Source organism: Phaeovulum sp., assembly GCF_030684035.1.
Lineage (GTDB): Bacteria > Pseudomonadota > Alphaproteobacteria > Rhodobacterales > Rhodobacteraceae > UBA6213.
Genome location: NZ_JAUXPI010000030.1, coordinates 1 through 56325 on the forward strand (window position 1 = coordinate 1; position 56325 = coordinate 56325).

Below are 56325 nucleotides of genomic sequence, written 5' to 3' on the forward strand. Positions count from 1 at the left end.
GTCAGATCAAAGCGCGCCATCGACACCTCCCGTGCTGCGGGAAAGTGAATCAGATCTCCGTAACCTTGTGAATCCCCTTTATGAGTATGTGACCTAGGCGTTCGGACCGATCAGCCGGGGATAGTGCGGGCCGGCAGGCGCATCGGCTCAGCCCGCCAGGTCGGCCTTTGCCTTGGCCTTGGCCTTGGCATCGGCCTTTGCTTCCGCCTTGGCTTCTGCCTTTGCCGCCGCAGCCCCCGGCGGGGTTGGATAGACAAGCCCTGCCGAGATTATCAGCTTGGCTGCGTCTTCCACCCCCATATCGAGGTAGATCACGTCTTTTTCAGGCACATAGAGCAGATATCCCGAAGTCGGGTTGGGCGTGGTCGGCAGAAATACCGAAAGGATCGCCTCCCCATGCGGAATTTTTGCGGCGATCTCGCCGCGCGCCAGCGTCGAGACGAAACCGATAGCCCAAACCCCGGGGCGGGGGTATTCAAACATGCAGGCCTTGTCGAAGCTCGCCTCGTTCTGGGCAAAGATCGTTTCCGCAATCTGCTTGATGCCATTGTAGATCGACCGCACCACCGGCATCCGGTCCACCAGATCCTCGCCCCATTGCAGAAGCGATCGGCCGAAAAAGCCCTTGGCCATCCAGCCGACAAGGATCGTGAAGACCAGAAACACGATCACCCCGACACCGCGCAGATTGATCCCGACATATTGCTCGGGCCGCCAGCGCGCTGGAATGAAGGGCAGCACGAAACCATCGATCCAGCCGGTCACGGTCCAGATCAGCCAAAGCGTCAGCCCGATCGGCATGACGACCACCAGACCGGTCAGGAACGATGCGCGAAGCCCCGCGAGCAGGCCGCGGCGGCGCAGGTGCTGCGGTTGGTTTGGTTCGTGCTCGGTCATGTTTTCCCCTGTTCCGCGCCAAACTTAGGCATGACGCCGGGCTGCGGCAATGGGTCGCTCATGCCCCGCGCGCGATTTCTGCGGCAATCGCTGCGCCAAGGCGCGCGTTGGCACGCACCAGCGCAATATTGGCGGCAAGCGAGCGACCGCCGGTCAGCTCGAAAATGCGTGCGAGAAGAAACGGCGTCACCGCTTTTGCGCCAACGCCCTGCGCCTCGGCCTCGGCCAGCGCCTGTTCGATCACCGGGCCGATTTCGGCAGGCGGGATTTCGGCTTCCGGCGGGATCGGATTTGCCACCAGTTGCCCGCCGGGCAGGCCAAGTGCGGCGCGCATCCGATGTGCCGCAGCGATCTCGGCGGCGCTGTCCATCCGCAGGGGGGCCTTCAACCCCGAGTCGCGCGACCAGAAGGCCGGAAAGGCATCTTGCCGGTAGGCGATCACCGGCACGCCCAGGGTTTCAAGCAACTCAAGCGTCTTGGGCAGATCGAGAATTGCCTTGGCCCCCGCCGCAACCACGGTAACCGGAGTTTGCGCCAGTTCGCGGAGATCGGCAGAGATGTCGAAACTCTTCTCCGCCCCCCGGTGCACGCCGCCGATGCCGCCGGTGGCAAAGACCGCGATCCCCGCCAGCCGCGCCGCAATCATCGTTGCCGCAACCGTCGTCGCCCCGGTCGCGCCGCGCGCGAGGCAGACCGCAAGATCGGCGCGGCTCAGCTTCATGGCATCGGGTGTTTGCGCCAGCGCATCGAGTTCTGCCCCGTCAAGACCAATGCGAATCCGCCCGCCGATCACCGCGATGGTCGCCGGCACCGCGCCCGCGGCGCGCACTTCGCCCTCAACGGCGCGGGCGGTTTCGAGATTCTGCGGGTAGGGCATGCCATGGGTGATGATCGTCGATTCGAGCGCGACAGTCGGGGCTCCCGCCCGGCGCGCGGCAGCAACCTCGGGGGAGCAGGCCAGCAGATCATTCATGAGGCAACCTCGCCCGAAATATAGCGCGCCGCCGCTTCCAATGCCGCGGCCAGGGCTTCGGCGCGCGGAGCCCCCCGGATCTCTGCCACCAGATGCGCGGCCATGAAGGTATCTCCCGCGCCGGTCACGCGGGTAACCATGACCGCCGCCGGGAGGCATTCGATCACCCCGGCGCGCGCACCGTCGGCCGCCGCGCGGCCGCCATCGGTTACCAGCACCCGCCGCGCGCCGCGCGCCAGCAGCGCTTCCGCGGCCTCGGCTGCCGAGGCGAAAGCCGACTGGCAAAGCAGCCCCGCCTCTTCAAGGTTCACATAGAGTGTCGCCCGTTCATGCGCGAGCAAGGGCAAAAGCCGTTCGGCCTTGCCGGGACTGGCGGGTGCGACGCGCAGGTCGGCGGCGGCGAAAAGCGGCGAGGCGGCGATATCGCCCAGCAGCGCCTCGGTCAGGTTGCCGTCAAGCGCAATCGGCCCCGCCCATGGCGCGGTGATGCTGCCGAGCCGCCCATCCGCCAGCGGTCGCAGGATCTTGTCGCCCACCGCCTCCAGCGAATGCGCATCGGCAATGGCGGCGATCAGCCCGTTCGCCCCTTCAACCGCCATGTAGCGGTCGGTTGGCAGATCGTCGGAGCGATAGAGATAGTCGCAGACCAGGCCCATCCGCTCGCAGGTTGCCACGAGTTCCGCCCCCTCGCCGTCGCGCCCGATCGTGGAAAGCACCGCTGGCCGGAGCCCGAAGCGCGCCAGCGTCATGGCGATGTTCATTGCCACCCCGCCCGGCAACCGTGCGATCCGACCCGGCACATCGGAGCCCGCGCGCATATGCACCGGCGCGCGGCCGATGATATCCCAGAGGAACGATCCAATGCACAAGATGTCGGGGGCAGCGCTCATGGCGGCACACTACAGCCGGGTATTTGGGCGCACAAGGCAGAGCACCCGGATTACAGCGCACCGACGGCGCCCGCCAGGCAGACCGGCGGCAGGGCCAGATCGACGGCAAACAGCCCCTTGCGTGACATCCGGTAGAGCCCGAAAAACTGGCCCCCTGCATTCGGCGTCACCAATCTGAACCGGTTGGGATAGTAGTTCACCCCCGCGAAAGTGACGCGCTCGACGAAGAGGTCGGTGTCGCCGGTCTGGCCCTCGCCCGCCCATTCGTCGTTGAGAAACTCGATTTCCAGCACCTTCGGGCAACTCGGAGAGTTGGCCCGGAATGGGTAGTTGCTGAACGAGGCGCGCAAGGCCGCGTCCGAAACGACGGCCTCGGCGTTCGAAAGGGCATTGACCACCTCGATGCTGGTCAGCACCTCGCCATCCAGATAGAGCCGCATCCTCGGGGCCGACAGGTAGCTGGTGCCGCTGGCGCGGATTATGATGTCCACCGGGCCCGCCACGGGGTTGGCCGAAACGGTGCCCTCGGCGATGCCGGACCGGTAGGCGGTTTGCCAGACCACCCAGGATGCAAGGTCCTTCATGGATTGCTCGAGCGCGGCGGGATCGGTCTCGGCAAGGTTCACCCTTTCGCGCGGGTCTGCCGCAAGATCGTAAAGAAGGGCCTCGCCGGTATTGGCGTTGAAGATGAATTTCCGGTCGCCGACGCGGAATCCGGTGCGAAAGCCGCCCCATGGCGAGAACAGGAACACACCTTGATGGCGGCCTTCGGAAAAGAAGCTTTGCCCATGCCAGCTGGGCGGCGTTGCAAGCCCGAGCAAGTCGGTGATGGTGGCGGGAACGTCAGGGATGCCGCCGATCATCCGCGCCGTCTCGCCACCCGGAAACAGGCGGGGGTTCAGGAAGGCAAGCGCAACGTGCATGTTCTCTTCCCAGAGACCGGTCGCATGGCCGTACTGGCCGTGTTCGCCGAACGCCTCGCCGTGGTCGCCAAGTACAACAATCAGTGTGCTGTCCAGAAGCTCGCGCTGGCGCAGATCCTCGACCAGCATGCCCAGGCCTTCGTCAATCACCCGGATCGCGTTGAGATAATCGTTTTGGTTCTGGTTCTCGACATAGGATACCGGGTTGGGCCCGGCGAAATAGGGATAATGTGCCATCCCGGTCCAGAGCGTGACGAAGAACGGCGTTGCGGGATCGCTGTCTATCCACTTCATCACCTCGGCGACCGTGCAGAAGTCGTGTTTCTTGTCCAGCGGCTCATCGGTGCCGGTGTATTGCATGCCGCCCAGGGCGCAGTCCCATTCATGCGAGTCGAGCACCAGATCGAAGCCCGCCCTTTCGGCGAAGCCGCCGGCGTTCTGGAACCGCTTGTCATTCGAGTTGAAATAGGCGGTGCGCATCGCGCGGGTTTCCAGCAGCGTGGGCAGACCCACGATCGGCAGATCGTCGCGGCCAACGGTCATGCTCTTGCTCCACAGGTCCGGCTCGATCCCGGCGATGAGCGAAACGAGGGAATAGTTGGAGGCCGGGGCATGTGCGTAGATGTCAGAGAAACGCAGGCCCATCTCGTCGGCCAGGCGGGCGAAGTTCGGCGTCATCTCGAAGTCGCCGCCATAGCCGGTGGCCACCTGGACGCCGACGGATTCCATGACGTAGATGACCACGTTGCGGATGGCAGCCACATCGCCCGCGGGGCGTGGCAGCGCGGTCGCGCGCAGGCCCGCGAATTCGGCCTTGTCGCGCAGCGACGCGCCGCCGCCCAGGGCGGTGGTCACGGTCGCGCCGCCCGGTGCTGGCGAAAAAGCCGACACCACGAATGCAATGACGGGGTTTGCCACCCGCCCCGGCGCGCCTGACGGCCCGGTCATGGCGAGCAGCGCTGAAATGGCCAGCGCCATCGGCGCGACGCGGCGCAGGTGCAGACGATCGACATGTGCCGCAAACAGCCGCGCAAGGCCAAGATATGCCGCCAGCAAGCCAAGCGCGGCAAGGATGCGCGGCAGGGTCAATTCGGAGGCGACCGAGGTCAGCATGAAGGTGCTGTTGCCGAGGTTCGCATAGGCGAGCCAGTCAAGCGTGACCGGCCCGTCCAGCATGGTGACGGCGCGGACATTGGCTAAGGCCAGCAAAAGCAATAGCGACCCGATGCCGAGCAGCGCGGCCCGTACCAGCCGCGCGTTTCCGCGCCAAAGCCAGATCGCCCAGACCAGCCCGGAAAGCGCGGCGGCGACGAGCCAGTCCTGCAGGACCCCTCCGGCCACCATTGCCGCGGCCTGCACTACACCGGTGCCCGCCAACTGCGGCGCAAGAATAACGGCTCGGATCGCCGCCAGGAGCAGGGCCAGCGCTACGCCCGCACCGAGGGCAAGGCGCGGCAGCTGCCCCGCACGGTCAGGGCCGGTCGGACCCGGTGCCGGGAACTCGGCCTCCCGCGATGCGCCATTCTCACCCTGACGTGCCATTTTTCCCCCGTTCTTGCGCGTGCCCGCTTGGCATGGCTAAACTTGCCTGATGCAAGGTTCAAGCATGCTTGGCGGCAACGCGGGGCAGCTTCGGGGTTGCACTGACGGCGCACGGCGTCTATACGCGCCTCACTTCACAGGCGGGGTCGGGTTGATGGGGGAGAAATCCTCATCGGTCCACCGGTTGGGGCGCTTGCCCTGAATGCCCCGCCAAGGCGCAAACCGGAAAGGATATGGAATGGCGCTTCCCGAATTTTCGATGCGTCAGCTTTTGGAAGCTGGCGTACATTATGGCCACCAGAAGGCCCGCTGGAACCCGCGCATGGCGGAGTTCATCTATGGCGACCGCAACGGCATTCACATCATCGACCTGACCCAGACCGTGCCGATGCTCGACGCGGCACTGCAGGTGGTGCGTGACACGGTCGCCAAGGGTGGCCGCATTCTGTTTGTCGGCACCAAGCGGCAGGCGCAAAAGGCGGTGGCAGAGGCCGCCGAGCGCTGCGCGCAGTACTACATGAACCACCGCTGGCTCGGTGGCACGCTGACCAACTGGCAGACCGTGTCGAAGTCGATCCAGCGGCTGAAGCAGATCGACGAGATCATGGCGAACGGTGCCGAGGGCCTGACCAAGAAAGAGCGTCTGGGCATGGAGCGCGAGCAGTCCAAGCTGCAATCGAGCCTTGGCGGCATCCGTGAAATGGGCGGTCTGCCCGACCTTTTGTTCATCATCGACGTGAGCAAGGAAGACCTCGCGATTCTCGAAGCGCAGAAGCTCGGGATTCCGGTGGTTGCGGTGGTCGATACCAACTGCTCGCCGAAGGGCGTGGACTACATCATTCCGGGCAACGACGATGCCGCGCGCGCCATTTCGCTTTACTGCGAACTGGTCAGCCGTGCCGCGCTTGACGGCATGACCGCGCAGATGGGGGCGGCCGGGGTGGACCTTGGCGCGCTCGACGCGGCACCGGTTGACGAGGCGCTGGCGGAAGCCGAACCCGAGGCCGCGCCGCAGGCCTGATCCGGGCCGCATCGATCCAGCAATTGCGGGCGGGGGCATTCCCCGCCTGACCCCATTCAGAGGAGAGCCGCAAATGGCAATCACCGCATCACAGGTGAAAGAACTGCGCGACACCACCGGTGCCGGCATGATGGACGCCAAGAAGGCGCTGACCGAGACCGACGGCGACATGGAAGCCGCAATCGACTGGCTGCGCACCAAGGGCCTGGCCAAGGCCGCGAAGAAATCGGGGCGCATCGCCGCCGAGGGTCTGGTTGGCGTGGCGGTCGAGGGCGGGCAGGGTGTTGCCGTCGAAGTGAACTCGGAAACCGACTTCGTGGCGAAGAACCCCGATTTTCAGAAGATGGTGGCCAGCTTCACCAAAGCCGCGCTTGGCGTGGCCGACATCGACGTGCTGAAATCCGCCGATGTGGACGGCAAGAGCGTGGAAGTGACGCTGACCGAAGCCATTACGGTGATCGGCGAAAACCTTTCACTGCGCCGTCTGGTGCGTGTCGAAGGCGAAACCGTGGTGTCCTATGTGCACAACTCCGCCGCCGCGGGCATGGGCAAGATCGGCGTTTTGGTGGGGCTGAAAGGCAAGGATGCCGGCATCGGCAAACAGATCGCCATGCATATCGCCGCCACCTCGCCCGCCTCGCTGAGCGAAGCCGACCTCGACCCGGCGCTGGTCGAGCGCGAAAAGCAGGTGCTGAGCGATCAGGCCCGCGAATCGGGCAAGCCGGAGGCGGTGATCGAGAAGATGATCGTCGGGCGGATGGCGAAGTTCTTCGAGGAAGTGACGCTGCTTGGGCAGAAATTCGTCATCAACCCCGACGTCACCGTTGCCCAGGCCGCGAAAGATGCCGGCGTGGAGATCACCGGCTTCGCCCGCGTCGCGGTTGGCGAGGGCATCGAGAAACGCAGCGAAGACTTCGCCGCCGAGGTGGCCAAGACGCTGCAAGGTGCCTGAGCCTGGCCCGCTGCACATGAACCCCGCGCGCCGGCCCTGAAAGCGGCCGACGTTTGCATTTTCGCCCGCGCCCCGGGCAAGGCCGGAGCGCCTTGTCAAGCGCCGGATATTTCCACCGCTGTAACAACCTGTTAGGCAGAGACCCGAGTCGGGAGGGCGCGATGGATTTGAAGCCTGATGTTCTGGTGATCGGCGGCGGGGTGATGGGCGCATCGGTCGCCTACTGGATCACCCGCATCGCGCCCGGAACCAGGGTGAGCGTGGTCGAAATGGACCCGAGCTACGCCCGCGCCTCGACCGCGCTTTCGGTCGCCTCGATCCGGTCGCAGTTTTCCAATCCGGTGAATGTGCAGATCAGCCGGTTCGGGCTTGATTTCATCCGCAGTTTCGCGCGCGAAGCGCCCGAGGGCGGTGTGCCCGATCTGGGGTTCAAGGAAAACGGCTATCTGTTCCTGTCTGGCAACCCCGATGCAGCGGCGCTGATGGGCGAGCAAGCGGCGATGCAGCGAAGCCTTGGTGCCGCGACCGAGGTTCTGGACCCTGCCGCCATCGCCGCGCGGTTCCCCTGGCTCAACCTCGACGATGTGGTGGCGGCAACCTTTGGGCGCACCGGGGAGGGCTGGTTTGACAACATGGGCCTGCTTGGCGGTCTGCGGGCGCAGGCACGCGCGCAGGGTGCCGAGTTTGTCACCGACCGCGTCGTGGGGCTGGAACGCGAGGGCGATGCTGTGGTCGCGGCAATTCTGGCGCAGGCGGGACGGGTGGAAGCTGCGGCCTTCGTCAACGCGGCGGGCACGCGGGCGTCGGAGCTGTTGCGCTGGCTCGGCGAGGAATTCCCGGTCGAACCCCGCAAACGCACGGTTTTCGTGATCGATGCGCCAAATGCCCGCCACCCCGAGGCACCGCTTCTGGTTGACCACACCGGGTTTTACCTGCGCCCCGAGCATGGTCAGTGGATCACCGCCACCGTGCCGGCTGAAGACGGCCCCTGCGACGCCGACGATTTCGAGCCTGATCACGCCCAGTTCGAAGAGTTGATCTGGCCCGCGCTTTACGCCCGAGCACCCGGCTTCGATGCGGTCAAGGTCACCCGGTTCTGGGTTGGGCATTACGCCTATAACACGCTCGATCAGAACGCGATTCTGGGCCGCCACCCGGGCTTTCAGAACCTCTACCTTGCCAACGGTTTTTCGGGCCACGGGTTGCAGCAGGCCCCTGCGGTGGGGCGCGGGCTTGCCGAGGTCATTCTGACCGGCGACTGGCAGAGCCTTGATCTTTCGGACCTCGACATGCGGCGGGTGATTGCGCACGAGCCGTTCCTTGAAAAGGCGATCGTCTGAGGCCTATCCGTCGCTGCGCGCGGCGAGCTGCGGCACTAGGCCGGAAAGGTCATAGCCTGCCGCCGTGGTCGCCGCGAGAATGTCGCGCAACGGCAGGTGTGGGGCCTGCGCCATCGCCCAAAGATGGCTCGACCGCGTGCCGGAACGGCAATAGGCAAGAACCGGCCCTTCGTCCTTGGCAAGCGTGGCGGCGAAGGCCTCGACAAGGTCGGGCGTCATCAGGCCCGGAGCATAGGGCAGGCGGTGGTAGGCGAGCCCTGCCGCGCGCGCGGCCACCTCCATTGCCGCATGGCCGAGATCATCGCCGACCTCGGCATCGGGACGGTTGTTGATGAGCGTGCGAAACCCCATAGCGGCAAGTGAGGCAAGTTCGGCGGGCTCGATTTGCGGAGCAACCGCAAAACCGGGCACGATCTGGCGCAGATCCATGCATTTCTCCCTGATGCGCCACCTCGGCGGCGGTGAATTTCGGCGATGTAGATGGCACAAGCGGCGCGCTTGTCAACCGGCGGCGGGCGGAAACTGCCAGCCGCGATTGACCGCAGTGGGGCAGGGTGTCAGGCTCGGTCGAAACGGAGAGCGTTTCATGGCCACCATCACCCCGCCCGCAGACCCCGAATCCGATCCGCGCGTCAGCGCGGTGTTCGCCGATATCCGCGCCACGCGGGGCAGCGACTTCATCAACAATGTCTGGCGCTACCTGGCCTTTGATCCGGCACTGCTGGAGGCGACATGGGCCGAGGTGAAGGCGGTGATGGCGACACCTTCAGCGCTCGATCCGAAAATGAAGGAAATGATCTATGCCGCTGTTTCCATTGCCAATGCCTGTGATTACTGCACCCACAGCCACCTTGCCGCCGCGCGTGCCAAGGGGATGACACCGGCAGAACAGGCCGATTTCTTTCGCGTCGTTGCGTCTGCCGGGAAAACAAACCACCTTCTCAATGCCTTGCGGGTGCCAGTTGATGCGGCTTTCCTGATGGAGGACAAGTGAATGGCCTATGCGATTGCCTTGAAGGCGGCGGGCGGCACCGATCAGTTTCACCGCATCGAGTTCGATATTCCACGCCCCGGACCGGGTGAGGTAACCTTAAGACAAACCGCCATCGGTCTGAATTTCATTGATATTTATTTCCGCATGGGCATCTATCCATGGCCTGTTCCGCACGATCTCGTCACCGGCTCGGAGGCTGCCGGGGTGATCGAGGCAGTGGGCGAGGGCGTCAGCCTGCGCGTCGGCCAGCGCGTTGCCTACACAACGCCAAATGGCGCCTACGCGAGCCATCGCACCTTGTCCGCCGCGCAGGCGGTGCCGCTGCCCGATGAAATCAGCGACGAGGTGGCCGCTGCGGTCATGCTGAAGGGTCTGACCGCGCATTACCTCATACATCATTCATTCCCCGTAACACCCTCAGACACCGTGCTTTTTCACGCTGCGGCAGGTGGGGTTGGGCTGCTTGCCGGGCAATGGCTTGCGGCCAAGGGTGTGCGCGCTATCGGCACCGCGGGAGGTGCTGCCAAATGCGCGCTGGCACGGGCGCATGGCTACGGCGAGGTGATCGACTACCGGGTGAAGGACTTTGTGCCCGAGGTGATGCGGCTGACCGACGGCCTTGGCGTCGCTGCCGTCTATGATTCGATCGGTGCCGATACCGTGCTGAAATCGCTGGAGGTCCTGCAACCCTTTGGCACATTGGTGAGCTTTGGCCAATCTTCCGGCGCGCCTGACAATCTGCGCGTCTCGCATCTGGCGCGCGCCAGCCTGCGGCTTACGCGGCCAACGCTGTTTCATCACACGCGGGTTCAGGGGTGGTTGGCACGGGCATCTGCCGAGATGTTCGCAATGATTGCTTCGGGTGCCATCAAGGTTGAGATTGCCCAGCGTTTTCCGCTTGCTGCGGTTGGTTCCGCACATGAAGCGCTGGCCGGGCGGCAAACCACGGGGTCAACGATTCTTGTGCCTTAGCGCGCATGACCGATACTTAGTTTACATATACTTAGTTTACATAATACTGCTTATCGGACTTATGTAAGCCGGTTATGTTGCGGTGCCCGACGTCATGTTACCACGTCCGGGCCTTTGCGGCCGCTCCGCCGACAAATGCCCACCAGTGCTTCGACCGCCTGCGCAATCGGTGCAAGTGCCGCCTGCGGATCGTCGGCCAGCCCATCCGGCCCCGGCGCGTAGCGTTCGAGGTAAAGCCGCAAGGTCGCCCCCTCGGTTCCGGTGCCCGAGAGGCGCAGGACCGCGCGCGCGCCGCCCTCGAACAGCAGCCGCAGCCCCTGCCCCTCTGACACCGCGCCGTCCACCGGGTCGGTATAGGCAAACTCATCAGCAGAGAAAATCCGCAGCCCTGCCACGGATCGCCCGGCAAGCGCGCCAAGCCCGGCGCGCAGATCGGCAAGCATCGCCTCGGCAGTTGCGATTGGCATCGCCTCGTAATCATGGCGCGAATAATAGGTGCGCCCGAAGCGCACCCAATGTTCGGCAAGCACCTCTGCCACCGATTTTCCGGTCGCGGCAAGAATCGAAAGCCACATCAGCACCGCCCAGAGCCCGTCTTTCTCGCGCACATGGTCAGAACCGGTGCCAAAGCTTTCCTCGCCGCAAAGCGTCACCCGGCCCGCATCAAGTAGATTGCCGAAGAACTTCCAGCCGGTCGGGGTCTCGTAGCAAGCAATTCCCAGCGCCTCGGCGACCCTGTCCACCGCCGCCGAAGTGGGCATCGAGCGGGCTACACCCTTCAGGCCGCCCGCGTAGCCGGGGGCTAGCTGCATCTGCGCGGCGATCACCGCGAGGCTGTCGGAAGGGCTTACATAGGTGCCACGGCCAAGGATCATGTTGCGGTCGCCGTCGCCATCGGAGGCGGCACCAAAATCGGGTGCGTCGGGTGCCATCATTGCCGCCATCAGCTCATGCGCCCAGGTCGGGTTCGGGTCGGGGTGCATTCCGCCGAAATCCGGCAAGGGCCGGGCATGGACCACGGAGCCGGGGGCTGCCCCCAGCCGGTGCTCGAAAATCTCCACCGCATAGGGGCCGGTGATCGCGTTCATGCTATCGATCCGGGCGCTGAAGCCCGCATGAAACAGGCTTCGCAACGCTTTGAAATCGAAGAGGGTTTCCATCAGGTCGGCGTAAGCGGAAACCGGGTCTACCACCTCGACGACCATCGCCCCAATCCGCTTTTCGCCCAAGCTGGCAAGGTCGATGTCGGCGGTGTCGGCCTTGCGGTATTCGGTAATTTCAAGCGTCGCGGCAAAAATCGCCTCGGTCACCACCTCGGGCGCGGGGCCACCGTTTGCCGTGTTGTATTTCACCCCGAAATCCTCGTCGGGCCCGCCGGGGTTGTGGCTGGCGGAAAGGATCAGCCCGCCATCGGCGCGCCGGAGCCGGATCAGATGCGAGGCGGCGGGCGTGGAAAGCCAGGCACCCTGCCCCACGATCACCCGCGCAGCACCGTTCGCCGCCGCCATCTTCAAGATCACCTGCGCGGCTTCAAGCCCGAAATAGCGCCCGTCGCCGCCAAGCACGAAGGTCTTGCCCTCTGCGCCGCCGATTGCATCGAAGGTCGCCTGCACGAAGTTTTCGAGGTAGCCGGGGGTCATGAACACGCGGGTTTTCTTGCGCAGTCCCGAGGTGCCGGGTTTCTGGCCTGCAATGGCCTGGGTCGGGTGGCGCATCATGACCTCTCAAAAAAAAGTTGAACCGACTGGGCGGCAAGTTCGCTGCTGGCACCCGCAGGCAATTCTGGCGCATCCGGGCAGGCAGAGTCGAGCACCAGATCCCAGGCCCCGGGGGGAAGCACCACGCGGCAGGCACCGCCCGCGTTGAAGGCGGCAAAGGCGGCGCGCGGGTTTTCTCCGCCCTCCGCAGCGCCACGAAGCTCGATGCAAAGGCAGTGCGCGGCGGGGTTGTGCCAATCGTCCGCTGTCGGCTCGCTGCCCGAAGGCAGCCGCCAGACCAGATCGCGCAGGCCATCGGCGCGCTTGCGGGCATGCAGGAAGCGTTGCTGGCGCAGCACCGGATTGGCCGCGCGCAAGCCTGCAAGCCGCGCAACATAGGCCGCAAGCGCCGCGTCGCCCGGCCAATTCACCCAAGAGGTGGCGTTGTCTTGTGCATAGGCGTTGTTGTTGCCGCCCTGGCTGTTGCCAATCTCGTCGCCTGCAAGCCACATCGGCGTGCCCTGCGCGAAGAAAAGCGAGGCCAGCATCGCCCGTTTTCGCGCCTCTCGGGCGGCCATGACCGCCGGGTCGTCGCTTGCCCCCTCGTGGCCGAAGTTGGCAGAAAAATTCTCGCCATGCCCGTCGCGGCCACCCTCGCCATTCGCCATGTTGTGATTTTTGCTAAAGGATACAATGTCATGCAGCGTGAACCCATCATGCGAGGCGAGGTAGTTGACCGACGCCGTTGCGGCCCGCCCGCCCTTGTCGAAGGTCTCGGCGCTGCCTGCAAGGCGGCGCGCCAGATCCGGCAGCATGCCCGCATCCCCCCGCCAGAAGCGGCGCAGGCCATCGCGGAAGCGGTCGTTCCATTCGGCAAAGGGCGGCGGGAATTCGCCAAGCCGGTAGCCCGCATGCCCCAGATCCCACGGCTCGGCGATCAGCTTCAGCCGGGAAAGAACCGGGTCCTTCCGCAGCGCCGAAAGCATCGGCCCGGCGGCCTCGAACCCGCCCTTGGCCCCGCGGCCAAGCGTGGTAGCCAGATCGAAGCGAAAACCGGCAACCCCGAGCGCCGCCCAATGCCGCAGGCTGTCAAGCACCAGCCGCCGCACCACCCGTTGCGACATATCGAGCGTGTTGCCGCAGCCGGTATCGTTGACATAGCCGCCATCGTGCAGGCGGTAATAGCTCGCGTTGTCGATGCCGCGAAAGGCAAGCGTCGGGCCGTTCTGGTCGCCCTCGCCGGTGTGGTTGAAGACCACATCAAGGATCACTTCAATCCCGGCACCGCGCAGCCCGCCAATCATTGCGGCAAAACTTTCCGGGCCACCGTAGCGCGGATCGGGGGCGAAAAAGCCGAGGCTCTGATAGCCCCAGTAGTTGCGCAGGCCCCTCTCGACCACGAAACGGTCGTCGATGAAGGCATGCACCGGCAGCAGTTCCAGCGCGGTTACACCGAGCCTGCTGAAATGCTCCAACATCGCGGGGGCGGCAAGCCCGGCGTAGGTGCCGCGCAGCGCTGCGGGCACTTCGGGGTGCTCGGCGGTCAGCCCCTTCACATGCGCCTCGCAAATCACCGTTTCGCTCCAGCTTCGTTGCGGCACCGGGGCAAGCGGTGCCACGGGGGCCATGACCACCGACTTTGGCACCAGTGCCGCGGTATCGCGCCCCTGCCCCATCAAGCCTGCGCTCCAGCGCAAGGGTGCGCTCAGGGCGCGCGCATAGGGGTCGAGCAGCAGCTTGGCCGGATCGAAGCGGTGGCCGATGCGCGGGGCCCAGGGCCCGTGGACGCGAAAACCGTATTCTGCCCCCGGCCCCAGCCCCGGCACGAAGCCCTGCCAGATGCCCCCCTCGCCCGCCGAAAGCTCCAGCCGCCGCTCTTGGTCGGCATCGAACAGGCAGAGTTCCACCCGTTCCGCATGGGCGGAAAAGAGCGAAAAATGCACACCCCCAGCCTCGGGGATGGCCCCCAAGGCAGGCGCAGGCCCCGCGCCGATGTCTTGGTCAGCCACGCTTCAGCCCCTCGTAAAGTGCTGCGTAGCGCGCCGCCGAAGCGGCCCAGCCAAAATCGGCCTTCATCCCCCGGCGCTGCATCCGGCCCCATTCGGCGCTGTCGGCGTAAAGGCCCGAAAGCTTGCGCAGGGCCTGGCGAAGCGCCAGCGCATCGACCGGGTGGAACACCACGCCGGTTGCCGCCGCCGCAGCAAGGCTTGCGGATGTGGCGCCGATCACCGTATCGGCAAGCCCCCCCACCGCCGAAACCACCGGCACGCAGCCATAGCGCAGACCCATCATCTGGGTGAGGCCGCAGGGCTCGAAACGCGATGGCACCAGCACCGCATCGCCGCCGGCAAACATCCGGTGGCTCAGCGCCTCGTCATAGCCGATCCGCAGCCCGACCCGCCCCGGGTGCCGTGCCGCAAGGCCTTGCAGCGCCGCCTCGGCCCATGGCTCGCCCGCGCCAAGCACGCAAAGCCCGCCGCCCGCCGCAAGAAATTCGGCAACCGCCTCGGGCACAATGTCGATGCCCTTTTGATGGGTGAGGCGGCTGACCAGAATAGCCAGCGGCCCCGGCACCTTGGCGAGGCCGAATTCGGCCAGAAGCTGCGCACGATTGCGTGCCTTCAGCGCCAGCTTGCGCGCCGAAAAGGGCTCTATCGCCGCATCGGTTTCGGGGTTCCAGACCGCATCATCAATCCCGTTCAGGATGCCCTGCACCACCCCGGCCCGCGCCGCAATGACACCTTCCAGCCCGAGGCCGAACTCGGGCCGCATCAGCTCGTCGGCATAGCGCGGCGACACCGTGGTGATTGCATCCGCTGCAACCAGCCCCGCCTTCAGCGCCGAAATATTGCCCCAGTATTCCACCCCTTCGGGGACGAACGCCTCTGGCGGCAGCCGCAGCGCGGCGCGCCGCTCGGCCCCGGCAATCCCTTGAAAAGCAATGTTGTGCACCGTCATCACCGAAGGCACGGCAATGCCGCGGTAGCGCAGATAGGCGGGCGCAAATCCCCCCTGCCAGTCGTGGGCATGCACGATATCCGGTTTCCAGCCCGCGGCGTCGCCGCCCTGCGCCAGATCGGCGGCCACCCAGCAGAGCGCCGCGAAACGTTCCGGATTGTCGCGAAAATCGCCCGAACCATCGGAATAGGGCCCGCCGAGGCGCGCGAACAGATGCGGCGCTTCCAGCGCCAGGATCTCGACCCCCGCGACCTCGCCCAGAACCACCCGTGCGGCACCGCCAAAGAGATCGTCCGAGGCCCAGACCTCGCGGGAACGGGCGCGCGGGCGGTCAAGCTTTGCCAGCACCCCCGGATAGGCGGGGATGAGCACCCGCATCTGCCAGCCATGCGCCGCAAGCGCCCCCGGCAGCGCCCCCACCACATCCGCAAGACCGCCGGTTTTCACCAGTGGCACGCATTCCGATGCTACCGAAAGCACCCGCCCGCCCATCTTGCGCATCTCCCTATCCGTCCCTGTCCAATCACCCCCGGGCAAGCGGCCCGCTAGCCCAGGGCATGTGCGCGCGCCGCAAGCATGGTTTTGGTGATCAGCACGATCCCGCCGGCGCTTACCCGAAACCAGCGCGCATCTTCCTCGGGGTCTTCGCCCACCACCAGCCCAGGCGGAACCGTCACCCCGCGGTCGAGCACGCAGCGCGCCAGCCGCGCGCCCCGGCCGATATCTGCATAGGGCAGCGCCACCACATGGTCGAGCGTCGCGTAGCTGTGGGTGCGGCAGCCGGTGAACAGCAGCGAATTGCGAACCTCCGACCCCGAAACGATGCAATCCCCCGAAACCAGCGAGGAAACCGCCATGCCCCGCCGCCCGATCTCGTCATGGATGAATTTTGCCGGTGGCACGATTTCGGCATAGGTCCAGATCGGCCAGGCGTTGTCGTAAAGATCGAGCTTGGGGGTGAATTCTGTCAGGTCGATATTGGCCTGCCAGAACGCGTCGATGGTGCCGACGTCGCGCCAGTAAGGTTCGGTTTCGAGCCCGCTTGTCACGCAGGATTCCGAAAAGCGATGCGCCATCGCCTTGCCGTTCCGCACGATCGCCGGAATGAGGTCATTGCCGAAATCATGGCTTGAATTCGTATCCGCCGCATCGCTGAGCAGCAGGTTGCGCAGAAAATCCCAGTCGAAGACGTAAATCCCCATTGACGCGAGTGTGCTATCGGGATCGCCCGGCATCCCCGGCGGATCGGCGGGCTTTTCAAGAAAAGCGGTGACCCGCCCCATCGCGTCCACATCCATCACGCCAAAGGCCGAGGCTTCGGAGCGCGGCACGGTCAGGCAGCCGATCGTGACATCGGCACCAGTGGCGACGTGCTGTTGCAGCATCACCTCGTAATCCATCTTGTACACATGGTCGCCTGCCAGCACGACGACATACCTGACCTTGTAACTATCGACGATGTCGATGTTTTGCGTCACCGCATCGGCGGTGCCAAGATACCACTGATTTTCGCTCACCCGCTGGCTCGCGGGCAGAATGTCGAGGTATTCGTTGCGCTCGGCACGGAAAAAGCTCCAGCCGCGTTGCATGTGGCGGATCAGGCTGTGCGCCTTGTATTGGGTGGCAATCGCCATCTTGCGAATGCCCGAGTTGAGCGCGTTCGACAGGGCAAAGTCGATGATCCGCGCCTTGCCGCCGAAATAGACGGCGGGCTTGGCGCGGGTGTCGGTCAGTTCCTTCAGGCGGCTGCCACGCCCGCCAGCCAGCACGAATGCCATCGCCTGGCTGGAAAGCCGGGTGTTTGGTTGCGGTTTCATCACTCCCCCTTTCCGGCCCTCAGCCGGGACTGAACATCACTACCGAAAGCGGCGGCAGGTAGAACGCGCCGCTCTGCGCCCTGCCCCGCCAGCCGTGTTGCTGCGCCTTGACCGCGCCCATGTTGCCACGGTTCGCGCCGCCATAATGCGCGCTGTCGGTATTCATCACCTCATGCCAGGCACCGCCTTGACTGAGGCCAAGCCGGTACCCAACGCGCTCGATCGGGGTCAGGTTTGCCACCACCAGCACCGGAGCCGCGCCGGGCGCGTGGCGCTCGAAAGCATAGACGGAATTTGCCGCGTCATCCGCCTCGACCCATTCGAACCCCTCGGCGCGGCAATCGCCCCAATGCAGCGCCGGGGTTTCACGGTAGAGCCGGTTGAGATCGCGCACGAGGTTCTGCACGCCCCGGTGCGCGGGCACATCGAGCAGATGCCAGTCAAGCTGCCCCGCCTGCGCCCATTCACGCAACTGGCCGAACTCCTGCCCCATGAAGAGCAGCTTCTTGCCCGGATGTCCCCACATCATGCCAAGAAAGGCGCGCAGATTGGCGAATTTTTCGCCCTCCAGCCCCGGCATCCTGCCAAGCAGGCTGCCCTTGCCGTGCACCACCTCGTCATGGCTCAGAGGAAGGATGAAGTTTTCGCTCCAGGCATAGGAACTTGCAAAGGTAATTTCGTTGTGATGGTGGCGGCGATGGACCGGATCGCGGGCGAAATAGCGCAGCCAGTCGTTCATCCAGCCCATGTTCCACTTGTAGCCAAAGCCCAAACCGCCCGCATGCACCGGCCTTGAGACCCCGGGGTAGGACGTGCTTTCCTCGGCAATCGTCATGATCCCCGGCGCGCCGCCGTAGGCCGCCGCGTTCATCTCTTGCAAAAATGCAATGGCTTCAAGGTTTTCGCGCCCGCCCTTGACGTTTGGCACCCACTCGCCCGCAGGCCGCGAATAGTCGCGGTAGAGCATCGAGGCGACCGCATCCACGCGCAACCCGTCGAGATGATATTCCTCCAGCCAGAACAGCGCGTTGGCCAGAAGATAATTGGCCACCTCACGGCGACCGTAGTTGAAGATCAGGGTGTTCCAGTCGCGGTGGAAGCCCTCGCGCGGGTCGGCGTGTTCGTAAAGCGAGGTGCCGTCGAAATGCGCCAGCCCGTGCGCGTCGGTCGGAAAATGCCCCGGCACCCAATCGAGGATGACCCCAAGCCCCTTGCGATGCGCCGCATCGACCAGCGCCGCGAACTCCTCCGGCCGACCGTGGCGGATGGTCGGGGCGTAAAGGCCAACCGGCTGATAGCCCCAACTGCCGTCGAACGGGTGCTCGGTGATCGGCAGGAACTCGATATGCGTAAAGCCAAGATCATCGATGTAATCAACAAGTTGCGAGGCGACTTCAAAGTAACTCAGCGGCCTGCCGCCCTCTGCCGCGACGCGCCGCCAGCTGCCCAGATGCACCTCGTATACCGAGATCGGAGCACCGATGCTGGCGGCTTCGGCGCGCCGCCCCAGCCAGCCGCCATCGGCCCAGACATGCCGCCCGAGCGCGCGCACCACCGAAGCGGTCTGCGGCGGATGCTCGGCCCCAAAGCCCAAAGGGTCGGCTTTCAGTGCCTGCAGGCGGCCATCGTGCCCCAGAATTTCGTATTTATAGGCCTCGCCTTCCGCCAGCCCCGGCAGAAAGATTTCCCAAACCCCGGTCGCGCCGCGCTTGCGCATCTGATGCCGCCGACCATCCCAGTTGTCGAACGCCCCGACCACCGAAACCCGGCGCGCATTGGGGGCCCAGACCGCAAAATGCACCCCTGCCACGCCCTCATGGGTGGTCAGATGCGCGCCGAGCACCTGCCAGAGGCGGCGGTGACGGCCTTCGCCGATCAGGTATTCATCGATCTCGCCAAGAACCGGGCCAAAGCGGTAGGGATCCTCGAATTCCCAAATCCCGGCGGCACCTTCGGCGCGCAGCCGGTAGGGGGCTGCTTCGGGCCAGTCGCCAGCAAAAACGCCGGGCGCGGCGGTTTTCAGCTCGACCGTTTCGGTGCCCAGGGCCCATAGCCGCGCCGCGTCGGGCACCAAAGCCACAATCTGCCCGCCATGCGCCCCCAGCACCGAAAACGGGTCCGCGTGCCGCCCCTCGGCCAAGGCCCGCGCCGTCGTGGCGTCCAGTCGTGCCATGCCGTCCCCTATAGCGCTGATACCGTGCCCCAAATGCCTGTCATGTAGTCGCGGATTGCGCGGTCCGAAGAAAAATACCCCATCCGCGCGGTATTGAGCGCCGCCATCCGCCACCAGCGGTCAGGCTCGGCGAAAGCTGCCTCTACCTGCGCCTGCGCTGCATCATAGGCGGCAAAATCAGAAGCCACGAGGAAATAGTCGGAATTCCAGATGTTGTGCACAAGGCCGTGGTAGCGCCCCGGTTCGCCGGGGCTGAAGCGGCCCTCGGCGATCATCTGCAACACGTCCTGCAAGGGCTGGCTGGCAAGGATCGCCCTGCGCGCGTGTTCGGGGTCGCGCCGACGTTCTGCCACCTCGGTCGCGGTGAGGCCGAACAGAAAGAAGTTTTCGGTGCCGACCTCATCGCGGATTTCCACATTGGCACCATCCAGCGTGCCGATGGTCAGCGCGCCGTTCAGCGCAAATTTCATGTTGCCGGTGCCCGAGGCTTCCTTGCCGGCGGTTGAAATCTGCTCGGAAAGGTCGGCGGCGGGCACCAGACGCTCGGCCATGCTGACGTTGTAGTTCTCGGGATAGACAATCTGAAGCGCGTCGCGGGTTTTCGGGTCCGCATTAATTACTAACGCGACATCATTGATAAGACGGATTATTTCCTTTGCGGCATGGTAGCCCGGCGCGGCCTTGCCGCCGAAGATCCGCAGCCTCGGCACAGCCGAGCCCGGGGCATCGCGCAGCCTTTGCCAATGCGCGATGCATTGCAGGATGTTGAGCAACTGGCGTTTGTATTCATGCACCCGCTTGACCTGCACATCGAAGATCGCATCGGGGTTGACCGTCAGCCCCTGGGTCGCGCCGATCCAGGCCGCGAGCGCGGCCTTGTTGGCGCGCTTGGCGGCGGCGAAATCGGCGCGAAAGCCCGCATCTTCAACAAAGGGTTGCAGTGCCGCAAGGCGGTCGAGATCGGCCTCCCAGCCCGGCCCGATGCTGCGGGTAATGAGGCCCGAGAGCGCCGGATTGGCCATCCGCAGCCAGCGCCGGGGGGTGACGCCGTTGGTCACATTCACCACCCGGCCCGGGTGCAAAGCGTCAAGCTCAGGGAAAAGCGAGGTCTTCACCAGCTCGGTATGCAACTTTGAAACACCGTTGACCCGGTGCGAGGTAACAAAGGCCAGATCCCCCATCCGCACTTCGTGGTGCTTCACGATGCCAACATAATGCGGCCGCGTCGGGTGGCGCGTCGCGTGCCAGGCGTCGATCTCTTCGATGATCTGCATATGGCGCGGCAGCACCGAACCCATGAGATAGGTCGCCCAGCGTTCCAGCGCCTCGGGCAGAAGCGTGTGGTTGGTGTAGCCAAGGCAGGCGACCGCAATTTCGATGGCGGCAGCAAATTCCATCCCGTGCACATCAACCAGCAGCCGGATCAACTCGGGCCCGGCCAATGCCGGGTGGGTGTCGTTCATCTGGATCGCCGCATGCGCGGGCAGATCGCCGAGCGCAAAACCACCGGCAAGGTGGCGGCGCAGAATATCTTGCAGCGCCGAGGAGACGAGGAAGTATTCCTGCTTCAGCCGCAATTCCTTGCCCTGAAAGGTGGTGTCGTCGGGGTAGAGCACCCGGCTCAGCGTGCGTGCCAAAGCTTCGGGCTCGGCGGCGGCGGCGTAATCGCCGTGGTTGAAGCGGGCAAGGTCGAAAAGCGTTGTCGGCTTGGCGCTCCAGAGCCGCAGGGTGTTGGCCCATCGCCCGCCCCAGCCGATCACCGGCGTGTCATGCGCCTCGGCGCGCACGGTTTCGGACGGGGTCCAGACGGCGCGACCGGCAAGCCGCGTGACCTCGCCGCGAAAACCGACCAGATAGGCGGATTCGGGGCGCTCGAACTCCCACGGGTGGCGTTGGGTCAGCCAGGTTTCCGCCTGTTCGCGCTGCTCGCCGCCTTCGATGCTTTGGCGGAAAAGCCCGTGTTCGTAGCGAATGCCGTAGCCGTAGCCGGGGCAGCCGAGCGTGGCCATGCTTTCCATGTAGCACGCCGCAAGCCTCCCGAGCCCGCCGTTGCCAAGCGCCGCGTCAGGCTCCTCGCCCACCAGTTCGCTGAAATCAACCCCGAGCCCGGCAAGCGCCTCGCTGGCAGCATCGCGCAGACCAAGGTTGATCGCCGCATCTTCAAGCATGCGCCCGACGAGAAATTCCATCGACAGGTAATAAACCCGCTTGGCCCCGGTTTCCCAGGTGCGCCGGGTGGCGGCAAACCACGGCTCCACGATGCGGTCGCGCAGCGCAAAGGAAAGCGCCATCCGCCAATCATAGGCCGAGGCATGCGCGGCATCCTTGCCCATGGTGAAAGTCAGGTGCCGCACGATGTCGGCGCGCAGCGACGTGTTGGTGATAGCGTTAACATATGACAAGGTGGCCGGGCCTTCCAAAGCGGTTTGGATACCTTTCTGCAACTCTCGCACCCGCCACGTCAAGCGTGCTGAAGGGGAATCGTTTCGCCCGCGCCGGGTCGCGGCTAGACATGCGGCAGGCGGTTGCGTGGAGAATGCGGATGGCGGAGTGGTGGCGCGGCGCGGTGGTCTATCAGATTTACCCGCGCAGCTTTCAGGACAGCAACGGCGACGGCATTGGCGATCTTGTCGGCATCACCCGGCGGCTCGAGCATGTCGCGCGGCTCGGGGCCGATGCGATCTGGATTTCGCCGGTGTTCCCCTCGCCGATGGCCGACATGGGCTATGATGTCTCCGACTATCGCGGCATCGACCCGTTGTTCGGCACGCTTGCCGATTTCGACGCGCTGCTGGCGCGGGCGCATGATCTGGGGCTGCGGGTGATCCTCGATCAGGTGCTGAGCCATTCCTCGGACCGCCACCCCTGGTTTGCCGACAGCCGCACCCGCGGTGCGCGCGCCGATTGGTATGTCTGGGCCGATGCGCGCGCTGATGGGACGCCACCGAACAACTGGCTTTCGGTATTCGGCGGCCCGGCCTGGGAATGGGATGCGGGGCGGCGGCAGTACTACCTGCATAATTTTCTGCCATCGCAACCGGACCTCAATTTGCACAACCCGGCGGCGCAGGACGCGGTGCTCGAGGTTCTGCGCTTCTGGCTTGATCGTGGCGTTGACGGATTTCGGCTCGATACGGTGAATTACTACCTGCATGATCCAGCGCTGCGCAACAATCCGCCCGCCCCCGGTGGCCTTGCCAAAGTGAATACCTACGACATGCAAGACCACCGGTATGACAAGACCCGGCCCGAAAACCTTGCCCTGATCGCCCGCATCCGGGCGCTGACCGATGCCTACCCGGACCGCTGCCTGATCGGTGAGGTGGGCGAAGTTGCGGGCCGGGCGCTGCCGATCATGGCGGCCTACACGAAGGGGAAGAAGCACCTGCACATGGCCTACAGCTTTGATCTGCTGGGCGAAGATTACACGCCTGCGCATTTTCGCGAAACTGTCGAAGGCTTCCTTGCCGCCGCCCCCGATGGCTGGCCCTACTGGTCATTTTCCAACCATGATGTGGTGCGCGCTGCAACCCGCTGGGCAGGCAATGGCGCTGACCCGGAGCTGGTGGCAAAGCAGGCGCTGGCGCTTTTGCTGTCGCTGCCGGGCACGATCGGGCTCTATCAGGGCGAGGAACTGGGGCAGACCGAGACCGAGCTTGCATACGAGGAACTGACCGACCCGCTTGGCCTGCGGTTCTGGCCCGAGGTGAAGGGGCGCGATGGTTGCCGCACGCCGATGGTCTGGGATACCGCGCCGCAGGCCGGGTTCAGCACCGCGCGGCCCTGGCTGCCAGTGAAACCGCCACAGGCGTTGCGCAATGTGGTGGCGGCCGAGGCCCAACCCGCATCGGTTCTGCACCACGCCCGCGCGGTCTTGGCGCTGCGCCGCGCAAGCCCTGCCCTGCAGCTTGGCGCGACGCGGTTTCTTGACCTGCCCGCGCCGATCCTCGGGTTCACCCGCAGCATGGCCGGCACATCGCTTACCTGCCTGTTCAACCTTTCGCCCGTCGCACGACGCCTGGCCGTGCCTACGCCCGGCACCCTCATCGCCCCGTCGCAGGGGGCGGAGCAGCTTGGGTCGGAGCTGCTGCTTTCCGCCAATGCCTGGGCTTGGCAGCGTCACTGAGAAGCATTGCACCCGCGCAATTGCGCTTGAGTGACGGGCAACACGCAGCTAAACCATTGATTGTAGCGTGTGTATTTTTCATGGTGCAAGTGATGACGAGAAAGCAACTGGAACAGGCACGCCATGACAGGTTCGCACCCGGCAAGACCGACGCCCTGGCTTGCCGCCGCGCTTGATGCAACCGCTGCGGAACACCGAAGAATATTGCTTATCGACCCGCGCCATCCGCAGCCAATGGCGCTGCGCGGGCTGAAGGGGGCCGATATCACTTTTGCCACTCTCGCAGCGGTTGATGCTGGGCTGCTTGACCGAACCACCCCCGATGTCGTGCTCGCGCCACTCATGACGCCAAGTTTTGACGTGCTTGACCTCGCGCGTCGGCTGCGAGCACTCGGATATCGTGGGCAATTGCGCGCCTTCACCCCGAATATTCCCGACCCGCATCTGGTGCGCTCTGAAATCGCTTCGGCCTGCCCTGGCCTCGACTTCGATCTGATCGTGCTGGCGACAGATTAGACGGCGCGCAGCCCGGCGGCAAAGCGGCGGGCATTGGCGCGGTAATGCACGGCGGAACGCAGGAGTTTTTCCACCCCGGCTTCGTCCAACTGGCGGACCACGCGCCCTGGTGCGCCCATGACCAGACTGAAATCGGGGATAACCTTGCCTTCGGTAATCAACGCTCCGGCACCGATCAGGCAGCCGCGCCCGATCACCGCGCCGTTCAGAACCGTCGCCCCCATGCCGATCAGCGTGCCATCGCCAATCGTGCAGCCATGCAGCATCGCCTTGTGGCCGATGGTGCAATCCGCCCCGATGGCAAGCGGAAAGCCCATGTCGGTGTGCAGCACCGAGGCCTCCTGAACGTTGCTGCCCGGGCCAAGCCGGATTTCCTCGTTGTCGCCGCGCAGCGTGGCACCGAACCAGACCGAAGCGCCTGCCTCCAGCACCACCTTGCCGATCAGATTGGCATCGGGTGCAACCCAGGCGTCGGCTGCAACCAAGGGGACAATGCCGTCAAGCGCGTAGATCATCGGGCGGCAAACTCCGCATTGAGGCCACGGACGAAATCCGCAAGCCCGGTCTGGCGCTCGCGTTTCAGCCGCTCGGCGGCGAGGATGGTGGCAAGTGCTGTCTCGGCGCGGTCAAGATCATCGTTGACCAGAACATAATCGTATTCAGCCCAGTGGCTGATCTCGGCCTGGCTTTTCGCCATCCGACCGGCAATCACCTCGGGCGCATCCTGGCCGCGCGCGCGCAGGCGGCGATCAAGCTCGGCAATCGACGGCGGCAGGATGAAGACCGAAACGACATCGCGCCCGAGCGCCGAGTTCCGCACCTGCTGGCCGCCCTGCCAATCAATGTCGAGCAGCACATCGCGCCCGGCCGCAAGATCCGCCTCGATCGGGCCGCGCGGCGAGCCGTAGAGGTGGCCGAATACCTCGGCGTGTTCCAGCATGTCGCCGCGCCGGGCGGCGGCTTCAAAGGCTTCGCGGGCAAGAAACCAGTATTCGCGGCCATCGACCTCGCCGGGGCGCGGCGCGCGGGTGGTCGCGGAAACCGAAAAGCGCATATCCGCGTCTTTCGCCATCAGGCGGCGCGCGAGGGTGGTCTTGCCAGCACCCGAGGGTGAGGACAGGATGACGAGAAGGCCGCGGCGGGGGCTGGCAGGGGGCATCGCCTACTCCAGATTCTGGATCTGCTCGCGCATCTGGTCGATCACATGCTTGAGGTCAAGCCCGATTGCGGTCAACTGCGTCGAGCCGGATTTGGAGCAGAGCGTATTGGCCTCGCGCACGAATTCCTGGGTGAGAAACTCCAGCTTGCGGCCAATCGCGCCCTCTGACGCGAGATGTGCGCGGGCGGCAGCGATGTGGGCGCGCAAACGGTCAAGCTCTTCGGTCACGTCGGCCTTGATGGCGATCAGCGCGAGTTCGCCGGCAACCCGCGCGGGGTCTGCCCCCGGCGCGGCATCGGCAACCCGCGCAAGCGCCGCGCGCATCGATTCGGCGGCTTGCGGGCGGCGCGCCTCCGCCGCCTCGGCGGCCGCCTCGGTCAACTCGGCGATGCGGTCGATCTGGGCGGCGAGCACGCGTGCGAGCGCGGCACCTTCGCTGCGGCGCATGGCGTTGAAATCACCGAGCAGCAGCGCGAAATCGGCAAGCAGGGCGGCGCGCAGCGCCAGTGGCTCAGGCGGCTCGGTCGTGCCTTGCAGTGTCACCCCGCGCAGGCCGAGCACCTGCGCCGCCGAGGTCGCGGCAAGCTCCAGCCCCTGCCCTGCCGCCTGCGCCTCGACCGTGGCAAGCGCCGACAGTGCCGCAGAAAGACCCGTCGGGCTGAGCCGCAGCGCCTCGGTCGCGTCGGTTGCGACGAGCTTGAGGTTCAGTTGCACCGAGCCGCGCGCCACCTTGCGCGCCACCGCTTCGCGCAAAGCCAGCTCCAGCCCTTCGATGCCCTCGGGCAGGCGCAGCCGCAGATCGAGCCCCTTGCCATTGACCGCGCGCAGATCCCAGGCCCAATCCGCCCCGGCACCTGAACCCTGCCGCGCCGCAAAGCCAGTCATCGACAACGGGCCGCCCGCGGCACGCCTGTGGTTAACCATTTGTAAACTTTCCTGCCCGGGATCGCCGAGGATCGGCTATATTGGCAAAGAAGTAATCGTGTAGCGCCGCCGCGACAAGCGGGCTTGCCAGTTCGGCAGGGCCCGGGGGCCGGGGGCCATGGGGTTGAGGTCGGAGATGGGCGGGAAATTGACAGGCGACGGAGGCTCGGTCACACCAATATACCCCGGGGCGCAGGGGCGCGCCCTGGCGCTGGTGCGCGCTTACTGGGAAGCGTTGCGCAGGGGCCGCCTGGTGCCTGCGCGCGCCGAGGTGGACCCGCGCGGCATCGAACAGGCGCTGGAATATGCCTTCATTGCCGAACGTATCGCCCCCGGCATGGCGCGCTTTCGCCTTGCGGGAATGCACCTCAACGACCTGATGGGCATGGAGGTGCGCGGCATGCCGCTTTCCACCTTTGCCGCGCCCGAATCGCGCAAGCGGCTTTCCGACGCGCTGGAGGCGGTGTTTCAGGGGCCCGAAATCGCCGAGCTGACGCTGCTGGCGGAGCCGGGCATCGGCAAGCCGCCGCTTTCGGCAAAGCTGCTGATCTTGCCGCTGAAATCCGACCTCGGTGACATCAACCGGGTGATGGGGTGCCTGGTGAGCGATGGCCAGATCGGCCGCAGCCCGCGCCGCTTCAACATCAGCGACGTGCGGATGAGCGCGATCGTCGCAGGCCAGCCGACCGGCGCAGAGAGCGCGCTCCCCCTGCCCGCAGCGCGGCACCAACCCGGCTTCGCGGAACCTGCCCCCGCGCCCCTCGCCACGCCCCAGGGCAGCCCCGAGGCGCGCCGCGCGATGCTGCGCCTGGTGGCAAAGAACGACGGCTGACAGCGGCCCGGCCTTGCCTCAGATTGCCACGGCCCTGCGCTGGTCGCGCAGCGCCTGCAATTCCTCGGCGACGAGGAACGCCAGTTCCAGCGACTGGCTGGCGTTAAGGCGCGGGTCGCAAGCGGTGTGGTAGCGGCTTGAGAGGTCTTCATCGGTCACCGCGCGCACGCCTCCGGTGCATTCGGTCACGTCCTTTCCGGTCATCTCGAAATGCACGCCGCCCGGAATCGTGCCTTCGGCGCGGTGCACCGCAAAGAATTCGCGCACCTCGCGCAGCACCGATTCGAAGGGCCGGGTCTTGTAGCCCGAAGCGGATTTGATCGTGTTGCCGTGCATCGCGTCGCAGGTCCAGACCACGTTCGCGCCAATGTCGCGCACCGCGCGGATGAGCCGCGGCAGATGGTCGCCCACCTTGCCCGCGCCAAACCTGGCGATCAGCGTCAGCCGCCCCGGCTCGTTTTCGGGGTTCAGCGTTTCGATCAGAAGCTTCAGGTCGTCAGCAGTAATCGAGGGGCCACATTTGAGGCCGACCGGGTTTTGCACGCCACGGCAGAAGGCGACATGGGCACCATCGGGCTGGCGGGTGCGATCACCGATCCAGAGCATGTGGCCAGAGCCTGCGACCGGCAGGCCGGTGGTGCTGTCGATCCGGCACAGCGCCTCTTCATATTCCAGCAGCAGCGCCTCGTGGCTGGTGTAGAAATCGACCTGCCCGAGCTCGGGGGCGGTCTCCGAGGTGACCCCGGCGGCAGCCATGAACGCCATCGCATCGGAAATGCGCGAGGCGATCTCGCGGTAACGTTCGGCGTCGTCTTCAGCGGTGAAGCCGGAAATCCAGTTCTGCACCCGGTGAATATCGGCGTAGCCCCCGGTCGAGAAGGCGCGCAACAGGTTGAGGCTGGCAGCGGCCTGGGTATAGGCCTGCAACATCCGCGCCGGGTCTGGCACCCGCGCCTCGGGGGTGAAATCGAAACCGTTGATGATATCGCCCCGGTAGCTTGGCAATTCGAGACCGCCCATCACCTCGGTGCCCGCCGAGCGCGGCTTGGCAAACTGGCCCGCCATGCGGCCGACCTTGACCACCGGCAGCTTGGCACCCCAGGTCAGCACGATCGCCATTTGCAGCATCACCTTGAAGGTGTCGCGGATATTGTCGGCCGAAAACTCGCCAAAGCTCTCGGCGCAGTCGCCGCCTTGCAACAGGAACGCCTTGCCCTCGGCCACCTGCCCCAGCGCGCGCTTGAGCTTGCGCGCCTCGCCCGCGAATACCAGTGGCGGCATCCGCCCCAGTTGCGCTTCGACCACACCAACCGCCAGCGCATCGGGATAGTCGGGCATTTGCAGCCGCGGCAGTTTGCGCCAGTCGGATTTGGTCCAGGAGGTGGTCATCTGCTATCCTTTCGCGTCGGCGTTCGTGGCGGCAGGCAAAGCCGCCGCGCCGCGTTATAGGGGGCGCGGCGGCGCAGTGCAAATGCGCATCGCGCACGGATTTCCCGCCGCCGCCGCGCAGGGCGCTTGCGGGCTGGCCGAAAGCCTGTATTGCTGGCATGAAACGACACCCAGCAGGTCGCAAATGCGCTCTCCCACGCCCGCCCCCACGCCGCGCAAGACCCCCACAACGCCAGAGCGGCCGCGCCGCTTCGTATTCCTCTTGCTCGACCGGTTCACCCTCATTGCCTTTGCCTCGGCGATCGAGCCGTTGCGGCTGGCAAATCAGGTGTCGGGCAAGCCGCTTTATGCCTGGGTGCTGGCCGGCGAGAACGGGCGCGAGGCGACCTGTTCGAACGGTGCCACGCTGCGGCTCGACATCGGGCTGACCGAGATTTTGCGCGATGACACGGTGATCGTCTGCGGCGGGCTCGATGTGGCAGAAGCCACCTCGAAGCCGATCCTGAACTGGCTCAGGCGCGAGGCGCGGCGGGGTGTCGCCATCGGCGGGCTTTGCACCGGGGCATGGGCGGTGGCGAAAGCCGGGCTGCTGGAAGGTCGCCGCGCCACCATCCACTGGGAGAATCAGGACAGTTTTTCGGAAGATTTCGAGGCGGTGCGGCTCTTGAAATCGGTCTTCGTGATCGACGGCAACCGCATGACCTCGGCGGGCGGCACCGCGTCGATCGACCTGATGCTGAAGGTCATTGCCCAGGACCACGGCGAGGAACTGGCCAATACCGTTGCCGACCAGCTCATCTACAACTCGATCCGCACCGATCAGGACAGCCAGCGGATGTCGATCCCCACCCGAATCGGGGTGCGGCACCCGAAACTCGCACAAGTGATCGCCCGGATGGAGGCGAACCTGGAAGACCCGGTCAGCCCGGCGCAACTGGCGGAAGATGTGGGCATGTCCACCCGGCAGCTGGAACGGCTGTTCCGCCGCTATCTGAACCGCAGCCCAAAGCGCTACAACATGGAAATTCGCCTGCAAAAAGCGCGTAACCTGCTGATGCAGACCGAAATGAGCGTCATAAACGTGGCGCTTGCCTGCGGCTTTTCCAGCCCGTCGCATTTTTCCAAATGCTACCGCTCGCAATATGCCACCACGCCTTACCGCGAACGCGGCACCTCGGGCGCGCCAAGCGAAACCGGCGGTATCTGAGGCCCGCATTGCGCTTGGCGCGGCAAGCCGACGCAGGAAAAACCTACAGGGCACTTTTCTTTTTCGGATGAAGCCTCTAACGTCCCCGGTCAGGACAACGATCCAACCTGGGAGTGTACTCATGAAGAAAATGCTTATGGCAAGCGCCGCAATCGCGCTTGTTGCCGGTGCCGCCGGTGCCGAAGAAATCAAGATTGGCATTTCGGTCGGCTTCACCGGCCCGCTCGAATCGCTGGCACCGCAAATGGCACAGGGTGCCGAAATGGCGATGGCCGAAGTCACCGCTTCGGGCCTGCTGCTGGGCGGCTCGACCGTGGTTCCGGTGCGCGGCGACAGCACCTGCATTGACGCGGCGGTTGCCACCGCGACCGTCGAGCGGCTGATCACTGCCGAGCGTGTGCGCGGCATCGTCGGCGGCATGTGCTCGGGTGAAACCACCGCCAGCCTGCAAAACGTCGCCATGCCCAACGGCATCGTGATGATCTCGCCCTCGGCCACCTCGCCCGCGCTCTCGACGCTGGAAGACAACGGCCTGTTCTTCCGCACCTCGCCGTCGGATGCCCGCCAGGGCGTGGTGATGACCGAGATCATGATGGAGCGCGGCCTGAAATCCGCCGCCGTCACCTATACCAACAACGACTACGGCAAGGGTCTGGCCGACAGTTTCGCGGCGGCCTATACCGCCGCGGGCGGCAAGGTGACGATCATCCAGGCACATGACGACGGCAAGGCCGACTATTCGGCCGAAGTCGCGGCGCTGGCCTCGGCGGGCGGCGATGTTCTGGTGGTCGCGGGCTATATCGACCAGGGCGGCGCGGGGATCATCCGTGGCGCGCTCGATGCCGGTGCCTTCGATCTCTTCAACTTCCCCGACGGGATGGTGAGCCAGGCGCTTGAAGACAAGTTCGCTGCCGAAGTCACCGGCTCGTTCGGGCAGAACCCGGCAGCGGCAGGCGCTGGCCGCGACGCTTTCGTGGCCATGGCCACGGCGGCGGGCTTTGACGGCACCTCGGCCTTTGCGCCCGAGTCCTACGACGCGGCGGCGCTGATCATGCTGGCGATGGCCGCAGCCGGTTCCTCCGATCCGGCGGCCTACAAGGGCAAGGTGATGGATGTGGCCAACGCCCCGGGCGAGCCGATCCTGCCGGGCGAGCTTGCCAAGGCACTGCAGATTCTCGCGGCGGGTGGCGATGTCGATTATGTCGGTGCCACCGCGGTCGAGTTGATCGGACCCGGCGAAAGCTCTGGCTCGTATCGTGAGATCGAGTTCCAGGGCGGCAAGATGAATGTGTTGCGGTACCGCTAAGGGCGGCTGACCGAACCAGCAACAGCCCGGAGAAATCCGGGCTGTTTGCTTGATAATCAAGCCCTTGAAGGGCACCCTTCGTGCAAAGCATGAAGATCGGGGGATGCATGATCCAGGTTGAGAACCTGCACAAGCATTTTGGCGGCTTTCGCGCTGTCGATGATGTGTCCATCTCAATTGCACAGCGCTCCATCACCGGCCTGATCGGCCCGAACGGCGCTGGCAAATCTACTTTGTTCAATGTGATAGCTGGCGTTCTCAAACCAACGTCCGGGCGCGTCCTGATGGCGGGTGAAGACATTACCGGCCTGCCGCCGCACGCGCTTTTTGAACGGGGCCTGTTGCGCACCTTCCAGATTGCGCAGGAGTTTTCCTCGATGACCGTGCGCGAGAACCTGATGATGGTTCCCGGTTCGCAAGCGGGTGAAACGCTCTGGAACGCCTGGTTTGCCCGCGCCCGCATCCGCGCGGAGGAGGCGGCGCTGCGCGCCAAGGCCGATGAGGTGCTCGAGTTTCTCACCATTTCGCATCTGGCCGGGGAAAAGGCGGGCAACCTTTCCGGCGGGCAGAAAAAGCTGCTGGAGCTTGGCCGCACGATGATGGTCGAGGCGAAGATCGTATTTCTCGACGAGGTCGGGGCGGGGGTGAACCGAACGCTTCTCAATACCATCGGCGACGCGATCGTGCGGCTGAACCGCGAGCGCGGCTATACCTTCTGCGTGATCGAGCACGACATGGACTTTATCGCCCGGCTTTGTGACCCGGTGATCGTGATGGCCGAGGGGCATGTGCTGGCGCACGGCAAATCCGACGAGATCATGCAAAACGAGGCGGTGATCGAGGCCTATCTGGGCACCGGGCTGAAGAACAAGGTGCGGGAGGGGCTGGCATGAGCTTCCTTCTCGCCGAGAACATGACCGGCGGCTATGGCGCTGCCGACATTTTGCACGGCTGCACGCTCCGCGTCGAAAAAGGCCAGATCGCGGTGATCGTCGGCCCCAACGGTGCCGGCAAATCGACCGCGATGAAGGCGGTTTTCGGCATGCTGAAGCTGCGCGGGGGCCATGTAACCCTTGAGGGCGAAGACATTACCCAGCTTTCGCCGCAGGCGCGGGTGGCCAAGGGCATGGCATTCGTGCCGCAAACCTCGAACGTGTTCCCGTCGATGAGTGTAGAGGAAAACCTTGAAATGGGTGCTTTCCTGCGCCGCGACAACGTCGCCGCGACGATGGAGCAGGTTTATACCCTGTTCCCGATCCTCAGGGACAAGCGGCGTCAGGCGGCGGGGGAACTGAGCGGCGGACAGCGCCAGCAGGTGGCGGTGGGCCGCGCGCTGATGACCGAGCCGAAGCTTCTGATGCTTGATGAGCCGACCGCAGGCGTGTCGCCCATTGTCATGGACGAGCTTTTTGACCGCATCATCGAGGTGGCGCGCAGCGGTATCTCGATTCTGATGGTCGAGCAGAACGCGCGCCAGGCGCTTGGCATCGCCGACATGGGCTATGTGCTGGTGCAAGGCTCGAACCGCTACACCGACACCGGGGCGGCGCTGCTGGCCGACCCCGATGTGCGCCGCACCTTTCTGGGGGGCTGAGATGGACTTTCTCAATGCCATCGTGGCGATGCTCAATTTCGTCATCATCCCGGCCTCGGCTTATGGCGCGCAATTGGCGCTTGGCGCGCTTGGGGTAACGCTGATCTACGGCATACTGCGGTTTTCCAACTTCGCGCATGGCGACACCATGGCGTTTGGCACCGCGATGACGATACTCGGCACCTGGGGGTTGCAGTCGCTCGGGGTTTCAATCTCGCCGCTGCCGACCGCGCTTCTGGCGCTGCCTTTCGGCATTGCCGCCACGGCCGCGCTGGTGCTTGGCACCGACCGCGCCGTCTATCGCTTTTACCGCAAGAAGAAATCCGACCCGATCATTCTGGTGATGGCCTCGGTGGGTGTGATGTTCATCATGAACGGCGTTACCCGGTTCGTGATCGGTGTGGGTGAGATCCAGTTTGACGATGGCGTGCGCTTTGTCATCAACGCGCGCGAGTTCCGGGCGGCAACCGGGCTGGCCGAAGGGCTGGCGCTGCGTTCGACCCAGGTCATCACCCTGGTTACCGCCGTGCTCGTGGTCTGGGCGCTCTTCTGGTTTCTGGGCCGCACCCGCACCGGCAAATCGATGCGCGCGTTTTCCGACAACGAAGACCTCGCGCTCCTCTCGGGCATCAACCCCGAACGGGTGGTTGCGGTGACCTGGATCCTTGCGGCGGCGCTGGCGACCATTGCCGGAACCCTGTTTGGCCTCGATAAAAGCTTCAAGGCCTTCAACTATTTCCAGCTTCTCCTGCCGATCTTCGCGGCGGCGATTGTCGGCGGCCTCGGCAACCCGCTTGGGGCGATTGCCGGAGGCTTCGTGATCGCGTTTTCCGAGGTTGCGGTAACTTATGATTTTCGCAAGGTGCTCGGCTATCTCATTCCCGGCGACTGGACGCCGAGCGGGCCGATCCAGCTTTTGTCAACCGAATACAAGTTCGCGGTCAGCTTCGCGATCCTGATCATCGTGCTGCTGTTCCGGCCGACAGGCATATTCAAGGGGAAATCGGTATGACCCTGAACCCGCGCAATCTGGTGCTTTTTGGCGGCATGGCGCTTTTGCTGGTGCTCGAGGGCGCTGTCACCAAGAACGCAATCTTTTCGGGCAGCTGGGATTTTTCGCTGCGCATTCTCAACATGGGGCTGATTTCGGCGGTGCTGGCGCTCGGGGTCAACATGCAATGGGGCTACGCGGGGCTGTTCAACTCGGGCGTGGTGGGCTTTGTCGCGATTGGCGGGCTTGCCCCGGTGCTGGTGGCGATGCCACCAAACCCGGGGGCTTTCACGGCGGGCGGGACGGGGCTGATTCTGGCGTTTGCGATGGCTGCGGCAACGGTCTGGGCAGCAATCGCGGTCAACCGCCGCGCCCGCCTGCAAGTGCGGGTCATTGCCATTCCGCTGATCCTGATCGGCGGCTTTTTCCTCTACCGCGCGATCTTTGACCCGGCATCCGTGGCCATCGAGGCGGTGAACCCCTCGGGCGCGGGCAACCTTGGCGGGCTTGGCCTGCCGATCGTGCTTGCCTGGCCGCTGGGCGCGGTCTTTGCCGCCGGTGCCGCCTGGGTGGTGGGCAAAACGGCGCTTGGGCTGCGCTCTGATTACCTCGCCATCGCCACGCTCGGTATTGGTGAAATCATCGTTTCGGTGCTGCGCAACGAAGATTGGCTGGCGCGCGGTGTCAAGAACATCAACGGCCTGCCCCGGCCCTGGCCAGTACCGCGCGAGATCGAGTTGCAGACCAGCGCGAGTTTTGTCGAACGCGCCGCAGCGCTCGGGCTCGACCCGGTAACCGCCTCGACGCTGACGGTGAAGCTGCTTTACTCCGGTCTGTTCCTGATCGTGCTGTTGCTGCTCATCTGGCTTACACAAATGGCGCTCACATCGCCCTGGGGCCGGATGATGCGCGCCATCCGCGACAACGAAACCGCGGCGGCGGCGATGGGCAAGAACGTGACCCGCCGCCATTTGCAAATCTTCGTTCTCGGCTCGGCGGTCTGCGGCCTTGCGGGGGCGATGATGATAACGCTCGACGGGCAGATGACGCCGGGCAGCTACAACCCGCTGCGCTATACCTTCCTGATCTGGGTGATGGTGATTGTCGGAGGGTCCGGCAACAACTGGGGTTCGGTGCTCGGCGGGATGCTGATCTATTTCCTCTGGATCAAGGCCGAAACCTGGGGGCTGGAGCTGATGCGCTTCGTCACCTCGGGGCTGGCGGATGGCTCGGGGTTGAAGGTGCACCTGCTCGCCTCGGCCGAACAGATGCGGCTTTTGACCATGGGGCTGATTCTGCTTTTGGTGCTGCGCTTCAGTCCACGCGGCCTGATACCCGAGAAATAGCGGCGGTCAGCGCGCGGCCAATGCAGTGACCAGAAGCCCGCGCAGCACATCGGCGGGCACATCCGCGCTGACAAAGGCCTCGCCGATGCCGCGCGCCAGAATGAAGCGCAACTGTCCGTCGCGCACCTTCTTGTCTTGCGCCATCAGCGCCATCAGCGCATCGGGCCCCGGTAGATCGCCCGCGATATCGGCAAGGTCCACCTTCATGCCCATCGCCCGAAGATGCGCGCGCACCCGGCTCGGCACTTCCTGGCTGCAGAGGCCAAGCCGCTGGCTGAGCTCGAACGCCAGCGCGCAACCGATTGCCACCCCCTCGCCATGCAACAGCCGCGCCGAATAGCCGGTGGCGGATTCAAGCGCGTGGCCAAAGGTATGGCCAAGGTTCAACAGCGCCCTTTCGCCCTCTTCGGTCTCGTCGCGGGCAACGATTGCGGCCTTCATCTCAACCGACCGTGTCACCGCCCTGGCACGCACGGCGGTATCGCCTGCGGCAAGCGCTGGCCCATGCCGCTCCAGCCATTCGAAAAACCGTGCATCGCCCAGAAGCCCGTATTTCACCACCTCGCCATAGCCCGCCAGCAGATCGCGCGGCGGCAAGGTGGCGAGCAGATCAATATCGGCCAGCACCAGGCTGGGCTGGTGAAAGGCACCGATCAGGTTCTTGCCATGGGCCGAGTTGATCCCGGTCTTGCCGCCAACCGAGCTGTCCACCTGCGCCAGAAGCGTGGTCGGTATCTGCACAAAGCGCACGCCACGGCGCAGTACCGCCGCGGCGAAGCCCGCGAGATCGCCTATCACCCCGCCGCCAAAGGCCACCACCAGATCCGACCGCTCGATCCGCTCGGCAAGCAGCCATTCGACGGTGCGGGTGAGTTGCGGCCAGCCCTTGGTGGCCTCGCCCGCAGGCAGCGCCAGCGCGGTCATGGCGACCCCGCCAAGCCCCTCGCGGAGCCGGTCAAGGTGCAGCGCCGCCACGGTTTCGTCGGTAATCACCGCCACCCTGGGGCGGCGCAGAAGCGGCGCGATTTCGGCACCCGCGCGCGCCAGCAGACCGGCACCGATGCGCACCTCATAGGCGCGCGCGCCCAATTCCACCCTGACCTGCTCCACGCTCACGCCCCCTGCCCTGCGAAAACCCCCGGCGTTGCCTGCAGCGCCGCCTGCACCTTGCGCGCCATGCCGCCAACGCTCAACCCCGGCTCGGCATCAACCACAACCTGCGCCAGCGCGTAAACCGGTGCCCGTGTTGCCAGCAGTGCCCGCAATGTGCCCAGCGGATCAGCGGTGCGCAGTAGCGGCCGGGTGGATTTGGCACGCACCCGCTGCCAGAGCAGATCGAGGTCGGCCTTGAGCCAGACCGAAGCCCCCCTCTCGGCGATCATTGCGCGGTTCGACTCGGACATGAAGGCACCGCCGCCGGTCGAGAGAATTGCAGGCGGGCCGACCAGCAGACGCGCCAGCACCTCTGATTCGCGGGCGCGGAAAAACGGCTCGCCGTCGCGCGCAAAAATTTCGGAAATCGAGCGGTTCGCGGCGCGCTCGATCTCGGTGTCGCTATCGAGAAAGCCAACGCGCAGCAGCCGCGCAAGCTGGGTGCCCACGGCAGTCTTGCCCGCACCCATCATGCCCACCAGCACCACCGGGCGGATGAGTTTGGGCGGTCCTGCCGCAGCCTTTGGCATGCCTTTCCTTCCGTCTGGCACGGGCGCGAGCGGCGGCGCTCCGCACACCGGCAAATGTCCGGCCCTGAATGGCGTGATCTTCGGAAAAATGCTATATATAATCGCCGGGCTGCGCCGCGTGGCGGGCGGGACAAATGCAAAGGGCAGGCAATGGTGCGCATTCTGAAGCTGGTCGTGGTGTTGGTGGTGCTGTCGCTTGCGGGACTGGCGGGCTATGCCTATTTCGGCGACATGGCCGCACCGCCGCAAGAGGTACGCAACCCGGTCGATCTGAATGCCACTTACTGATTTCCTTCGGGGTGGTCTGGCGGTGGCGCTGTCGCTGATCGCCACAAATGCAGTGGCGCAGGAGCCATTATCGGCGATCGACTGGCTCAGCCGCTCGGTCGTGGTGCCGCCGCAGGTTGGCGGCGCGCCGGTCAACCCGATCCTGCCCGAGCCGCCGGTCAGTCATGCGGTGGTGCTCGGTGCGGTCGAGACGGTGGCGCTCGGACCGTTCAACCCGCAGGCACCGGGGCTGATTTCACCGCTGCGCAGCGGTCTGCCGCGCGGGCTCTGGGGGGCGACACCCGAGGCCGAGCTTTCCACGCTTTTGCGCCGCGAGCGCACCGATACACTGCCGGCGCTGCTCAACCTTCTGCGGCTGGTGATGCTGGCAGAGCTTGACGCGCCGCGGGTGACGGCGGCGGGTGACGGCTCGCTCTTGCTGGCGCGGGTCGATGGCCTGCTGGCGATGGGCGCGCTCGAGCCTGCCTATGCGCTTCTGCAAATGGCAGGGGCTGGCAAGCCCGAGCATTTCCGCCGCCTGTTCGATATCGCGCTGCTCTTGGGCGAGGAAGACCGTGCCTGCGGGATCTTGCGCGCAACACCCGAGGTATCGCCTTCCTATCCGGTGCAGATTTTCTGCCTCGCGCGCGGCGGCGACTGGGCGGCTGCGGTGCTCAGCTTTCAGGCCGCGCGCGCGCTTGGGCTGCTCGATCCGGAAATGGCGGCGCTTGTCGAAAGGTTTCTCGACCCCGAGGCGGAGGACGGTGCTGATGACCTTGCGGCCCCGGACCGGGTCTCGCCGCTGGTCTTTCGGCTGCTCGAAGCAGTCGGCCAGCCGCTGCCCACGGCGTCGCTGCCGCTTGCCTTTGCACAAGCCGACCTGCGCGCCAACACCGGCTGGAAGGCCCGCATCGAGGCGGGAGAACGGCTGGCGCGCATGGGCTCGGTCGAGGCCAACCAGTTGCTTGGGCTTTACACCGAACAAAGCGCCGCCGCCTCGGGCGGTGTCTGGGACCGCGCCGCCGCCATGGCGCGACTGGATGCGGGCATCACGGCGCGCAATGTCGATGCGGTGGCTGCGGTCTTGCCGGCAACGCAGGCGCTGATGGCGGCGGCGGGGCTTGAAAGTCACCTCGCCACGCTTTTCGCGCGCGCGCTTGCCACCATGCCGGTCGAGGGCGATGCAGCGACCATTGCATTTCGGCTGGGCATGCTGGCCGATGATTTTGAGGCCATCGCGGCGCAGCACACGCCGCAAAATGCGGTTGAGCGGCTGCTGCTGGGCGTTTCCAAGGGCGACACCGCCGGGCTGGTGGCACCGAATGTGCGCGCGGTGGCGGTGAAATCGGCGTTCGATACGCGCAGCGAACTTGTCGAACCCTATGCGGGCCTTGTGGCCACCGATCGGCAGGGCGAGGCGCTGTTGCTGGCGATCGAGGCGCTAAGCGGCGGCGCGCGCGGCGATCTGCGGCAGGTGGGCGCGGCGCTGACGCTGCTGCGCCAGCTCGGGCTTGAAACCGCGGCGCGGAGGGTGGCGCTGGAACTGCTGCTGCTGGAGCCGCGCGCGTGACCAGCGATGCCCAGCATCTGTCGGCGTTTCTGGAGGCAGAGGCCGCCGAGGCCGGCGCGGCGCGCAACACTTTGCTCGCCTATGGCCGCGACCTTGGCGACTTCATGGGCTGGCTGGCGGCGCGCGGCCTTTGTTTTGAAAGCGCCGCGCAAGGCGATATCGAAACCTATCTGGTTTCTTGCGAGGCTGCCGGGTTGGCACGCGCGACCCGCGCGCGCAGGCTATCGGCGATCCGGCAGCTTTACCGCTTCGCCTATGACGAAGGCTGGCGCACCGAAAACCCGAGCCTGCGCCTCGCGGGCCCCGGTCGCAGCAAGGCGCTGCCCAAGACCCTGAGCCTCGTCGAAGTCGAGGCATTGCTTGCCGCCGCACGCGCGCAGGGCCGCAGCGCGGGCGAACGCAGCCGCACTACCTGCCTGATGGAGCTGCTCTACGCGACCGGCATGCGGGTAAGCGAACTTGTCGGGCTGCCGGTCGCCGCCGCGCGCGGCGATCCGCGCATGTTGCTGGTGCGCGGCAAGGGCGGCAAGGACCGTATGGTGCCGCTCTCGTCCCCCGCGCGAGCGACGCTTGCGGACTGGCTGAAACTGCGCGACGCCGACGAAGAGGCGGCGCGGCTGGCGCATCGCGCCGCGCCGTCGAAATACCTCTTTCCCGGCAAAGGTGCCGAAGGCCACCTGACGCGGCAGCAGTTTTTTCATCAGCTCAAGGCGCTGGCGCTTGCGGCGGGTATTGCCCCCGGCCGTGTCAGCCCGCATGTGTTGCGCCATGCCTTTGCAACGCATCTGCTGGAAGGTGGTGCCGATCTGCGCGCGATCCAGATGATGCTGGGGCACGCCGATCTTTCCACCACCGAAATCTATACCCATGTACTTGACGCCCGCCTGCGAGACCTGGTGCTGACGCACCACCCGCTGGCGCGAAAGGATGACCAATGACCGCGCCCGATGCTGCCACCGCCTATGACTTCGCCTTCTGGCTTACCGCCGGAGGGATTGTAGCGCTGCTGGTCATCTCGGCGTTCTTCTCGGGGTCGGAGACCGCGCTCACCGCGGCCTCGCGCCCCAGCCTGCGTGCCCGCGCCGACCGTGGCGACCGCGGTGCCGGGGCGGCGCTGGAAATCACCGAGGACAGCGAGCGGTTGATCGGCTCGCTTCTGCTTGGCAACAACGTGGTGAACATTTCTGCCGCAGCGCTCGCGACCGCGCTTTTCACCCGGCTCTTCGGCGATAGTGGAGTAGCGCTTGCGACATTGGTGATGACCACGCTGGTACTGATCTTTTCCGAAGTGCTGCCAAAGACCTATGCCATTACCCTGCCCGAAGTGGTGGCGGCACGGGTGGCGCGGCCGGTGCGGTTGCTCACGCGGTTGCTTGCCCCGATCGTGTCGCTGGTGCGGCTTCTGGTGCGCGGCATTCTCTGGCTTTTCGGGGTCCGCACCGATCCGGAAAAGCAGGTGTTCCGGATCCGCGAAGAGATTGCCGGGGCGCTTTCGCTCGGCCAGTCCGAAGGCACCGTGGCCAAGGAGGACCGCGACCGCCTGCTTGGTGCGCTCGACCTCGGCAACCGCACGGTTGAAGAGGTGATGCGCCACCGCAGTCAGGTGGAAATGATCGATGCCGAAGCCTCGCCCGACGCGATCCTGACCTCGGTGCTTGCCTCGCCGCACACCCGCCTGCCGCTTTACAAGGGCGAGCGCGAGAACGTGGTGGGGGTGATCCACGCCAAGGACCTGCTGCGCGCGGTCGAAAAGGTGGTGCGCGGCGAAGATGGCAACCTTGCCTCGGTGCGCGAGCTTGATGTGCTGAAAATTGCCATGAAGCCCTATTTCGTGCCCGAAACCACCCCGCTCGATGAACAGATGCGCGAGTTTCTGAAGCGGCGCACGCATTTCGCGCTGGTGGTGGATGAATATGGCGACCTGCGCGGGCTGGTGACACTGGAGGATATTCTGGAGGAAATTGTCGGCGAGATCACCGACGAGTTCGACATCGCCCGCGAAAGCCCGTTGAAGCGCACCGAAACCGGTGACTTTCTGGTTGATGGCACGATGACCATCCGCGACATCAACCGCGCCATGGATTGGCAGCTGCCCGACGATGAGGCCAATACGGTTGCCGGGCTGGTGATCCACGAGGCGCAGATGATCCCGACCGAAGGGCAGGTGTTTTCGTTCCACGGGTTCCGCTTCGAGGTGGTCACCCGCAAGGAAAACCGCATCGCAAAACTGAAGATCCGCCCGCTCTGAGCGCGCCGCTAGCGCCGCAGCGCCTTCACCGCCTCCAGCGCCAGCAACAGCGCCAGCCCTGACAGTGGCGGCAGCGCCAGCATTTTCACTGGCAGCGGCGCAAAGCCGAACAGCGCTTGCGCGGGCGGCCAGAACAGCACCAGCGCAAGCACCGCCGCCACCAGCGGCAGCACCGCGCCAAGCGCCCGGTTCGGCCGCGTCATCGCCGCCAGCGGCGAGGCGGAGCCGGTGCGGTTGACCAGAATCAGCGCGATGATTGCCAGCACCAGAGTTGCGAAGGTCAGGGCGCGCACCTGCGCCGCATCGAGGCCAAATCCGGGCGCAAACCACAGCACCGCGCCAGCCACCGCAAAGGCAAGCATCCCCTGCGCCGCCGCCCATAGCATCGACGCGGGCGAAAACAGCGGCTCGCTCGCCCGCCGTGGTGGGCGGCGCATCACGTCGCGCTCTTCGCGTTCGGCTTCGAAAACGAGCGAGCAGACAGGGTCGATCACCATCTCCAGAAACGCAACGTGGACCGGACCGAAGATGAGCGGCAGGCCAAACAGAAGCGGCATCAACGCCAACCCCGCAATCGGCACATGCACCGCCATGATGAAGCGCATCGCCTTGCGCAGGTTGTCGTTGATCCGGCGGCCAAGCCGCACCGTGTGCACGATCGAACCGAAATCGTCATCGAGCAGCACGATCGCCGCGGCTTCGCGCGCCACATCGGTGCCGCGCCCGCCCATCGCCACGCCGATATGCGCGGCCTTGAGCGAGGGCGCATCGTTCACCCCATCGCCGGTCATCGCCACGATCGCCCCTGCGGCCTTGAGCGCGGTGACGATGCGCAGCTTCTGCTCGGGCAGGATGCGGGCAAATACCGTGGTTTCGGGCAAAGCCGCCGCAAGCTCTTCGTCGCGCATCGTGGCGAGTTCATCGCCGCTGACCACGCGCCCTTCGGCAATACCCGCCGCCTCGGCTATTGCCAGCGCGGTGGCCGGATAATCGCCGGTAATCATGATCACCCGGATCCCGGCGTTGCGGCACTCGGCCACCGCGGCGGGTACCGTGGCGCGGAGCGGGTCGGCAAGCCCGACCAGCCCGAGAAAGCGAAAATCGAAACCGCTCTGCGCATCCGGCAAATCGCCATCACCATCGCATTCGGCGGTTGCAAGCCCCAGCACCCGCAGCCCGGCGGCGGCCAAGGCATCAGCGCGCGCGTGCAGATCATCGCGGTCTTGCCCCGAAAGGGCGCACAGATCGGCAATCGCTTCGGGCGCGCCCTTGGCGAAGGCGCGCCGCGCCGTGCCGTTGCCCCAGATCTGGGTCATCGCCAGAAGTTCGGGGCCAAGGGCGTAGCTGCGCAGCAGGCTTTCACCCGGTGGCGGTGCTGCCAGGGCATGAAAGGCGCGCTCCATCGGGTCGAATGGCTGCGGGGCCGAGGCGGCGCTTCCGGCGCTGGCAAGCGCCGCGTAGTCCGGTGGAAGTGCCGCGCCCGGTGTTGCCAGGAAGGTCGCGCCATCGGGCAATTGCAGCGCCGCGATCGTCATGCGGTTTTCGGTCAGGGTGCCGGTCTTGTCGGTGCAAAGCACGCTTGCCGCGCCAAGCGCTTCGATTGCCGAGGCGCGGCGGGTGAGCACGCGCGCCTGAGAAATGCGCCAGGCCCCCATCGCCATGAACACCGCGAGCACCACCGGAAACTCTTCCGGCAACATCGACATGCCAACCGCAATGCCGGCCAGTGATGCCTCTAGCCAGCCGCCGCGCAGCATGCCGTAAAGCAGCACCACCGCCAGACTGACCGCGCCACCCAATACCGCGAACACCAGCACCAGTTTCCGCATCTGCCGCTGCAAATGCGGGGTTTCAAGTTCCAGCATGCCGAGCGACGCGCCGATCTTGCCAATCTCGCTTTGCGCCCCGGTGGCGGTCACCTCGGCCAGCGCGCTGCCACCCACAATCAGGCTGCCGGAATAGACGAAAGGCTGATCTTCCCCGCCGGGGCGCAGGCCCGCTTCACCCACATCCGTGACCGCGCGCTTGCGCACCGGCACCGCCTCGCCGGTCAAAAGCGATTCGTCGGCCATGAGCGCCTCTGCCTCGGTCAGCTGCGCATCGGCGGGCACCCTGTCGCCCTCGCTCAGCACGAGAAGATCGCCGCGCACCACCTCGCGCCCGGCGATGCGTTGGCGCGCGCCATCGCGGATCACCAGCGCGCGCGGACTGGTCAGGTCGCGCAGCGCCTCGAGCACACGCTCGGTGCGCGCCTCCTGCACCACGGTGATGGTGACCGAAAGACAAGCAAAGGCGAGCAGGATCAGCGCTTCGCCTGCATCGCCAAGTGCGAGGTAAACCACACCCGCACCCAGCAAAAGCGCCAGCATCGGCTCGCGCAGCACATCAAGCACCAGCCGCAATGGGTTGCGACGGCGGGCGCGCGGCAATTCGTTCGGGCCTTCGGCGGCAAGCCGCGCCGCGGCTTCGTTGCGGCTCAGGCCCCGCGCCCGGGTGTTCAGGTCATGCATCATCTGCCTTGCGCCGCAAGCTGTCTGGATTGTGGGGGCAAAGCCATGCGCGCGCAAGCCGCGCGCCGCCATGACATGGATCATCCGTCGGCATCGCCACGGTTGCCCTGCGCCCGGCTTTCGGCCATGGTCATCACAAATGGCAATGGGGGGCTTGCCGATGTGCTGGGGCGTCGAGGTTACCGCGGGAATGGCGGCCATCGGCGTGGTCGCCGCGGGCTATACCTGGCGGCGGGGCGACCCCGGTGTGGTGCCGCTGACCCTTGCCTTCTTTGCGGCGATGGAGGGGTTGCAGTTTGGCGGTTATCTGGTGGTGGACCAGTGTTCCAGCCCGGCAAACCAGAGCTTCGCCTTCCTGTCGATACTGCACATCATCTTTCAACCCTTCATCATCAATGCCTTTGCACTGCAACTGGTGCCCGCTGCGGTGCGACGGCGCGCGCAGGTGCCGGTCTATGCGCTTTGCGCCGCCTCGTCGGTGGTCATGCTGATGCAACTATTCCCGTTTGACTGGGCGGGCACCTGCACCCCCGGCTCGATCCTCTGTGGCGAGGCCTTCTGCACCATTTCGGGCGCGTGGCACATCGCCTGGAATGTGCCCTACAACGCGCTGATGGCACCGGTCGATGCGGCGCTTGGCATGCGCTGGGGGTTCCCGACCTATCTGGCGGTGGTGTTCGTGGTGCCGCTTTTCTACGGTGCGTGGCGATTTGCGCTGTTCCACGCGGCCATCGGGCCAATGCTGGCCTCGCAGCTGACCCCGAACCCGAACGAGATACCAGCGATATGGTGCCTGTTCTCGATCGGCATTGCGATGATCGCGGTTTTCCCGCAGGTGCGGCAGCTTTTCGAGGTGCGCGCACGAGAAGCGGTTGCGGCCTGAAGCTTTCGCGCCTAGGCCACGCCGCGCAGAGATATGACTGCGGGCTCTGCCTCGTTGCGCGTCGGCTCAATCGGCTCCATCCAGACCCCGTCGGGCTCGGGTTCGGTGCCAAAATCAAGGAACAGGTCCATGAAAACCGCCAGCAACTCGGATTTGGAACTGACACCCGCCTTGTGAAAGACAGCTGAAAGCTGCGCCTTGATGGTGCCTTCGCGGGTGCCGCGCGCTTCGGCGATTTCCGAGATCTTCAGCCCGCGGAATGAAAGCAGCGCCACATCGCACTCGGAACTGGTCAGGCCCCAATCATCAAATCGCTGGCGGATCAACTCATCGAACTGGCTGCGAAGCGCCGACAAGGTGCGGTGTTCGGCCTCGCCGAAGCGGAGCAGCGCGATCTGGTATTTTCGGCTGATGTTGTAGGCGATCACCAGAAACACCGCCGAGAGAAACTCGAAGAAAAGATGCACCATGTCGAGATAGCTGCGGCTTTGCCCTTCGCGCAAATGCTCCACCACCTCGTAAAGGATTTCGGCAATCAGAAAGGCTGCGCAAAGACCGATCAGCATCTTGAACAAGGCCGCACGCTTCATCTGCGTCATGGTGTCCTCCTGCCTGGCGACCGCCACGACAGTATCGCGGCGGCGTGCGCTGGCCGCACGGGTACTGCGCGTGTGCGATACTCGCCCCCGCGCAGCCCCCCGTCAACCGGAACCTGCTTCTAATCGTCGCGCTCCACCAGTGGCAGTTTGTGCGCGATGCCGGTGTGGCAATCGATGCAGGTGGTGCCATCGGGGCTTGGCATACCCAATGCGACAGGCTCCATCTTCTCGCGCGAGCGCTGGCGCTGGTGCGTGAAGTCCATCGTTGCGAAGCTGTGGCAGTTGCGGCATTCGCGCGAGTCGGTGGCCTTCATCGTGGCCCAGACACGGGTCGCCATTTCCAGCCGGTGCGCCTCGAACTTTTCGGGTGTGTCCACGGTGCCCACAAGCTTGTGCCAAAGCTCGCTCGACGCCTGGAACTTGCGGATCAGCTTGGGCACCCAGGCGTGCGGCACATGGCAATCAGAGCAGACCGCGCGCACCCCCGAGGGGTTCGAGTAATGGATCGACTGCTGATACTCGACATAGACCGTGTCGCGCATTTCATGGCAGGAAATGCAGAATTCCAGCGTGTTGGTGGCTTCCATCGCGGTGTTGAAACCACCCCAGAAGATGATCCCGGCAATCAGCCCGAAAAACAGCAACAGGCCCTGCCCCAGTATCGCGCTCGGGCGAGTGAACCAGCGCCAGAGTGCTTTGATTAGCGAAAACATCAGGATTCCATTCGTGCAGGCGTATCAGGTGCCGGGGTGGACGCACCACCCCGGCATTGGCTGGACCATTGGCCCCGGGATCACTGCGCGGGCAGTGTCGCCAGATAGGCCACAAGGTCAGCCGAGACCTGATGGTCGATGGCGCGCAGCGCGGGCATCGCCTCGCCCGGCTGGCCATTCAGCACCTTGTGCGTCACTTCCCACGGGTTCGAGGTAAGCGAGCCAAGCGGCGGCATGTCTTTGGGCAGCTTGCCATCAACGCCGTGGCAACCGACGCAGGCGGTTTCATAAACCTGCTGGCCGTTTGCCGCATCGCCGGTGGATTTCTTGTCGACCACAAGGGCCGACCAGTCCACCTGGCCATAGACCACGAAGTTGGCCAGATCGGTCAGGTCCTGGTCGGTCAGCTTGTCGCCAAAAAGGTGACCGCCGCGCAGCAGTTCGACCACCTTGGCCGGATCGCCGCCCGCAGCGCCTTCGATGCCCTTGATGCCCGAGGCGTGGCTGCCGGTGGCATAGGCACCTGCGGCACCAAGACCATCCCAGCCATGGCATTCCTTGCAGCGCCAGTTCGCGGCCGGATCGGCCGCATATTTCTCGTTCGTGGCCGGGTAGAGCGGGTGCGAAACGGTCGGTGCCTCGACACCAATGACCTTGTACCACTTGTCATAAAGCTTGCCGCCCCGGGCGATCGAGCCCTGGCTGACCTCGGCCAGCGCTGCGGTGGAAAACCCGACCAGGGCAAGCCCGGCAAGTGCAAAACCCATGTTTCTCATACGCATTTTCGCATCCTCCTTGGATGGTTCAGATTGCGAAACTGATACTCTGCGCTGCGGCGTAACCACAATTTGACATGGGTCAATACGATGCCAACGACGCGCGCAATGTAGGCGTGTATGCACTTTGGTTTATGTCTGAATACGCATCATGGCGCGATCTGGCATTCCGCCATCCGCCCTGCCCGACTCAGGGCAGCTTCAACGAATTTGGCGAGAGCGGCTTTCGCCCGCCGAACGCTTCGGTGCGGCGCAGCCCCGCGCCGCGCCAGGCACCCTCTGGCACAGGCGCAACACGGGCCCACCGCATCAAACGCGATGTTCAGGCCTTGGCCTTGGCCGGTGCAGCACCCTTGGCGGTTTGCATCTCAGCCGCCGCACCCTCGACAAGCTGCTCTGCGGTCACTGCCGCAAGCGCCCCGAGTTTTCCCGCTTCGTCAGCATAATCCGAAAATGCGTGCTGCAGGAAATCCGCAAGCACTGCCGCCGCCGCCCGCTGGTCTTCGGCCTTCGCGAGCGCGGCATAAAGCGCCCGGTCCTTCTCGTAGCGCGCCTTGAGAAAGTCGAGCGCTTCGATGCCTTGCCGCAAGACGGCGTCCATCACCTTGGCCTGTGCCCGCAGAACCCCCTGCGCCAAGTCTGCGACCTGCGCGGAATCCTGCCCCGGCACCATGCCCGCCAAGGGGTTTTGCCCTGATTTTTCGCGTCTCATCTCGTGGCCCTCCAGACAGGAAAACCGCCGCCGCGCCCGCGAGCTATAGCCGCCCCGAAGGCGGTAGCGCCACGGTGGGCATAGCACCGATACGCGAGGCGGGCGATGACCTGAATCAACGCCCGCGCAAATCCTTCGCCGCCGGGAAAAGCGCGCCGCCGCGCCAGACCGCCATCGGGCGCTGCGCGGCATCAAGATACACCAGATCGGCGCGGGCACCGGGGGCCAGATGCCCACGATCCGAAAGCCGCAGAAACTGCGCCGGGAAAAGCGAGGCCATGCGCAGCGCCTCGGCCTCGCCCTGCTCCAGCGGCCCCGCCGCAAAGCGCACCGCGCTTGCCATATCAAGGTCAGACCCGGCCAGCGTGCCATCGGCCAGCGTCAGCCGCGAGACCCCACCCACGCTTTCGCGGCGTATCTTGCGCCCGTCGAGGGTCAGGCTCTTGCCCGCCGTGCCCACCAGCGACATCGCATCGGTGACCAGAAAAAGCCGCCCCGGCCCGCGCTTGGCTCGAAGCGCAATACGCAAGGAAGCCGGGTCCACATGCGCGCCATCGGCGATGATGCCACCCCAGGCGGTGCCGGTGTCAAGCGCCGCACCGACCAGCCCCGGCGCGCGGTGGCCGAGCCCGCTCATCGCGTTGAAAAGGTGGGTGACACCGCGCGCACCAGCGGCGAAATAGCGCTGCGCGGTGGCCATGTCGCAATCGGTATGGCCAAGGCAAACCACCGCCCCCGCCGCCGCCAGCCGCGCCACCTGCGCCAGGCTTACCTGTTCGGGTGCCACGGTCAGCAGCAGCACCGGCAGCGCCGCAACCGCCGCCATGAGTTCGGCTTCGTCCGCGGCGGTCATCGGGCGCAAATGCGCGGGCAGATGCGTGCCCTTGCGTGCGGGCGCAAGATGTGGGCCCTCCAGATGCAACCCTGCCACCCCCTGCCCCGCCGCCACCGCCTGAACCGCCGCCGCAATCGCCGCAGTGACTGCCGCAGGCCGATCAGAGATGAGCGTGGGCAACAGGCTCGTGGTGCCGAACGCGGCATGCGCATCGGCAATCTGCTGCATTGCCGTTGCGGTTGGCGCGTCGTTCAACAGCACCCCGCCGCCGCCATTCACCTGCGCATCGACAAAGCCCGGCGCGATCAGCCCGCCTGCGAGCCGGGTGATCCTTGCGCCAAGGGGAACCGCCGCCTCGGCGCAGATTTCCGCCACCTGGCCGCCACCCAGCACCAGCGCCGCGCCCGCGTGATACTCCGTGCCATCAAAGATGCGCGCCCCGATCAGCGCCTGCATCCCCATCAGAGCGTCTCCGTGACCTTGGCAAGGTTGGCCGGGCGGTCGGGATCATGGCCGCGGGCGCGGGCGACCGCCTCGATCAGCCGGTAATAATGCAGCAAGGCCACCAGCGGATCGAGCAGACCGCTGCCACAGCTCGGCAGCACGTCGGCACCCGCGATCGGCCGCGACGACAGTGCGAATGTGCGCGCGCCCATGCCCCGCAACCGCGCGAGGGTTTGCTGGTTGCCGTCGAAGCCCGCATCATCGGGCACGAAGGCCAGCACCGGAAAACCCGGACCGACCAGACGCATCGGCCCGTGCTGCAATTCGGCCAGCGAAAACGCCTCGGCATGCAGCGCCGCGGTTTCCTTGGCCTTCAACGCCGCTTCGAGCGCGATGCCATACCCCGGCCCCCGCCCGGCGACAAACAGCGAAGACGCGCCGGTAAGCACCTTGACCGCATCGCCAAATTCCAGCCCCTCGGTCGCCGCCAGTGCATCGGGCAGGCGCGCGAGGCCCCGCGCCAGCGCGGTGGAACCGCCAACTGCGGTCACCACCCCCGCCAGCGCCGCCACCGAGGCGATGAAGGATTTGGTCGCGGCAATGCTGCGCTCCTCGCCCGCGCCAAGGCCGATCACGATATCGGCCGCCGCCGCCACCGGGCTTTCGGTCACATTCACCACCGCCACGGTCAGCGCCCCGCCGGCTTTTGCCGCAGCCTGCAATGCGACGATATCGGGGCTGGCACCCGATTGCGAAATGGTCACATGCACCGCGCCCTCAAGATGCAGTGGCCGGTGATAGACCGAGGCGACCGACGGCCCGATTGAAACCACCGGCAGCCCGGTTTCGATTTCCATGAGATATTTGAACACCGTCGCCGCATGGTCGGATGAGCCCCGCGCGGCGGTTGAAAAGAGCCGCAGCCCGCGCGCCGAAACCGCCCGCGCCAAAGCCGCAAAGGCCGGTGCCTCGCGCGCCAGCATTTCCGCCACAACCTGCGGTGCCTGCCCGGCTTCGTGCAACATCAGGGATTTCGGCTTGCTCATCGGGCCTCCTGGTTCAGGGTTCCAGCGTCAGTTCGGCAATGAAATCATAGCGGTCGCCGCGATAGGAAGAGGTCGTTACCTCGATCGGGCGGCCATTGGCCAAGAACGCGCGCCGTTCGATATGCAACACCGGGCTGCCAAGCGGTACCCCCAAAAGCTGCGCCTCCTGCGCGTTGGCTACCGCCGCGCGCAGCCGCTGCAATGCCCGCACCGGCATATGCCCCGAGGCCCTGAGCGCCTCATAGAGCGATTCACCCATGTTTTCCGGCACAATCGCGTCGGCGGGCACTATGGCGTTTTCAATCGCCAGCGGCTCGCCATCCGACAGTCGCACCCGCGCAAGGCGAAACACCAGATCGCTGGGTGAAAGCCCAAGCTTGAGCAGATCGGATGGGTCGGGGGAACAGACGAGCTTTTGCAGAATGCGCGACGAAACCGTAGCCCCGCGCCGCTTCATGTCTTCGGAAAACCCGACCAGCACCGACAGCGGCTGGTCGATCTGCCGGGTCACGAAACTGCCCGCCCCGTGACGCCGCGCCACGATGCCTTCGCGGCAAAGCGCATCGGTCGCCTTGCGCACGGTAACCCGCGAAAGCCGGGTGGCGCGCACCAGTTCGCGCTCGGACGGCATCGCTTCGCCACCGCGCAACTCGCCCGCCTCGATCAGCCCGCGCAGGCCCGCGGCCAGCCTCAGGTAAAGCGGCGAGGGCGCATCGCCGCGCAGCCCCTCGACCAGTCGCGCCAGAAGCGGTTGCAGGGGCGTGGCGGCCGGGGCGGCGGGCCGGTTCATTGCGCCACCGCCTCGGCATCGCGCAGCCGCGGGTCCAGCGTATCGCGCAGGGCATCGCCCAGAAGGTTGAAGCCGAACGACAAAAGCAGGATCGCGATCCCGGCAAACACCGCAGGCCAGGGTGAGAGCAACAGGAAGTTGCGCCCCTCCGACAGCATCAGCCCAAGCGACGGCGTCGGCGGCTGCGCCCCGAGCCCGAGGAAGGAAAGCGAGGCCTCGACCAGAATCGCGGCCGAAAGCAGGATCGAGGTCTGCACGAGGATCACCGAAACCAGGTTCGGTAGAATATGGCTGCCGATGATCCGCAGATCCGAAGCACCGACGGCCCGCGCCCCCAATACATATTCCGCCTCGCACAGCACCAGCGCAGGGCCACGCAGCAGCCGCGCGAAGATCGGTGTATAGACAATGGCAATCGCGATGGCCGCGCTCCAGGCATTGGGGCCGAGCACTGAAATGACACCGATGGCGAGCAGCAGGATCGGGAAGGCAAACAGCACATCCATCGTGCGCATCACGATGCGGTCGAACCAGCCCCGGTAATAGGCCGCGAGCAGGCCGATGGTGCCGCCCGCCAGCAGCGCCAGGCTGACCGCGGTGGCGGTGGAAAACAGCGAGGTGCGCGCCCCCCAGACAATGCGCGCCAGCACATCGCGGCCCAACTGGTCGGTGCCCAGCCAGTTGACCTCGTTCGGGGCCTTGATGCGCTGCGACATGATCTGCCTGAACGGGTCCTGAAACCCAAGCCAGGGTGCCGCCAGCGCCAGCACCACCTGCACCACCACGAAGGCGAGCGCGAAAGCGAGAAGCTTGTTCTGACGAAGGCTGTGCATCAATTCGTCACCCGCGGGTCGATGGCCGCATAAAGCAGGTCAACCGCGAAGTTGACGAGCACGAAGGTGGCGGTAATCACCAGAATTGTCGCCTGCACCAGCGGGTAGTTGCGCTCCGAGATCGCCCCCAGCACCAGCCGCCCGAGGCCGGGAATGGCAAAAACCTGTTCAACCACGATGGCACCGCCCAAGAGATAGCCAACCGACACACCGACCGAGGTGACGAAGGGAATGAGCGCATTGCGCAGCGCATGGCGATAGACCACCCGGCGACGGCTGGCTCCCTTGGCGCGCGCCGTGCGCACATAATCCTGCCCGAGCGCATCAAGCATGGCCGAGCGCACGAGCCGCGAAAGATTGGCCAGCATCGGCAGGCTGAGCGCGATCACCGGCAGCACCATGCGCTGCAAGTTGCCCAAGGGGTTGTCGGTGAAGGGCACATAGCCGAGCGCCGAGACCCCCGGCAGCAGTTTTGCCACCAGAAAGATCGACACGATGCCGAGCCAGAATGAGGGAATGGTCAACCCGGCAATCGCGCCGATGCGCACCGCAACCTCGGCCGCCCCGCCGCGGGCCTGCGCCATGAAAGCACCGATCGGCACCGAAAGCCCGGCCCCCACCAGAACCGAGAGCGCGGTCAGCTCGACCGTCGGCCAGATCGCCGAGGCGATCTCGCCCAGAACCGGGCGGCCGGTCCAGATCGAGGTGCCAAGATCGCCCTGCACGACGCCCCAGAGCCAGTGCCCGTATTGCACCAGAAGCGGGTCATCAAGCCCCAGCCGGTCGCGCAATTCGGCGATCCGGTCAGGGGTGATTTCGGTATTGGCCCCCAGCATGATCGCCACCGCATCGCCCGGAATCAGGCGGATCATCAGGAACACGATGATCGAAACCCCGAAGAGCACGAAGCAAAGGTCGATGAAGCGGCCAATGAGGAAGCGCGTGTTCAAGACTTCAGATCCTGGGCGAGAGACCCCGGCGGGCGCGGGCCCGCCGGGGCAAGGGGTCACTCGGAAAGGGTGACGTTGACAAGGCTGGTCAGACGCCCGAGCGGGTTGATCTCGAAGCCCGAGACCTTCGGACCGACCGCGGTCGAAAGGCTGCCATAGGCGATATGCGCAATCGGCCCGGTGCAGGCGAGCTGCATCTGCGCCGCGTCATAGGCGGCCTTGCGCGCTGCCGGGTCGGTGACATTGCGCCCGGCATCGAGCAGGGCGTTCAGCCCGGCGTCATCATATTTGAAGACGTTGGTCGAGCCACCCGAGTAGAAGGTGCGGTAGAAATACTGGTCGGGGTCCACCGAGCCGCCGTTCGCCGACACGAACATGTCGAACTCGGAATTGCGCCAGTCCTGCACGAACTGCCCGATCTCCTGGTTGACCAGCTCCACCGCAAAGCCGCCCGCCGCCAGTTGCTGCTGCACCACCTGCGCAATGTCGCGGGTATCCTGCCGCGGCAGCACCTTCATCACGATCTTGACCGGGCCGGTCACGCCTGCGGCAGCCAGAAGTGCCTTGGCCCCTTCTACGTTCTGCGTGTAGCAGGCGAAATCCGAGGTCGGCAGCGCCCAATCGACCAGCGCCGGAGAAAGCGGCCCGCCGGGCACACCAGCGCCAAAAAGCGCGCCGTCGATGATTTCCTGACGATCAAGCAGCATGTTCACCGCTTCGCGCACGCGCGGGTCGCCCAAGGGGCCGCGCGTGGTATTCATGCCGACCAGCGTGTAGCCAAGATCGCGGGTCTGATGCACGGTGATGCCCGGCTGCCCGGTCAGTTGCAGCGCGGTTGCGGGGTCGATCGAGGGCAGCATGTCGTATTCGCCGCTGGCAAGCCCCACCTGACGGGTCGCCGCCTCGGGCACGAAGTGGAACTTGACCATATCCACCTGCGGTTTGCCCGCAACCCGGTAGCCGTCGAACTTCACCAGCGAAATGAAGCCGTTCGGCTGCCATTCGGCAAACTTGAACGGGCCGGTGCCAACCGGCACCTGTTGCAGGGCTTCCTTGTTGGTCTCGGCCTCTGCCGGCACAATGGCAATACCCGCCAGCGACGACAGGAGCGGCGCGAAGGGCGCGCTGAGCGTGAATTCGATGGTCATCGGGTCGATCACCCGGATGCCGGTGATCGGGGAAATCCGGCTTGCCAGCGGCGAGGCGATTTCCGGCGACTGCACCCGGCGGATCGAGGCGGCAACGTCTTCCGCGTCAAAGCCGGTGCCGTCGTGGAAGGTCACGCCGGAAGCGAGCTTGAAGGTATAGGTCAGACCGTCGGCCGAGATTTCCCAGCTGTCGGCAAGGCTGGGCACCACTTGCAGCCCTGCGGTGGTGTCGGTCAGCCCTTGGTAGATGTTCGACTGCACGATCAGCACCGAGTTGAAGGCGGTGACCAGATGCGGGTCGAGCCCGGCGGGCGAGGTATCCATCGCCACATCGAGCGTTGCCGCCGAGGCGGCACCGGTCAGAAAAGAGGTCGCCAGCAGCGCGACCGCGAGCCTATGCTTAGCCATGTTTCTCCCACCCTGTAAGGCACCAGACCCGCGCGGTAGCGCCGCCTGGGTCTCTGTGCCGAGCCAATTGATAAGTCCAGTTTGTTACCACCCTAGACATTTGGAACGGTATGGTATTAGAAATCGTCTGACAAGGGGCAGCTTCAGGCACCCGCATTCGACCCCGCCACCCCCCGCGCCCGGCGCGCCTTGGGAGCCAGAGATGACGGACACGCCCCTGCTTTCCATCGAGCGATTGCATGTAGATGCCGGGGCGAAGGCGGTGGTCGAAGACCTGTCGCTGACGATCGCAGTGGGGGAAATGCTCGGCCTGGTTGGCGAATCGGGCTGCGGCAAGTCGGTCACTGCGCTCAGCATCATGCGGCTTCTGGCAACGCCGCCGATGCACATCCGCACAGGCTCGGTGCATTTTGCCGGGCGCGACGTGCTGGTGCTTTCGGAAACCGAACTCGAGGATCTGCGCGGCGACGATATCGCAATGATCTTTCAAGAGCCGATGACCTCGCTCAACCCGGTGTTCAGTGTCGGCGACCAGATTGCCGAATCGCTGCGGCTGCACCGTGGCGCGGGCCGGACCGAGGCAATGGCCGCCGCTTCCGAGCTTCTCGCCCTTGTCGGCATCGCCGCGCCGAATGAGGCGGTTCGGCGCTACCCGCACCAGCTTTCCGGCGGGCAGCGGCAGCGGGTGATGATCGCGATGGCGCTCGCCTGTGAGCCGAAGCTGTTGATCGCCGATGAACCCACCACCGCGCTTGATGTGACCGTGCAGGCGCAGATCCTTGATCTTCTTGATGATTTGCGCCGCAAACGCGGCATGGCGGTGCTGCTCATCACGCATGACCTTGGCGTGGTGTCGCAATACTGCGACCGGGTGGCGGTGATGTATGGCGGCAGAATCGTTGAAACCGCCCCGGCGGACGAACTTTTTGCCCGGCCCCGCCACCGCTACACGGCGGCGCTGCTGGCCACCATCCCCGCCGCCAACCCGCCCGGAACCGAACTTCCCGCGATTGCGGGCAGCGTGCCGCCGCCGGGGGCGCGCCCGGCAGGCTGCGCCTTTGCGCCGCGCTGCGCCGCTGCCATAACGCGCTGCGCCACCGAGATGCCCGCGCTTGCGGGCGGCACCCACCAATTTCGCTGCTGGAACCCCGCATGATTTTGCTTGAAACCCGCAATCTTTCCAAGACCTACGCCGGGGCGCGCGGTGCACGGGTGCAGGCGGTCTCGGAGGTCTCGCTCCGCCTCGACGCGGGCGAGGTGCTTGGCGTGGTGGGCGAATCCGGCTGCGGCAAGTCCACGCTCGGACGCACCATTCTGCGGCTGACCGAGCCGACCTCGGGGCAGATCCTGTTCAAGGGCCAAGATATCACGGCGCTCAGCCTGCGTGCCATGAAACCCCTTCGGCGCGATATGCAGATCATCTTTCAAGACCCTTTCGGCGCGCTGAACCCGCGCCACAAGGTCGGCCATATTCTGGCCGAACCGCTGATCGTGCAGCGTGTGGGCGATGCGGAAAGCCGCCGCGCGCGGGTGCTGGAACTGCTTGACCTCGTCGGTCTGCCGCCCGAAGCCGCAGCGCTTTACCCGCACGAATTTTCCGGCGGCCAGCGCCAGCGCATTGCCATAGCGCGCGCGCTTGCGCTCGATCCGGCGCTGATCGTCGCGGATGAGGCGGTAAGCGCGCTCGATGTCTCGATCCAGAGCCAGATCATCAACCTGATCGCCGCCTTGCGCCGCCGCCTCGGGCTTGCCATCTTGTTCATCAGCCATGATCTTTCGGTCATCCGCCATGTCTCGGACCGGATCGCGGTGATGTATCTGGGGCGAATCGTCGAAATGGGGCCGACCGAAGCCATCATGGCAGCACCGCAGCACCCCTACACGCGGGCGCTTCTCTCGGCGATCCCGCGCGCCGGGGTTGAACGCGGCCAGCGCATCGTGCTGCAAGGCGAGGTGCCAGACCCGGCGCACCCGCCCGCGGGCTGCGCCTTTCACAGCCGGTGCACGCAGGCAATGGATATCTGCAAGCTGGAGCGCCCGCCGCTTCTGCGCCACGCGACAGCACCGCAGGAGGTTGCATGCCACCTCTTTCCGTGACCCAACGCGCGGCGCGCGCCTTTGTGCCGGTTCGGGCGGCGATTTACGCTGGCCGAATTCCGGGCGCGGTGCTCGGGCTGTTGGGGCGTGACGGCCGCGCGGTGATCGCCGGCGGGGTGGCGCAAAAGGTGCCGCTTGCGCGCCCGATGACCGAGGGCACATGGTTCGACCTTGCCTCGCTTACCAAGGTGCTTTTCACCACGCCGCGGATACTGGCGCTGGCCGAAGCCGGGCATATCGACCTTGACGGTCCGCTGACCCAGCTTCTGCCCGACCTGCGCCAATATGACCCGGCGGCATGGGAAAGGCGCGTAAGCTTTCGCCAATGCCTCGGGCATCTGACCGCTTTCCCCGCCGTGGTGCCGATCTACACCTATGGCCGCGACCCGGAGCTGCTGCGCGCCTGGGTGCTCCAGCACGAATGGATCGCCGGTCCACCGGTCTATTCCGACATCAACTTCATCCTCTTGGGGCTTGCTTTGGAACGGTTTTTCGGAATGCCGATCCGCACCATGGCAGCCGGCACCGGGTTTTCCTGGGCGGCGGACCCGGCCGTGAGTGCCGCCACTGAGGATTGCACTTGGCGTGGCCGCGTGCTTTCGGGCGAAGTGCATGACGATAATACCTCGGCGCTACAGGGCGCGGGCCACGCCGGGCTTTTCGGCACTGCGGACGGGCTGCTTGACCATGCCGAGGGCCTGCTAAGCGGCTCCGGCGCGTCGGGATTCGTGATCCGCCACATCCGCGCGCCGCTTTCCGACAGCCGCACCCATGGCTGGCAGCGCGCGCATTCCGGTTGGTCGGGTGGCGATGCGGCACCGGCCGAGACGATCGGCCACACCGGATTCACCGGCACCGGGCTTTGGCTCGACTTTGCAGCCGGGCGCGCCTGGTGCCTTTTGACCAACCGTATCCACCCGACCCGGCATTTCGACAGCGGCATCGCCGAGCTGCGCCGTGCCGTGGGCGATGCGGTCTGCGCGGAGGCATGAGATGGAACCCGTCTGGGCGGCAGGGCTGATGACCGGAACCGTGCTCGATGGCAACATCGACGTGGCACTGCTGAAAACCGATGGCGAAACCGTCACCGAGATTGGCCCCTATCGGCTTGCGCCCTACCCGCCCGGCCTGCGCGACCTTCTGGAAGCCACGCTTGCCGCGGCCCGAAGCTGGGCCTTCGAGGGCCCCGAGCCTGCGATTTTCGCCGAGGCCGAGGCGGCACTGACCCATGCGCAGGCAATGGCCGTGCGCGATCTTGCCGAAAGCGAAGGGCCG

At 65.5% G+C, this 56325-nt stretch carries 51 protein-coding genes (1 of these 51 only partly in view); 23 read left to right on the top strand and 28 right to left on the bottom strand.

Features of this window, described 5'->3' with window-relative positions; all coding sequences use genetic code 11:
* Nucleotides 1-147: 147 nt before the first annotated feature.
* From Q8J98_RS07190 to Q8J98_RS07205, 4 genes are read right to left on the bottom strand one after another with little or no spacing between them, the layout of a single operon-like run.
* Nucleotides 148-897 carry a DUF502 domain-containing protein gene (locus tag Q8J98_RS07190; RefSeq protein WP_305183235.1) on the bottom strand — a complete coding sequence of 250 codons (750 nt, stop codon included), beginning with the start codon at nt 895-897 and terminating at the stop codon, nt 148-150.
* 58 nt (nt 898-955) lie between these two features.
* Complete coding sequence (locus Q8J98_RS07195; RefSeq protein WP_305293758.1) at nt 956-1870, bottom strand: pseudouridine-5'-phosphate glycosidase; 915 nt, start codon at nt 1868-1870, stop codon at nt 956-958.
* Nucleotides 1867-2760 carry a PfkB family carbohydrate kinase gene (locus tag Q8J98_RS07200; RefSeq protein ID WP_305293759.1) on the bottom strand — a complete coding sequence of 298 codons (894 nt, stop codon included), beginning with the start codon at nt 2758-2760 and terminating at the stop codon, nt 1867-1869. The genes Q8J98_RS07195 and Q8J98_RS07200 overlap by 4 nt, the downstream gene beginning before the upstream one ends.
* A 50-nt stretch (nt 2761-2810) precedes the next feature.
* Nucleotides 2811-5225, bottom strand: a complete 2415-nt coding sequence (locus tag Q8J98_RS07205) for a sulfatase-like hydrolase/transferase (protein ID WP_305293760.1) — start codon at nt 5223-5225, stop codon at nt 2811-2813.
* A 238-nt stretch (nt 5226-5463) separates the two neighbouring features.
* On the opposite strand from Q8J98_RS07205, the gene rpsB reads away from it, so the two are divergent.
* The 3 genes from rpsB (at nt 5464) to Q8J98_RS07220 (ending at nt 8538) form a co-directional block, all read left to right on the top strand.
* Nucleotides 5464-6246: a 30S ribosomal protein S2 gene (gene rpsB / locus Q8J98_RS07210; RefSeq protein WP_305293761.1), complete on the top strand. Its 783-nt coding sequence runs from the start codon at nt 5464-5466 to the stop codon at nt 6244-6246.
* A gap of 73 nt (nt 6247-6319) precedes the next feature.
* Nucleotides 6320-7198 carry a translation elongation factor Ts gene (tsf, locus tag Q8J98_RS07215; RefSeq protein ID WP_305293762.1) on the top strand — a complete coding sequence of 293 codons (879 nt, stop codon included), beginning with the start codon at nt 6320-6322 and terminating at the stop codon, nt 7196-7198.
* 161 nt (nt 7199-7359) lie between these two features.
* On the top strand, nt 7360-8538 hold the full coding sequence (locus tag Q8J98_RS07220; RefSeq protein WP_305293763.1) for an FAD-binding oxidoreductase: 1179 nt from the start codon (nt 7360-7362) through the stop codon (nt 8536-8538).
* 3 nt (nt 8539-8541) lie between these two features.
* Here the strand turns inward: Q8J98_RS07220 and Q8J98_RS07225 are convergent, their stop codons facing one another.
* Nucleotides 8542-8967, bottom strand: a complete 426-nt coding sequence (locus Q8J98_RS07225) for a TIGR01244 family sulfur transferase (RefSeq protein WP_305293764.1) — start codon at nt 8965-8967, stop codon at nt 8542-8544.
* Nucleotides 8968-9124: 157 nt separating this feature from the next.
* Between Q8J98_RS07225 and Q8J98_RS07230 the strand changes: the two genes are divergently transcribed.
* Together Q8J98_RS07230 and Q8J98_RS07235 are read left to right on the top strand one after the other, a co-directional pair.
* A complete protein-coding gene (locus tag Q8J98_RS07230; protein ID WP_305293765.1) occupies nt 9125-9532 on the top strand; it encodes a carboxymuconolactone decarboxylase family protein in 408 nt (135 codons plus the stop codon).
* On the top strand, nt 9533-10504 hold the full coding sequence (locus tag Q8J98_RS07235) for a quinone oxidoreductase (RefSeq protein WP_305293766.1): 972 nt from the start codon (nt 9533-9535) through the stop codon (nt 10502-10504). It begins immediately after the preceding gene.
* Nucleotides 10505-10596: 92 nt separating this feature from the next.
* On the opposite strand, the gene Q8J98_RS07240 is transcribed toward Q8J98_RS07235, so the two are convergent.
* Genes Q8J98_RS07240 through Q8J98_RS07265 form a run of 6 tightly spaced genes read right to left on the bottom strand, consistent with a single transcriptional unit; the run spans nt 10597 to nt 21551 of the window.
* Nucleotides 10597-12222, bottom strand: a complete 1626-nt coding sequence (locus Q8J98_RS07240) for an alpha-D-glucose phosphate-specific phosphoglucomutase (RefSeq protein ID WP_305293767.1) — start codon at nt 12220-12222, stop codon at nt 10597-10599.
* Nucleotides 12219-14210: a glycogen debranching protein GlgX gene (glgX, locus tag Q8J98_RS07245; protein WP_305293768.1), complete on the bottom strand. Its 1992-nt coding sequence runs from the start codon at nt 14208-14210 to the stop codon at nt 12219-12221. The genes Q8J98_RS07240 and glgX overlap by 4 nt, the downstream gene beginning before the upstream one ends.
* Nucleotides 14203-15660, bottom strand: a complete 1458-nt coding sequence (gene glgA, locus Q8J98_RS07250) for a glycogen synthase GlgA (protein ID WP_305293769.1) — start codon at nt 15658-15660, stop codon at nt 14203-14205. Before glgA ends, glgX begins: the two co-directional genes overlap by 8 nt.
* Nucleotides 15661-15704: 44 nt before the next feature.
* Nucleotides 15705-16976, bottom strand: a complete 1272-nt coding sequence (gene glgC / locus Q8J98_RS07255) for a glucose-1-phosphate adenylyltransferase (protein WP_305293770.1) — start codon at nt 16974-16976, stop codon at nt 15705-15707.
* A gap of 19 nt (nt 16977-16995) precedes the next feature.
* The gene (glgB, locus tag Q8J98_RS07260) at nt 16996-19149 is read right to left on the bottom strand and encodes a 1,4-alpha-glucan branching protein GlgB (RefSeq protein ID WP_305293771.1); all 2154 of its coding nucleotides are present in this window, start codon (nt 19147-19149) and stop codon (nt 16996-16998) included.
* 8 nt (nt 19150-19157) lie between these two features.
* Nucleotides 19158-21551, bottom strand: a complete 2394-nt coding sequence (locus Q8J98_RS07265) for a glycogen/starch/alpha-glucan phosphorylase (protein ID WP_305293772.1) — start codon at nt 21549-21551, stop codon at nt 19158-19160.
* A gap of 140 nt (nt 21552-21691) precedes the next feature.
* Between Q8J98_RS07265 and Q8J98_RS07270 the strand changes: the two genes are divergently transcribed.
* On the top strand, nt 21692-23275 hold the full coding sequence (locus Q8J98_RS07270; protein WP_305183251.1) for an alpha-amylase family glycosyl hydrolase: 1584 nt from the start codon (nt 21692-21694) through the stop codon (nt 23273-23275).
* Between the two features lie 123 nt (nt 23276-23398).
* Nucleotides 23399-23791, top strand: a complete 393-nt coding sequence (locus Q8J98_RS07275; protein ID WP_305183252.1) for a hypothetical protein — start codon at nt 23399-23401, stop codon at nt 23789-23791.
* On the opposite strand, the gene Q8J98_RS07280 is transcribed toward Q8J98_RS07275, so the two are convergent.
* The 3 genes from Q8J98_RS07280 to Q8J98_RS07290 are packed head-to-tail and all read right to left on the bottom strand — an operon-like array spanning nt 23788 to nt 25874.
* Nucleotides 23788-24306: a gamma carbonic anhydrase family protein gene (locus Q8J98_RS07280; RefSeq protein ID WP_305293773.1), complete on the bottom strand. Its 519-nt coding sequence runs from the start codon at nt 24304-24306 to the stop codon at nt 23788-23790. The two genes, Q8J98_RS07275 and Q8J98_RS07280, sit on opposite strands and share 4 nt — an antisense overlap.
* Nucleotides 24303-24950 carry a guanylate kinase gene (gene gmk, locus Q8J98_RS07285; protein ID WP_305293774.1) on the bottom strand — a complete coding sequence of 216 codons (648 nt, stop codon included), beginning with the start codon at nt 24948-24950 and terminating at the stop codon, nt 24303-24305. Before gmk ends, Q8J98_RS07280 begins: the two co-directional genes overlap by 4 nt.
* A 3-nt stretch (nt 24951-24953) precedes the next feature.
* Nucleotides 24954-25874 carry a YicC/YloC family endoribonuclease gene (locus tag Q8J98_RS07290; RefSeq protein WP_305293775.1) on the bottom strand — a complete coding sequence of 307 codons (921 nt, stop codon included), beginning with the start codon at nt 25872-25874 and terminating at the stop codon, nt 24954-24956.
* Nucleotides 25875-26010: 136 nt separating this feature from the next.
* On the opposite strand from Q8J98_RS07290, the gene Q8J98_RS07295 reads away from it, so the two are divergent.
* The gene (locus Q8J98_RS07295; RefSeq protein ID WP_305293776.1) at nt 26011-26706 is read left to right on the top strand and encodes a PAS domain-containing protein; all 696 of its coding nucleotides are present in this window, start codon (nt 26011-26013) and stop codon (nt 26704-26706) included.
* An 18-nt stretch (nt 26707-26724) separates the two neighbouring features.
* Here Q8J98_RS07295 and Q8J98_RS07300 read toward each other — a convergent pair whose 3' ends face one another.
* Entirely contained in the window at nt 26725-28095 is a 1371-nt protein-coding gene (locus tag Q8J98_RS07300; protein ID WP_305293777.1) for a class II 3-deoxy-7-phosphoheptulonate synthase, read from the bottom strand.
* A 184-nt stretch (nt 28096-28279) separates the two neighbouring features.
* Here Q8J98_RS07300 and Q8J98_RS07305 point away from each other — a divergent pair, with 184 nt between their 5' ends.
* From Q8J98_RS07305 to Q8J98_RS07330, 6 genes are all read left to right on the top strand, one after another.
* Nucleotides 28280-29302, top strand: coding sequence for a GlxA family transcriptional regulator (locus Q8J98_RS07305; protein ID WP_305293778.1), 1023 nt, complete (start codon nt 28280-28282; stop codon nt 29300-29302).
* 121 nt (nt 29303-29423) lie between these two features.
* Nucleotides 29424-30608: an ABC transporter substrate-binding protein gene (locus tag Q8J98_RS07310; protein WP_305183259.1), complete on the top strand. Its 1185-nt coding sequence runs from the start codon at nt 29424-29426 to the stop codon at nt 30606-30608.
* Between the two features lie 107 nt (nt 30609-30715).
* On the top strand, nt 30716-31501 hold the full coding sequence (locus Q8J98_RS07315; protein WP_305293779.1) for an ABC transporter ATP-binding protein: 786 nt from the start codon (nt 30716-30718) through the stop codon (nt 31499-31501).
* On the top strand, nt 31498-32202 hold the full coding sequence (locus tag Q8J98_RS07320; RefSeq protein ID WP_305293780.1) for an ABC transporter ATP-binding protein: 705 nt from the start codon (nt 31498-31500) through the stop codon (nt 32200-32202). Before Q8J98_RS07315 ends, Q8J98_RS07320 begins: the two co-directional genes overlap by 4 nt.
* 1 nt (nt 32203) lies before the next feature.
* Nucleotides 32204-33214 carry a branched-chain amino acid ABC transporter permease gene (locus tag Q8J98_RS07325; protein ID WP_305293781.1) on the top strand — a complete coding sequence of 337 codons (1011 nt, stop codon included), beginning with the start codon at nt 32204-32206 and terminating at the stop codon, nt 33212-33214.
* On the top strand, nt 33211-34539 hold the full coding sequence (locus tag Q8J98_RS07330; protein ID WP_305293782.1) for a branched-chain amino acid ABC transporter permease: 1329 nt from the start codon (nt 33211-33213) through the stop codon (nt 34537-34539). The genes Q8J98_RS07325 and Q8J98_RS07330 overlap by 4 nt, the downstream gene beginning before the upstream one ends.
* A gap of 6 nt (nt 34540-34545) precedes the next feature.
* Here the strand turns inward: Q8J98_RS07330 and aroB are convergent, their stop codons facing one another.
* Together aroB and Q8J98_RS07340 are read right to left on the bottom strand one after the other, a co-directional pair.
* Nucleotides 34546-35655, bottom strand: a complete 1110-nt coding sequence (gene aroB / locus Q8J98_RS07335; RefSeq protein WP_305293783.1) for a 3-dehydroquinate synthase — start codon at nt 35653-35655, stop codon at nt 34546-34548.
* Nucleotides 35652-36221: a shikimate kinase gene (locus Q8J98_RS07340; protein ID WP_305183265.1), complete on the bottom strand. Its 570-nt coding sequence runs from the start codon at nt 36219-36221 to the stop codon at nt 35652-35654. The genes aroB and Q8J98_RS07340 overlap by 4 nt, the downstream gene beginning before the upstream one ends.
* A 150-nt stretch (nt 36222-36371) precedes the next feature.
* On the opposite strand from Q8J98_RS07340, the gene Q8J98_RS07345 reads away from it, so the two are divergent.
* Genes Q8J98_RS07345 through Q8J98_RS07360 form a run of 4 tightly spaced genes read left to right on the top strand, consistent with a single transcriptional unit; the run spans nt 36372 to nt 40306 of the window.
* Complete coding sequence (locus Q8J98_RS07345) at nt 36372-36509, top strand: hypothetical protein (protein ID WP_305293784.1); 138 nt, start codon at nt 36372-36374, stop codon at nt 36507-36509.
* On the top strand, nt 36496-38058 hold the full coding sequence (locus Q8J98_RS07350; protein WP_305293785.1) for a hypothetical protein: 1563 nt from the start codon (nt 36496-36498) through the stop codon (nt 38056-38058). Before Q8J98_RS07345 ends, Q8J98_RS07350 begins: the two co-directional genes overlap by 14 nt.
* Nucleotides 38055-38996 (top strand): site-specific tyrosine recombinase XerD, encoded by a 942-nt coding sequence (locus Q8J98_RS07355; protein WP_305293786.1) that lies wholly within the window; start codon nt 38055-38057, stop codon nt 38994-38996. Before Q8J98_RS07350 ends, Q8J98_RS07355 begins: the two co-directional genes overlap by 4 nt.
* A complete protein-coding gene (locus tag Q8J98_RS07360) occupies nt 38993-40306 on the top strand; it encodes an HlyC/CorC family transporter (RefSeq protein ID WP_305293787.1) in 1314 nt (437 codons plus the stop codon). Before Q8J98_RS07355 ends, Q8J98_RS07360 begins: the two co-directional genes overlap by 4 nt.
* An 8-nt stretch (nt 40307-40314) precedes the next feature.
* On the opposite strand, the gene Q8J98_RS07365 is transcribed toward Q8J98_RS07360, so the two are convergent.
* Nucleotides 40315-42900: a cation-translocating P-type ATPase gene (locus Q8J98_RS07365; RefSeq protein ID WP_305293788.1), complete on the bottom strand. Its 2586-nt coding sequence runs from the start codon at nt 42898-42900 to the stop codon at nt 40315-40317.
* 76 nt (nt 42901-42976) lie between these two features.
* Here Q8J98_RS07365 and Q8J98_RS07370 point away from each other — a divergent pair, with 76 nt between their 5' ends.
* Complete coding sequence (locus Q8J98_RS07370) at nt 42977-43699, top strand: DUF5765 domain-containing protein (protein ID WP_305293789.1); 723 nt, start codon at nt 42977-42979, stop codon at nt 43697-43699.
* Between the two features lie 11 nt (nt 43700-43710).
* Here Q8J98_RS07370 and Q8J98_RS07375 read toward each other — a convergent pair whose 3' ends face one another.
* The 10 genes from Q8J98_RS07375 to Q8J98_RS07420 form a co-directional block, all read right to left on the bottom strand.
* On the bottom strand, nt 43711-44298 hold the full coding sequence (locus Q8J98_RS07375; protein ID WP_305293790.1) for a hypothetical protein: 588 nt from the start codon (nt 44296-44298) through the stop codon (nt 43711-43713).
* Between the two features lie 119 nt (nt 44299-44417).
* Nucleotides 44418-45011: a NapC/NirT family cytochrome c gene (locus Q8J98_RS07380; RefSeq protein ID WP_305293791.1), complete on the bottom strand. Its 594-nt coding sequence runs from the start codon at nt 45009-45011 to the stop codon at nt 44418-44420.
* A gap of 80 nt (nt 45012-45091) precedes the next feature.
* Entirely contained in the window at nt 45092-45793 is a 702-nt protein-coding gene (locus Q8J98_RS07385; RefSeq protein ID WP_305293792.1) for a cytochrome c, read from the bottom strand.
* Nucleotides 45794-46109: 316 nt separating this feature from the next.
* A complete protein-coding gene (locus tag Q8J98_RS07390; RefSeq protein ID WP_305293793.1) occupies nt 46110-46499 on the bottom strand; it encodes a hypothetical protein in 390 nt (129 codons plus the stop codon).
* A gap of 115 nt (nt 46500-46614) precedes the next feature.
* Entirely contained in the window at nt 46615-47796 is a 1182-nt protein-coding gene (gene nagA, locus Q8J98_RS07395) for an N-acetylglucosamine-6-phosphate deacetylase (RefSeq protein ID WP_305293794.1), read from the bottom strand.
* Nucleotides 47796-48824, bottom strand: coding sequence for an SIS domain-containing protein (locus Q8J98_RS07400; RefSeq protein WP_305293795.1), 1029 nt, complete (start codon nt 48822-48824; stop codon nt 47796-47798). The genes nagA and Q8J98_RS07400 overlap by 1 nt, the downstream gene beginning before the upstream one ends.
* A gap of 13 nt (nt 48825-48837) precedes the next feature.
* Entirely contained in the window at nt 48838-49614 is a 777-nt protein-coding gene (locus Q8J98_RS07405; protein ID WP_305183278.1) for a GntR family transcriptional regulator, read from the bottom strand.
* The gene (locus tag Q8J98_RS07410) at nt 49611-50447 is read right to left on the bottom strand and encodes an ABC transporter permease (RefSeq protein WP_305293796.1); all 837 of its coding nucleotides are present in this window, start codon (nt 50445-50447) and stop codon (nt 49611-49613) included. The genes Q8J98_RS07405 and Q8J98_RS07410 overlap by 4 nt, the downstream gene beginning before the upstream one ends.
* Nucleotides 50447-51397 carry an ABC transporter permease gene (locus tag Q8J98_RS07415; protein WP_305293797.1) on the bottom strand — a complete coding sequence of 317 codons (951 nt, stop codon included), beginning with the start codon at nt 51395-51397 and terminating at the stop codon, nt 50447-50449. Before Q8J98_RS07415 ends, Q8J98_RS07410 begins: the two co-directional genes overlap by 1 nt.
* Before the next feature lie 56 nt (nt 51398-51453).
* The gene (locus Q8J98_RS07420; protein ID WP_305183281.1) at nt 51454-52953 is read right to left on the bottom strand and encodes an ABC transporter substrate-binding protein; all 1500 of its coding nucleotides are present in this window, start codon (nt 52951-52953) and stop codon (nt 51454-51456) included.
* Between the two features lie 202 nt (nt 52954-53155).
* On the opposite strand from Q8J98_RS07420, the gene Q8J98_RS07425 reads away from it, so the two are divergent.
* The 4 genes in view from Q8J98_RS07425 to Q8J98_RS07440 are tightly spaced (at most 1 nt apart) and all read left to right on the top strand, a layout consistent with a single transcriptional unit that may run on beyond the window.
* Nucleotides 53156-54109 carry an ABC transporter ATP-binding protein gene (locus Q8J98_RS07425; RefSeq protein ID WP_305293798.1) on the top strand — a complete coding sequence of 318 codons (954 nt, stop codon included), beginning with the start codon at nt 53156-53158 and terminating at the stop codon, nt 54107-54109.
* Nucleotides 54106-55050, top strand: a complete 945-nt coding sequence (locus Q8J98_RS07430; protein WP_305293799.1) for an ABC transporter ATP-binding protein — start codon at nt 54106-54108, stop codon at nt 55048-55050. The genes Q8J98_RS07425 and Q8J98_RS07430 overlap by 4 nt, the downstream gene beginning before the upstream one ends.
* On the top strand, nt 55032-56042 hold the full coding sequence (locus Q8J98_RS07435) for a serine hydrolase (protein WP_305293800.1): 1011 nt from the start codon (nt 55032-55034) through the stop codon (nt 56040-56042). Before Q8J98_RS07430 ends, Q8J98_RS07435 begins: the two co-directional genes overlap by 19 nt.
* Nucleotide 56043: 1 nt before the next feature.
* On the top strand, nt 56044-56325 hold the beginning of the coding sequence (locus Q8J98_RS07440; protein ID WP_305293801.1) for an anhydro-N-acetylmuramic acid kinase. 852 nt of this gene lie beyond the right edge of the window; the window shows 282 of its 1134 coding nt (coding positions 1-282); it begins with the start codon at nt 56044-56046; its stop codon lies beyond the right edge, outside the window.

Coding starts and splice junctions, on each gene's coding strand:
- Q8J98_RS07350 (WP_305293785.1), top strand. CDS start 36,496: ATGCCACTTACTGATTTCCTTCGGGGTGGTCTGGCGGTGGCGCTGTCG.
- rpsB (WP_305293761.1), top strand. CDS start 5,464: ATGGCGCTTCCCGAATTTTCGATGCGTCAGCTTTTGGAAGCTGGCGTA.
- nagA (WP_305293794.1), bottom strand. CDS start 47,796: ATGGGGATGCAGGCGCTGATCGGGGCGCGCATCTTTGATGGCACGGAG.
- Q8J98_RS07345 (WP_305293784.1), top strand. CDS start 36,372: ATGGTGCGCATTCTGAAGCTGGTCGTGGTGTTGGTGGTGCTGTCGCTT.
- Q8J98_RS07420 (WP_305183281.1), bottom strand. CDS start 52,953: ATGGCTAAGCATAGGCTCGCGGTCGCGCTGCTGGCGACCTCTTTTCTG.
- Q8J98_RS07310 (WP_305183259.1), top strand. CDS start 29,424: ATGAAGAAAATGCTTATGGCAAGCGCCGCAATCGCGCTTGTTGCCGGT.
- glgC (WP_305293770.1), bottom strand. CDS start 16,976: ATGAAACCGCAACCAAACACCCGGCTTTCCAGCCAGGCGATGGCATTC.
- Q8J98_RS07205 (WP_305293760.1), bottom strand. CDS start 5,225: ATGGCACGTCAGGGTGAGAATGGCGCATCGCGGGAGGCCGAGTTCCCG.
- Q8J98_RS07370 (WP_305293789.1), top strand. CDS start 42,977: ATGTGCTGGGGCGTCGAGGTTACCGCGGGAATGGCGGCCATCGGCGTG.
- tsf (WP_305293762.1), top strand. CDS start 6,320: ATGGCAATCACCGCATCACAGGTGAAAGAACTGCGCGACACCACCGGT.
- Q8J98_RS07390 (WP_305293793.1), bottom strand. CDS start 46,499: ATGAGACGCGAAAAATCAGGGCAAAACCCCTTGGCGGGCATGGTGCCG.
- Q8J98_RS07325 (WP_305293781.1), top strand. CDS start 32,204: ATGGACTTTCTCAATGCCATCGTGGCGATGCTCAATTTCGTCATCATC.
- gmk (WP_305293774.1), bottom strand. CDS start 24,950: ATGCCCCCTGCCAGCCCCCGCCGCGGCCTTCTCGTCATCCTGTCCTCA.
- glgA (WP_305293769.1), bottom strand. CDS start 15,660: ATGCGCAAGATGGGCGGGCGGGTGCTTTCGGTAGCATCGGAATGCGTG.
- Q8J98_RS07220 (WP_305293763.1), top strand. CDS start 7,360: ATGGATTTGAAGCCTGATGTTCTGGTGATCGGCGGCGGGGTGATGGGC.
- Q8J98_RS07400 (WP_305293795.1), bottom strand. CDS start 48,824: ATGAGCAAGCCGAAATCCCTGATGTTGCACGAAGCCGGGCAGGCACCG.
- Q8J98_RS07385 (WP_305293792.1), bottom strand. CDS start 45,793: ATGCGTATGAGAAACATGGGTTTTGCACTTGCCGGGCTTGCCCTGGTC.
- Q8J98_RS07330 (WP_305293782.1), top strand. CDS start 33,211: ATGACCCTGAACCCGCGCAATCTGGTGCTTTTTGGCGGCATGGCGCTT.
- Q8J98_RS07410 (WP_305293796.1), bottom strand. CDS start 50,447: ATGCACAGCCTTCGTCAGAACAAGCTTCTCGCTTTCGCGCTCGCCTTC.
- Q8J98_RS07290 (WP_305293775.1), bottom strand. CDS start 25,874: ATGGTTAACCACAGGCGTGCCGCGGGCGGCCCGTTGTCGATGACTGGC.
- Q8J98_RS07235 (WP_305293766.1), top strand. CDS start 9,533: ATGGCCTATGCGATTGCCTTGAAGGCGGCGGGCGGCACCGATCAGTTT.
- Q8J98_RS07320 (WP_305293780.1), top strand. CDS start 31,498: ATGAGCTTCCTTCTCGCCGAGAACATGACCGGCGGCTATGGCGCTGCC.
- glgB (WP_305293771.1), bottom strand. CDS start 19,149: ATGGCACGACTGGACGCCACGACGGCGCGGGCCTTGGCCGAGGGGCGG.
- Q8J98_RS07295 (WP_305293776.1), top strand. CDS start 26,011: ATGGGCGGGAAATTGACAGGCGACGGAGGCTCGGTCACACCAATATAC.
- Q8J98_RS07405 (WP_305183278.1), bottom strand. CDS start 49,614: ATGAACCGGCCCGCCGCCCCGGCCGCCACGCCCCTGCAACCGCTTCTG.
- Q8J98_RS07270 (WP_305183251.1), top strand. CDS start 21,692: ATGGCGGAGTGGTGGCGCGGCGCGGTGGTCTATCAGATTTACCCGCGC.
- Q8J98_RS07230 (WP_305293765.1), top strand. CDS start 9,125: ATGGCCACCATCACCCCGCCCGCAGACCCCGAATCCGATCCGCGCGTC.
- Q8J98_RS07425 (WP_305293798.1), top strand. CDS start 53,156: ATGACGGACACGCCCCTGCTTTCCATCGAGCGATTGCATGTAGATGCC.
- Q8J98_RS07200 (WP_305293759.1), bottom strand. CDS start 2,760: ATGAGCGCTGCCCCCGACATCTTGTGCATTGGATCGTTCCTCTGGGAT.
- Q8J98_RS07305 (WP_305293778.1), top strand. CDS start 28,280: ATGCGCTCTCCCACGCCCGCCCCCACGCCGCGCAAGACCCCCACAACG.
- Q8J98_RS07380 (WP_305293791.1), bottom strand. CDS start 45,011: ATGTTTTCGCTAATCAAAGCACTCTGGCGCTGGTTCACTCGCCCGAGC.
- Q8J98_RS07275 (WP_305183252.1), top strand. CDS start 23,399: ATGACAGGTTCGCACCCGGCAAGACCGACGCCCTGGCTTGCCGCCGCG.
- Q8J98_RS07300 (WP_305293777.1), bottom strand. CDS start 28,095: ATGACCACCTCCTGGACCAAATCCGACTGGCGCAAACTGCCGCGGCTG.
- Q8J98_RS07280 (WP_305293773.1), bottom strand. CDS start 24,306: ATGATCTACGCGCTTGACGGCATTGTCCCCTTGGTTGCAGCCGACGCC.
- Q8J98_RS07240 (WP_305293767.1), bottom strand. CDS start 12,222: ATGATGCGCCACCCGACCCAGGCCATTGCAGGCCAGAAACCCGGCACC.
- Q8J98_RS07365 (WP_305293788.1), bottom strand. CDS start 42,900: ATGATCCATGTCATGGCGGCGCGCGGCTTGCGCGCGCATGGCTTTGCC.
- Q8J98_RS07360 (WP_305293787.1), top strand. CDS start 38,993: ATGACCGCGCCCGATGCTGCCACCGCCTATGACTTCGCCTTCTGGCTT.
- Q8J98_RS07225 (WP_305293764.1), bottom strand. CDS start 8,967: ATGGATCTGCGCCAGATCGTGCCCGGTTTTGCGGTTGCTCCGCAAATC.
- Q8J98_RS07435 (WP_305293800.1), top strand. CDS start 55,032: ATGCCACCTCTTTCCGTGACCCAACGCGCGGCGCGCGCCTTTGTGCCG.
- Q8J98_RS07315 (WP_305293779.1), top strand. CDS start 30,716: ATGATCCAGGTTGAGAACCTGCACAAGCATTTTGGCGGCTTTCGCGCT.
- Q8J98_RS07190 (WP_305183235.1), bottom strand. CDS start 897: ATGACCGAGCACGAACCAAACCAACCGCAGCACCTGCGCCGCCGCGGC.
- Q8J98_RS07430 (WP_305293799.1), top strand. CDS start 54,106: ATGATTTTGCTTGAAACCCGCAATCTTTCCAAGACCTACGCCGGGGCG.
- Q8J98_RS07195 (WP_305293758.1), bottom strand. CDS start 1,870: ATGAATGATCTGCTGGCCTGCTCCCCCGAGGTTGCTGCCGCGCGCCGG.
- Q8J98_RS07375 (WP_305293790.1), bottom strand. CDS start 44,298: ATGACGCAGATGAAGCGTGCGGCCTTGTTCAAGATGCTGATCGGTCTT.
- Q8J98_RS07340 (WP_305183265.1), bottom strand. CDS start 36,221: ATGCCAAAGGCTGCGGCAGGACCGCCCAAACTCATCCGCCCGGTGGTG.